The sequence below is a fragment of the Bacillus sp. NEAU-Y102 genome, from assembly GCF_054788175.1.
This window is the reverse complement of record NZ_JBTWFK010000001.1, coordinates 633,380-691,050: the sequence shown is the minus strand read 5'-3', so window position 1 is coordinate 691,050 and position 57,671 is coordinate 633,380. Positions and strand designations below refer to the sequence as shown.

The 57,671-nt window shown below is 34.9% G+C and carries 57 protein-coding genes and 1 pseudogene (2 of these 58 running past the window's edge); 42 read left to right on the top strand and 16 right to left on the bottom strand.

Annotated features, from left to right (window positions below):
• From ACYFX0_RS03370 to ACYFX0_RS03335, 8 genes are all read left to right on the top strand, one after another.
• Window positions 1-992, top strand: partial view of a S8 family peptidase gene (locus ACYFX0_RS03370; RefSeq protein ID WP_000689211.1) — the 3' portion only. Its footprint begins 850 nt before the window's first position; the window shows 992 of its 1,842 coding nt (coding positions 851-1,842); its start codon lies beyond the left edge, outside the window; its stop codon occupies window positions 990-992.
• 179 nt (window positions 993-1,171) lie between these two features.
• Window positions 1,172-2,152 (top strand): phosphatidylinositol diacylglycerol-lyase, encoded by a 981-nt coding sequence (gene plcA / locus ACYFX0_RS03365; protein WP_074790741.1) that lies wholly within the window; start codon window positions 1,172-1,174, stop codon window positions 2,150-2,152.
• 199 nt (window positions 2,153-2,351) lie between these two features.
• On the top strand, window positions 2,352-4,067 hold the full coding sequence (locus ACYFX0_RS03360; protein WP_106081621.1) for a methyl-accepting chemotaxis protein: 1,716 nt from the start codon (window positions 2,352-2,354) through the stop codon (window positions 4,065-4,067).
• A gap of 513 nt (window positions 4,068-4,580) precedes the next feature.
• The gene (locus ACYFX0_RS03355; RefSeq protein ID WP_000006462.1) at window positions 4,581-4,772 is read left to right on the top strand and encodes a hypothetical protein; all 192 of its coding nucleotides are present in this window, start codon (window positions 4,581-4,583) and stop codon (window positions 4,770-4,772) included.
• 186 nt (window positions 4,773-4,958) lie between these two features.
• Window positions 4,959-6,392, top strand: coding sequence for a MocR-like pyridoxine biosynthesis transcription factor PdxR (gene pdxR, locus ACYFX0_RS03350; protein WP_000454960.1), 1,434 nt, complete (start codon window positions 4,959-4,961; stop codon window positions 6,390-6,392).
• Between the two features lie 33 nt (window positions 6,393-6,425).
• Window positions 6,426-6,782, top strand: coding sequence for a CidA/LrgA family holin-like protein (locus tag ACYFX0_RS03345; protein ID WP_000878483.1), 357 nt, complete (start codon window positions 6,426-6,428; stop codon window positions 6,780-6,782).
• A gap of 23 nt (window positions 6,783-6,805) precedes the next feature.
• A complete protein-coding gene (locus tag ACYFX0_RS03340) occupies window positions 6,806-7,477 on the top strand; it encodes an LrgB family protein (protein ID WP_106081622.1) in 672 nt (223 codons plus the stop codon).
• 20 nt (window positions 7,478-7,497) lie between these two features.
• Entirely contained in the window at window positions 7,498-7,923 is a 426-nt protein-coding gene (locus tag ACYFX0_RS03335) for a YfmQ family protein (RefSeq protein WP_000214632.1), read from the top strand.
• A 22-nt stretch (window positions 7,924-7,945) separates the two neighbouring features.
• Here ACYFX0_RS03335 and ACYFX0_RS03330 read toward each other — a convergent pair whose 3' ends face one another.
• Together ACYFX0_RS03330 and ACYFX0_RS03325 are read right to left on the bottom strand one after the other, a co-directional pair.
• Window positions 7,946-8,347, bottom strand: a complete 402-nt coding sequence (locus ACYFX0_RS03330) for a CBO0543 family protein (protein ID WP_042595508.1) — start codon at window positions 8,345-8,347, stop codon at window positions 7,946-7,948.
• On the bottom strand, window positions 8,322-9,500 hold the full coding sequence (locus tag ACYFX0_RS03325) for a DUF2515 domain-containing protein (RefSeq protein WP_000372811.1): 1,179 nt from the start codon (window positions 9,498-9,500) through the stop codon (window positions 8,322-8,324). Before ACYFX0_RS03325 ends, ACYFX0_RS03330 begins: the two co-directional genes overlap by 26 nt.
• A 457-nt stretch (window positions 9,501-9,957) precedes the next feature.
• Between ACYFX0_RS03325 and ACYFX0_RS03320 the strand changes: the two genes are divergently transcribed.
• Genes ACYFX0_RS03320 through ACYFX0_RS03305 form a run of 4 tightly spaced genes read left to right on the top strand, consistent with a single transcriptional unit; the run spans window position 9,958 to window position 13,312 of the window.
• Complete coding sequence (locus tag ACYFX0_RS03320; protein WP_097891011.1) at window positions 9,958-10,944, top strand: UDP-N-acetylglucosamine 4,6-dehydratase family protein; 987 nt, start codon at window positions 9,958-9,960, stop codon at window positions 10,942-10,944.
• Window positions 10,941-11,852, top strand: coding sequence for an NAD-dependent epimerase/dehydratase family protein (locus ACYFX0_RS03315; protein WP_000739089.1), 912 nt, complete (start codon window positions 10,941-10,943; stop codon window positions 11,850-11,852). Before ACYFX0_RS03320 ends, ACYFX0_RS03315 begins: the two co-directional genes overlap by 4 nt.
• A complete protein-coding gene (locus tag ACYFX0_RS03310) occupies window positions 11,849-12,199 on the top strand; it encodes a DUF6572 domain-containing protein (protein WP_460269871.1) in 351 nt (116 codons plus the stop codon). Before ACYFX0_RS03315 ends, ACYFX0_RS03310 begins: the two co-directional genes overlap by 4 nt.
• A gap of 48 nt (window positions 12,200-12,247) precedes the next feature.
• Entirely contained in the window at window positions 12,248-13,312 is a 1,065-nt protein-coding gene (locus ACYFX0_RS03305) for an undecaprenyldiphospho-muramoylpentapeptide beta-N-acetylglucosaminyltransferase (protein WP_000047567.1), read from the top strand.
• Between the two features lie 75 nt (window positions 13,313-13,387).
• On the opposite strand, the gene ACYFX0_RS03300 is transcribed toward ACYFX0_RS03305, so the two are convergent.
• Complete coding sequence (locus ACYFX0_RS03300) at window positions 13,388-16,132, bottom strand: sensor domain-containing protein (protein WP_000773541.1); 2,745 nt, start codon at window positions 16,130-16,132, stop codon at window positions 13,388-13,390.
• 404 nt (window positions 16,133-16,536) lie between these two features.
• Here ACYFX0_RS03300 and ACYFX0_RS03295 point away from each other — a divergent pair, with 404 nt between their 5' ends.
• The 3 genes from ACYFX0_RS03295 to ACYFX0_RS03285 all read left to right on the top strand — a co-directional run bounded on the left by ACYFX0_RS03295 (window position 16,537) and on the right by ACYFX0_RS03285 (window position 18,650).
• Entirely contained in the window at window positions 16,537-17,352 is an 816-nt protein-coding gene (locus tag ACYFX0_RS03295) for an alpha/beta fold hydrolase (RefSeq protein ID WP_000640338.1), read from the top strand.
• Between the two features lie 83 nt (window positions 17,353-17,435).
• A complete protein-coding gene (locus ACYFX0_RS03290; protein WP_000109172.1) occupies window positions 17,436-18,011 on the top strand; it encodes a histidine phosphatase family protein in 576 nt (191 codons plus the stop codon).
• 321 nt (window positions 18,012-18,332) lie between these two features.
• The gene (locus ACYFX0_RS03285; RefSeq protein ID WP_000809494.1) at window positions 18,333-18,650 is read left to right on the top strand and encodes a hypothetical protein; all 318 of its coding nucleotides are present in this window, start codon (window positions 18,333-18,335) and stop codon (window positions 18,648-18,650) included.
• 95 nt (window positions 18,651-18,745) lie between these two features.
• Here ACYFX0_RS03285 and ACYFX0_RS03280 read toward each other — a convergent pair whose 3' ends face one another.
• Window positions 18,746-19,384 carry a YczE/YyaS/YitT family protein gene (locus ACYFX0_RS03280; protein ID WP_106081624.1) on the bottom strand — a complete coding sequence of 213 codons (639 nt, stop codon included), beginning with the start codon at window positions 19,382-19,384 and terminating at the stop codon, window positions 18,746-18,748.
• A gap of 196 nt (window positions 19,385-19,580) precedes the next feature.
• On the opposite strand from ACYFX0_RS03280, the gene pepT reads away from it, so the two are divergent.
• Window positions 19,581-20,813 (top strand): peptidase T, encoded by a 1,233-nt coding sequence (gene pepT / locus ACYFX0_RS03275; protein WP_460269867.1) that lies wholly within the window; start codon window positions 19,581-19,583, stop codon window positions 20,811-20,813.
• Between the two features lie 38 nt (window positions 20,814-20,851).
• Here pepT and ACYFX0_RS03270 read toward each other — a convergent pair whose 3' ends face one another.
• Genes ACYFX0_RS03270 through ACYFX0_RS03260 form a run of 3 tightly spaced genes read right to left on the bottom strand, consistent with a single transcriptional unit; the run spans window position 20,852 to window position 22,867 of the window.
• The gene (locus tag ACYFX0_RS03270) at window positions 20,852-21,769 is read right to left on the bottom strand and encodes a DNA-3-methyladenine glycosylase 2 (RefSeq protein WP_460270076.1); all 918 of its coding nucleotides are present in this window, start codon (window positions 21,767-21,769) and stop codon (window positions 20,852-20,854) included.
• On the bottom strand, window positions 21,730-22,290 hold the full coding sequence (locus tag ACYFX0_RS03265) for a methylated-DNA--[protein]-cysteine S-methyltransferase (RefSeq protein ID WP_460269865.1): 561 nt from the start codon (window positions 22,288-22,290) through the stop codon (window positions 21,730-21,732). Before ACYFX0_RS03265 ends, ACYFX0_RS03270 begins: the two co-directional genes overlap by 40 nt.
• On the bottom strand, window positions 22,271-22,867 hold the full coding sequence (locus tag ACYFX0_RS03260) for a bifunctional transcriptional activator/DNA repair enzyme AdaA (protein ID WP_000551298.1): 597 nt from the start codon (window positions 22,865-22,867) through the stop codon (window positions 22,271-22,273). Before ACYFX0_RS03260 ends, ACYFX0_RS03265 begins: the two co-directional genes overlap by 20 nt.
• 153 nt (window positions 22,868-23,020) lie before the next feature.
• Here ACYFX0_RS03260 and ACYFX0_RS03255 point away from each other — a divergent pair, with 153 nt between their 5' ends.
• The 6 genes from ACYFX0_RS03255 (at window position 23,021) to ACYFX0_RS03230 (ending at window position 28,766) form a co-directional block, all read left to right on the top strand.
• Window positions 23,021-23,779 (top strand): exodeoxyribonuclease III, encoded by a 759-nt coding sequence (locus ACYFX0_RS03255; protein WP_000767606.1) that lies wholly within the window; start codon window positions 23,021-23,023, stop codon window positions 23,777-23,779.
• A 301-nt stretch (window positions 23,780-24,080) separates the two neighbouring features.
• Window positions 24,081-25,046 (top strand): iron-hydroxamate ABC transporter substrate-binding protein, encoded by a 966-nt coding sequence (locus tag ACYFX0_RS03250; RefSeq protein WP_001035504.1) that lies wholly within the window; start codon window positions 24,081-24,083, stop codon window positions 25,044-25,046.
• Between the two features lie 27 nt (window positions 25,047-25,073).
• Entirely contained in the window at window positions 25,074-26,081 is a 1,008-nt protein-coding gene (locus tag ACYFX0_RS03245; RefSeq protein ID WP_001173054.1) for a FecCD family ABC transporter permease, read from the top strand.
• Window positions 26,074-27,096 (top strand): FecCD family ABC transporter permease, encoded by a 1,023-nt coding sequence (locus ACYFX0_RS03240; RefSeq protein WP_000920455.1) that lies wholly within the window; start codon window positions 26,074-26,076, stop codon window positions 27,094-27,096. The genes ACYFX0_RS03245 and ACYFX0_RS03240 overlap by 8 nt, the downstream gene beginning before the upstream one ends.
• Window positions 27,097-27,110: 14 nt before the next feature.
• The gene (locus tag ACYFX0_RS03235; RefSeq protein ID WP_000025762.1) at window positions 27,111-27,932 is read left to right on the top strand and encodes an ABC transporter ATP-binding protein; all 822 of its coding nucleotides are present in this window, start codon (window positions 27,111-27,113) and stop codon (window positions 27,930-27,932) included.
• 15 nt (window positions 27,933-27,947) lie between these two features.
• The gene (locus ACYFX0_RS03230) at window positions 27,948-28,766 is read left to right on the top strand and encodes an alpha/beta hydrolase (protein WP_001098706.1); all 819 of its coding nucleotides are present in this window, start codon (window positions 27,948-27,950) and stop codon (window positions 28,764-28,766) included.
• A 33-nt stretch (window positions 28,767-28,799) separates the two neighbouring features.
• On the opposite strand, the gene ACYFX0_RS03225 is transcribed toward ACYFX0_RS03230, so the two are convergent.
• Window positions 28,800-29,489, bottom strand: a complete 690-nt coding sequence (locus ACYFX0_RS03225) for a class I SAM-dependent methyltransferase (RefSeq protein ID WP_001104344.1) — start codon at window positions 29,487-29,489, stop codon at window positions 28,800-28,802.
• Between the two features lie 87 nt (window positions 29,490-29,576).
• On the opposite strand from ACYFX0_RS03225, the gene ACYFX0_RS03220 reads away from it, so the two are divergent.
• The 6 genes from ACYFX0_RS03220 to ACYFX0_RS03195 all read left to right on the top strand — a co-directional run bounded on the left by ACYFX0_RS03220 (window position 29,577) and on the right by ACYFX0_RS03195 (window position 35,338).
• On the top strand, window positions 29,577-30,647 hold the full coding sequence (locus ACYFX0_RS03220) for a helix-turn-helix transcriptional regulator (protein WP_000544759.1): 1,071 nt from the start codon (window positions 29,577-29,579) through the stop codon (window positions 30,645-30,647).
• Window positions 30,648-30,954: 307 nt separating this feature from the next.
• Window positions 30,955-31,182: a hypothetical protein gene (locus ACYFX0_RS03215; RefSeq protein WP_000849105.1), complete on the top strand. Its 228-nt coding sequence runs from the start codon at window positions 30,955-30,957 to the stop codon at window positions 31,180-31,182.
• 289 nt (window positions 31,183-31,471) lie between these two features.
• Window positions 31,472-31,774, top strand: a complete 303-nt coding sequence (locus ACYFX0_RS03210; RefSeq protein ID WP_000349643.1) for a metal-sensing transcriptional repressor — start codon at window positions 31,472-31,474, stop codon at window positions 31,772-31,774.
• Window positions 31,775-31,977: 203 nt separating this feature from the next.
• Window positions 31,978-32,184, top strand: coding sequence for a copper chaperone CopZ (gene copZ, locus ACYFX0_RS03205; protein WP_000436973.1), 207 nt, complete (start codon window positions 31,978-31,980; stop codon window positions 32,182-32,184).
• Between the two features lie 95 nt (window positions 32,185-32,279).
• Window positions 32,280-34,700, top strand: coding sequence for a heavy metal translocating P-type ATPase (locus ACYFX0_RS03200; protein WP_460269858.1), 2,421 nt, complete (start codon window positions 32,280-32,282; stop codon window positions 34,698-34,700).
• A 158-nt stretch (window positions 34,701-34,858) separates the two neighbouring features.
• On the top strand, window positions 34,859-35,338 hold the full coding sequence (locus ACYFX0_RS03195) for a GNAT family N-acetyltransferase (RefSeq protein WP_000910172.1): 480 nt from the start codon (window positions 34,859-34,861) through the stop codon (window positions 35,336-35,338).
• 19 nt (window positions 35,339-35,357) lie between these two features.
• Here the strand turns inward: ACYFX0_RS03195 and ACYFX0_RS03190 are convergent, their stop codons facing one another.
• Both ACYFX0_RS03190 and ACYFX0_RS03185 read right to left on the bottom strand, forming a co-directional pair.
• The gene (locus ACYFX0_RS03190) at window positions 35,358-35,630 is read right to left on the bottom strand and encodes an HU family DNA-binding protein (RefSeq protein WP_001043904.1); all 273 of its coding nucleotides are present in this window, start codon (window positions 35,628-35,630) and stop codon (window positions 35,358-35,360) included.
• A 140-nt stretch (window positions 35,631-35,770) separates the two neighbouring features.
• Window positions 35,771-36,586 carry a formate/nitrite transporter family protein gene (locus ACYFX0_RS03185; RefSeq protein WP_000110552.1) on the bottom strand — a complete coding sequence of 272 codons (816 nt, stop codon included), beginning with the start codon at window positions 36,584-36,586 and terminating at the stop codon, window positions 35,771-35,773.
• A gap of 192 nt (window positions 36,587-36,778) precedes the next feature.
• Here ACYFX0_RS03185 and ACYFX0_RS03180 point away from each other — a divergent pair, with 192 nt between their 5' ends.
• Entirely contained in the window at window positions 36,779-37,672 is an 894-nt protein-coding gene (locus tag ACYFX0_RS03180) for a metallophosphoesterase (protein ID WP_001095333.1), read from the top strand.
• Window positions 37,673-37,779: 107 nt separating this feature from the next.
• Window positions 37,780-38,016 (top strand): annotated as a pseudogene (locus ACYFX0_RS03175) (amidohydrolase); the annotation flags it as partial.
• Window positions 38,017-38,170: 154 nt separating this feature from the next.
• Here the strand turns inward: ACYFX0_RS03175 and ACYFX0_RS03170 are convergent.
• Entirely contained in the window at window positions 38,171-39,253 is a 1,083-nt protein-coding gene (locus ACYFX0_RS03170; RefSeq protein WP_000932447.1) for a chitinase, read from the bottom strand.
• Between the two features lie 270 nt (window positions 39,254-39,523).
• On the opposite strand from ACYFX0_RS03170, the gene gabP reads away from it, so the two are divergent.
• The 8 genes from gabP (at window position 39,524) to entD (ending at window position 48,528) form a co-directional block, all read left to right on the top strand.
• Entirely contained in the window at window positions 39,524-40,918 is a 1,395-nt protein-coding gene (gene gabP / locus ACYFX0_RS03165; protein ID WP_106081628.1) for a GABA permease, read from the top strand.
• A gap of 123 nt (window positions 40,919-41,041) precedes the next feature.
• Window positions 41,042-41,380, top strand: coding sequence for a hypothetical protein (locus ACYFX0_RS03160; RefSeq protein WP_003309818.1), 339 nt, complete (start codon window positions 41,042-41,044; stop codon window positions 41,378-41,380).
• Between the two features lie 318 nt (window positions 41,381-41,698).
• Window positions 41,699-42,241, top strand: coding sequence for a DUF420 domain-containing protein (locus tag ACYFX0_RS03155; protein ID WP_000248061.1), 543 nt, complete (start codon window positions 41,699-41,701; stop codon window positions 42,239-42,241).
• Window positions 42,242-42,356: 115 nt separating this feature from the next.
• Window positions 42,357-43,520 (top strand): iron-containing alcohol dehydrogenase, encoded by a 1,164-nt coding sequence (locus ACYFX0_RS03150; RefSeq protein WP_001179113.1) that lies wholly within the window; start codon window positions 42,357-42,359, stop codon window positions 43,518-43,520.
• Between the two features lie 178 nt (window positions 43,521-43,698).
• Window positions 43,699-44,451, top strand: a complete 753-nt coding sequence (locus ACYFX0_RS03145) for a DeoR/GlpR family DNA-binding transcription regulator (protein ID WP_000957288.1) — start codon at window positions 43,699-43,701, stop codon at window positions 44,449-44,451.
• Complete coding sequence (gene pfkB / locus ACYFX0_RS03140) at window positions 44,448-45,359, top strand: 1-phosphofructokinase (RefSeq protein ID WP_023522800.1); 912 nt, start codon at window positions 44,448-44,450, stop codon at window positions 45,357-45,359. The genes ACYFX0_RS03145 and pfkB overlap by 4 nt, the downstream gene beginning before the upstream one ends.
• Before the next feature lie 13 nt (window positions 45,360-45,372).
• A complete protein-coding gene (locus ACYFX0_RS03135) occupies window positions 45,373-47,229 on the top strand; it encodes a PTS fructose transporter subunit IIABC (protein ID WP_460269852.1) in 1,857 nt (618 codons plus the stop codon).
• A 348-nt stretch (window positions 47,230-47,577) separates the two neighbouring features.
• The gene (gene entD / locus ACYFX0_RS03130; protein ID WP_000735454.1) at window positions 47,578-48,528 is read left to right on the top strand and encodes a cell wall-binding protein EntD; all 951 of its coding nucleotides are present in this window, start codon (window positions 47,578-47,580) and stop codon (window positions 48,526-48,528) included.
• Between the two features lie 62 nt (window positions 48,529-48,590).
• Here the strand turns inward: entD and ACYFX0_RS03125 are convergent, their stop codons facing one another.
• Complete coding sequence (locus tag ACYFX0_RS03125; RefSeq protein ID WP_000814430.1) at window positions 48,591-48,836, bottom strand: hypothetical protein; 246 nt, start codon at window positions 48,834-48,836, stop codon at window positions 48,591-48,593.
• 180 nt (window positions 48,837-49,016) lie between these two features.
• Between ACYFX0_RS03125 and miaA the strand changes: the two genes are divergently transcribed.
• On the top strand, window positions 49,017-49,970 hold the full coding sequence (gene miaA / locus ACYFX0_RS03120; protein WP_000504289.1) for a tRNA (adenosine(37)-N6)-dimethylallyltransferase MiaA: 954 nt from the start codon (window positions 49,017-49,019) through the stop codon (window positions 49,968-49,970).
• Between the two features lie 21 nt (window positions 49,971-49,991).
• Complete coding sequence (gene hfq, locus ACYFX0_RS03115; RefSeq protein ID WP_000813896.1) at window positions 49,992-50,216, top strand: RNA chaperone Hfq; 225 nt, start codon at window positions 49,992-49,994, stop codon at window positions 50,214-50,216.
• A gap of 80 nt (window positions 50,217-50,296) precedes the next feature.
• Here hfq and ACYFX0_RS03110 read toward each other — a convergent pair whose 3' ends face one another.
• Entirely contained in the window at window positions 50,297-53,419 is a 3,123-nt protein-coding gene (locus ACYFX0_RS03110; protein WP_460269849.1) for a Gly-Xaa-Xaa repeat protein, read from the bottom strand.
• A 113-nt stretch (window positions 53,420-53,532) separates the two neighbouring features.
• The gene (locus ACYFX0_RS03105; protein ID WP_000381624.1) at window positions 53,533-54,498 is read right to left on the bottom strand and encodes a tyrosine-type recombinase/integrase; all 966 of its coding nucleotides are present in this window, start codon (window positions 54,496-54,498) and stop codon (window positions 53,533-53,535) included.
• A 264-nt stretch (window positions 54,499-54,762) separates the two neighbouring features.
• Between ACYFX0_RS03105 and spoVK the strand changes: the two genes are divergently transcribed.
• Window positions 54,763-55,719, top strand: a complete 957-nt coding sequence (gene spoVK / locus ACYFX0_RS03100) for a stage V sporulation protein K (protein ID WP_000438196.1) — start codon at window positions 54,763-54,765, stop codon at window positions 55,717-55,719.
• 31 nt (window positions 55,720-55,750) lie between these two features.
• Here the strand turns inward: spoVK and ACYFX0_RS03095 are convergent, their stop codons facing one another.
• Entirely contained in the window at window positions 55,751-55,888 is a 138-nt protein-coding gene (locus ACYFX0_RS03095) for a hypothetical protein (protein ID WP_016098832.1), read from the bottom strand.
• 99 nt (window positions 55,889-55,987) lie between these two features.
• Window positions 55,988-56,611 carry a trimeric intracellular cation channel family protein gene (locus ACYFX0_RS03090; RefSeq protein ID WP_000312267.1) on the bottom strand — a complete coding sequence of 208 codons (624 nt, stop codon included), beginning with the start codon at window positions 56,609-56,611 and terminating at the stop codon, window positions 55,988-55,990.
• A gap of 92 nt (window positions 56,612-56,703) precedes the next feature.
• On the opposite strand from ACYFX0_RS03090, the gene hflX reads away from it, so the two are divergent.
• Window positions 56,704-57,671: the 5' portion of a GTPase HflX gene (hflX, locus tag ACYFX0_RS03085; RefSeq protein WP_016098831.1), read on the top strand. 307 nt of this gene lie beyond the right edge of the window; the window shows 968 of its 1,275 coding nt (coding positions 1-968); the start codon lies at window positions 56,704-56,706; its stop codon lies off the right edge, out of view.

Below are 57,671 nucleotides of genomic sequence, written 5' to 3'. Positions count from 1 at the left end.
GCGCTGTAAATCAGTTAGAAGCTGGGGATGTTTTATTGTTAGAGGCGCAAGCATCCTTTGATGGATATGGTGATAAATATTTACCTGTTGAAGTACAACCAGATATTTTTGATGCAATTCGTGCTGGTACAGATAAGGGAATTGTAATTATAGAGGCTGGAGCAAATGGGTGGAATGATTTAGATCAGTTCAAAGATAGAAAGGGTAAGCAAGTCTTAAATCGTAATAGTAAAGATTTTAAAGATTCGGGTGCAATTATGGTAGGAGCTGGCTCTTCATCTTTCCCTCATGAACGTATGTGGTTTTCGAATTATGGAAGCCGTATTGATGTGTACGGATGGGGAGAAAATGTAGATACAACTACAGCCGAGCAAAGTAGAAGTGCTGTAAATCTTTATACTTCAAGCTTTAGCGGAACATCTAGTGCTTCGCCAATTATTGCTGGGGCAGCGACTTTAGTACAAAGCATTGCTAAAGAAAATTTAGGACAACCATATAGACCTAGTGAACTAAGAGCAATATTAAGCAACCAGAGCACAGGAACAAAATCTAAAGATCCATATGCAGATAAAATTGGTGTTTTACCAGATTTGAAGTCTATACTAGTAAACTTAGGCTATGAACAAAGAAAACCAAACGGTGGGAATGAATTACAAGTAACAGAAAATGAACCAAATAATGAGCCTAGACAGGCAAATAAAGTTAACTTTCATACACCGGTGAAAGGAACGCTACATAATAGTGATAGAGTAGATGTATTTACTTTCCAAATTGACTCGCCGGAAAATATTAATATTTCTCTACTAAATGAACAAAATATCGGAATGACATGGGTACTTCATCATGAATCAGATTTAAATAACTATGTAGCATATGGTGAAAATGAAGGAAATGTAGTTAAAGGAACTTATAATGCAAAGCCAGGAAAATATTATTTATACGTCTATAAATATGAGAATAAAGATGGTTCATATGTATTGAACATAAAATAAGCAAAAGGAACTTCAGATGAAGTTCCTTTAAATTTTTCTAATTTAGTATATGTGAATGATTTTTTAACTTTACTTCTATGCAATATTTCATATTGATGAAATGTTATTTATTTTTTATGAACTAGCTTATATTATATTCAATAAGTTTGATATAAAAACAGAAAAAGAGAGTGATAATAATGAGAAATAAGAAGTTAATTTTGAAATTATTCATATGTAGTACAATATTTATCACATTTGTATTTGCTTTACATGATAAGAGAGTAGTTGCAGCTAGCTCTGTTAATGAGCTTGAAAATTGGTCGAAATGGATGCAACCTATACCTGATAATATTCCGTTAGCACGAATTTCAATTCCAGGAACACACGATAGTGGGACGTTCAAGTTGCAAAATCCGATTAAGCAAGTGTGGGGAATGACGCAAGAATATGATTTTCGCTATCAAATGGACCATGGAGCTCGCATTTTTGATATAAGAGGACGTTTAACAGATGATAATACGATAGTTCTTCATCATGGGCCATTATATCTTTACGTAACACTGCATGAATTCATAAATGAAGCGAAACAATTTTTAAAAGATAACCCGAGTGAAACAATTATTATGTCTTTAAAAAAAGAGTATGAGGATATGAAAGGGGCAGAAGATTCATTTAGTAGTACGTTTGAAAAAAATTATTTTGTTGATCCTATCTTTTTAAAAACAGAAGGAAATATAAAACTTGGAGATGCTCGTGGGAAAATTGTACTACTAAAAAGATATAGTGGCAGTAATGAATCTGGAGGATATAATAATTTTTATTGGCCAGATAATGAGACGTTTACCACAACTGTAAACAAAAATGTAAATGTAACAGTACAAGATAAATATAAAGTGAGTTATGATGAGAAAGTAAAATCTATTAAAGGTACAATCAATGAAACGATGAACAATAGCGAGGATTTAAATCATCTATATATTAATTTTACAAGCTTGTCTTCGGGTGGTACAGCATGGAATAGTCCATATTATTATGCGTCTTATATAAATCCCGAGATCGCGGCATATATTAAACAAGAGAATCCAAAAAGAGTTGGTTGGGTTATCCAAGATTATATTAGTGATAAGTGGTCACCGATTCTCTATCAAGAAGTTATAAGAACTAATAAGTCGCTTTAATTTTTATCATAATTTCATAGAAACAATATAACTCTATTAAAAGTCTTGTGGAATTCCCATAAGACTTTTTAGTATTTGATAGTATGAGAATCAAGTTCTTCGAATATAATTATAAGATTAATAAAAAAATGTCGATAAATGTCGATTGTTGTTGTAATATAAAACAAGTAAAATATAATATATAGATGGAGTGATTTTGTTGTCTTTTATTAAAAATAGTAAAATTGGAACGAAATTAAATGTGTTAGTCATTATATCGAGTTTGGCTTGTATCATGTTATCTTCACTCGGGTTTTTAGGGCTTCAAAAAGGTGAAAATGCATCTTCTAGTATGTATGAAGAAAGACTATTACCAATTGAATGGATAGGAATTGTAGAATCAAATTTTTACCATGTTAATATGAATTTTATGGAGATTATGATATCGAAAGATGAAAAAAGAATGAAAGAACTCATAATAGAAATGGATAAGACTAGAAAAGAAAATGATGAGCTGTTAAAACAATTTGAAACTAGAATTAGTTCTCATAAAGAAAAAGATTTGTATAATGCGTTTCAAAGTCAATTTAAAGATTTAAGAGTACAAATGAAAAAAGCACAAGATTTGGGACTGACTAATAATGAAGAAGCCTATAGCTATTATTTAAAAGAAATTGACCCTAATATGGAAAAAACAATTCAGTCTATTCGTGAACTTATTTTATATAATAATAATGCTGCTGAACAGCTACAAAAAGAGAATGTTAATAGTGTGAAAAATACAATTATAACATTTGTAATTATTTCATTTGTTGGAATCATAATAATCATTTTTATTGGTTTTATAACAAAAAATGCTATAAAAAAACCAATTGTATTATTACAAAAAGATATGGAACGAGTATCTGCTGGAGATTTAACAATTCGAACTTCTTATAAATCCGAGAACGAATTAGGCCATATTGTACAGTCCTTTAATAGTATGTTAGATAACTTGCAACAATTAGTCGGTCAGGTGAAGGTTACGGCGAAAGAAGTGATTGTTTCAACTGGAAATATGCTACAAGAGACGAAAACGGCAGCACATATATCAAACGAGGTTGTTCGAACTACTTCTGAAATAAATAAAGAAATAGAGGGACAAGTGACTAGTATTCAAGAAAGTTCAACTTCAATGGAAGAAATTGCAACTGGTGTTCAAACCGTAGCTGAATCTTCAGCGATGGTTGCTGAAGTTGCTGTTGCAACAATAGACCAAGCAAACTCTGGTAGTGAAGTTATAAAACAATCTATTCATCAAATGAATAGCGTGAATGAAGTTGTCGAAGAAACTTCTAAGGTCATTGATAGACTTGTTACGCGTACACAACAAATTGAAGAAGCGTTAGATGTTATTACTAATATTGCGGAACAAACGAATTTACTTGCTTTAAATGCTGCAATTGAGGCAGCACGTGCTGGAGAAAATGGAAAAGGATTTGCAGTAGTTGCAGCTGAAGTAAGAGGTCTAGCTGAGAAATCTAAAACATCTGTAAATGATATAAATAATTTAATACGTTTTATACATCAAGATACAGAGGATACAGTTCATGTAATGAAAAAAGGTCAACAACAGGCTAGTGGTGGTAAAGAAGCAGCGCATAAGGCAGAACTCGCATTTTCATCTATTATGCAAGATATTAATAGAATAACGACCCAAATTCAAGAAGTGTCTGCTGCCACAGAAGAAATGTCTGCTGGGACAGAAGAAGTAAATGCCTCTTTGTCAATAGTTTCTGAAACTGCAACACAAGTCGCACAAGAAACGAATCGAACGGTACAATCAATTCAAGCACAAGCCACATTGATTCAAGAAATAACGACGAAATCTAATGAAATGAAAAAGAAAGTCGAAAATTTAGAAATGCTAATTTCACAATTCATTATTGAAGAATAAGTCTATTAACATTTATCCCGCTATTTGCCGGGCAGTAAGACCCCTACCTCAAAATTCAGCGGAAGCAAAGAAGTTAGGTAGGGGCCTGCTGCCCGTAAAAGCCCGATTGGTGAAGACTGATTAAAGTTTCACTTTATCATTAGTATAAACTTTAAGATACTCAACATAGTGCTGTGTTGTATAATTTGAAAAAGGACCTTCATAGGTTCTTTTTTTGTAAATGGTGTGAACGATACTTTTCATTATGAAAAAATCAAACTTTTAAATCGGGTTAATTTCAAGTGGAAAATGGATATAATTAACCTTGCGAAAAAGCAACTGGTCCTAAGTGATCAGTTGCTTTTTATTTTTAAAGTGGATGAGCAAAAAAACGCGAAAGTGGTTGGTCCGCTTTTTACAAACATCTATTATGATAAGAGAAGAAAGGTAGTATGTTATCAGCGTTTTAAAGAGGAAGGTTTTTATGTAAGTTCTTTAATTAAAATAGATGGGTCTTAGAGAGGTGAAAAGACAATGAGTTTTGCAATTTCACTAGTCGTTATTATTGTAATTGTATCGCTATTTGGGACTGTACTAGTTGCAAGAAACGTGGAGGAGAATTACGGCAAGTCTACAAAAAGAAATGTGAAAAACTTATCTGCAATCTATATTCTTCTTCTTTTTGTTCTACTGGTTGGGGTAACATGGTATGTGGTAATGATTTGATAGTTTGTGAAAGAACTGAAATGAGAGTATGAAGTTGGAATTTCAGAAGCTATCGAGTAATCAGAAAGAGAACTATTTTGGATATATCCATTTACGGATAAGAAAATGTGACTAATTAATACTATTTTTACGGTGAATACTGTTAGTAAAAAATGAGGATAGTTCGTTTTGAAAGGAGGGAACTAGATGGAATGGAAACCAAATCGTGCAGATAAGACACCTGTATATAAACAAATTGCTGATTATATTGAAAGAGGCATTTCTTCAGGTGAATTTCCTTCTGATAGTAAGTTACCTTCTGAGCGTATATTGGCAAAGGGATTACAGGTGAACCGGAGTACAATAGTAGCTGCGTATGAAGAATTAAAATCACTTGGAGTAGTAGAACGGCAAAAGGGAAGCGGAACACGGGTCAATACAGACATATGGGGTGTCTCACATAAACGAATACCGAACTGGGGTAGGTACGTGGAGGACGGATCATTCTTACCTAACGTACCACTCGTTCAACAAATTCGAACGGAAACACAAAAAGATGATTTAATTAATTTAGCAAGTGGTGAACTGTCACCAGAATTAATTCCAAGTGATAGATTTCGAACAATTTTGTCGGAGAAAACATTTATGGAAAACCTCGGTTATGACCATCCACTTGGAAATGAGATGTTGAGAAAAACAATTTCAGCACATGTTCAGCAATATAAACAAATTGAAGCAGATTCAAGCTCTATTCTTATTACGTCTGGAGCACAACAGGCGCTTAATCTTATCGTTCAATGTTTATTAAAACCTGGCGATGCGATCGCGATTGAAGATCCTTCGTATTGTTTTTCGCTTCCAATGTTTAAATCGGCCGGTTTAAACATATTTCATTTACCTGTTGATGAGCATGGAATGAATCCAGATGACTTAATCGATTTGCACAAAAAGCATCGCATTCGGATGGTATTTTTGAATCCAGATTATCAGAATCCAACGGGTACTGTACTTTCATTAGCGAGACGTAAAAAGGTTTTAGAACTGTCTTCTGAGTTCGGTATACCAATTGTAGAAGATGATCCGTATAGTTTAATTTCTTTTAATGGAGAAGTGAATCCGACATTAAAATCAATGGATCAAAATGGAAATGTTCTTTATATAAGTTCATTATCAAAAATTGTTGCATCAGGATTACGTATTGGATGGATAATTGGTCCTATACGAGTAATTGAGCGTTTAGCAGATGCAAAGCAACAAGTTGATTTTGGCCATAGTGTATTTACGCAGTGGGTAGCAAATCAATTTTTAGAATCAAAGGATTTTCATACACATATTACGATACTTCGTGGACAATTAAAGCAAAGAAGAGATGAATTAATTACAGAGCTTGAAGGAACATTGGGAGACCGAGTTGAATGTTTCGTGCCAGAGGGTGGAATACATGTATGGTGTAAAGTGAAAGGAAAGTTTGATGAATATCACTTATTAGGTGAATCTATACGGAATGGTGTCGCATTTGTTCCGGGCAGTGTTTTAGGTTCGAAAAATGAATATATACGATTTACGTTTGGTAGAGCGAATATAGAACAAATTCAACTTGGAATTAAACGGTTTGCTTACACGCTAAATGAGATTTCATAATATGGATGTGTGATAGTGAAATGAGGGAAATAAATGAAGTACGTGACGCTTTTACTTCAAGTAGGCGTGCTATATGTATTTAGCTTAGTGGGTATGTGGATTCAGGAAATATTCCATCTATCAATACCGGGAAGTTTAATAGGGATGTTAATACTGTTCCTGTTTCTTTTCACTCGCGTTCTACCGTTAAAGTGGTTTGAGTTAGGTGCGGAAAAGTTAATCGTATTTTTACCGTTATTTTTAATCCCTTCGACAACAGGGCTCATGGAATACGGATCTTTTCTTTTAAGTAAGGGGAGTATTATATTCCTTTTAGTAGTTGCAAGTACTATAGTAACTTTAATTGTTTCAGGTTATATAAGTCAATTATTAGTAACATCAAAAAAATAAAATCGACAAGGTGCACGATTCAAATGGTCTTAATTATTATTACTGTAGCAATTTATTTCTTGGCGACAAATCTATATAAAAAATTTACGTTTGCATTTACGTTACCGGTGTTAATAGTTACGGCAATTATGATTTGTTTATTTTTGATTTTTGGTATTTCTCATCATGAGTATAGGGAAAATGGTGGAGACATTCTTTCAAGCTTATTGAGCCCTGCAATTGTAGCATTAGCCATACCTCTATTTAAAGAGCGAAAGATACTGATGAAAAATTTTTTATCGATACTTATCGGAGTAGTGATAGGTATAGTGGCTGTAACGAGCATGAATGTAGTGATTGGCGGAATTTTAAATATAGATAAGGAACTTATATTAACTACTTTACCACAGTTAGCAACGATGCCTATTGCCCTTTCATTAGCGGATCAAATTGGTGGTATTCCATCTATGACTTCTAGTTTTGTAGTTGTTGCAGGGATAACAGGTGCTATTGTCGGACCGACAGTACTTAAGTTTTTCAGTATAACAAGTACGATTGGAAAAGGAGTTGGAATGGGCTGTGCATCACATATTATCGGTGTGAGTCGTTTAGTGAAGGAAGGCGAGAAAGAAGCGACTATCGGTTCGGTAACGATGATTGTAACTGGAATACTCATTAGTATACTAATACCGTATGGAACGAAATTTATTTTTTAAATGTAATGGAGATGATAACAATGACAACATGGTTTATAGTTACATTATTTGTTTTTGGAGCTATTAAAGTATTAGTTTCTAGTATGCCCACTTCTGTTGTAGAATCAATTATTAGTAAATTTGAGTTGCATCAAAAACTTGAGGCGGAAAATACTTCTATATCAATAGATGGAAAAAATATAGAGGGAGAAATGAAACTACAAGTTATTCATGAATTTAATGAGGCTTTGTTTTTAGATAAACATTATTTCCCGCCGCACGGAGAAGGGACACCAATAGTCATTGATACGAAGAAAGGGAATAAAGAGATTAGGTTTTCTCTATATAGCTATGAGGAACATATTGATGTCATTAAGCAATATAAGAAGAAAGTCGTTGCCTATCGTTTACGCTCTAAAAGCCTACAAACACTGGCACCATTAGCAATAATGGAAGAGTATGCTTAAGAAGGGACCTATAATGGTCTCTTTATTTTTTTATCCAATTATATATGTTCCAAATAAAAGAATGGAAAATCATATAACCAAATAAAGAATATGTATGGTTCCAATTCGTACTGTGTATAAATAAACCTAAACTTTCAGCAATCTGTTCAAAAAGGCTAGCACAAATACCAATTGAAATAATAAATAGAATTCTAGAAACTTTAGATAATTTTTTTGAAATGTGTATAAAGATAACTGTTAAAATCGGCAGTACGAATAATGTAAAAGCTATATTAACCGAAAATGTGGATGAGAAGGGTCTAGCTGGAAAGGAATATATTTGTTTATGAACAAAAAAAGCATCTAAACAAGTTCCAATAATAGCAGAGAGAAAGATTGTAACTACTAATGCTAGAAACTCATTCTTCTTCTCGGAGGAGGACATTTTTCTTTGCGAGAATTGCGAGTTCAATTTTTTCGAGTGTTTTGCAGTAGTCTTCTGTAATTTGTCCATTTATATTTTCCTCCTTATCAACTAAATAATGTACAACTTGCCAATCGGTAAACCAATCTTCACTGTCAACTTCCTCATGCTTCATATCTCGCCATGCATAGATGAGTGCAGGGCTGTATATGCGATAAGCGTCATTTCGTAACTGGCATTTTTTTATTCGGCGCTTATAAAACTCACGGGAAAAAGATTCATTTACACTTGAAAATAAATGGGGCCAGTAATCTTTCCTTGATCCCGTATGCGGATGGTGTTGGGCCCAGCTTATTATTTGAGATAAAACATGTGTATCTCGAAATAATAATGAATATAATCTTTTTCCAATTAATATTCGTTCATGTAAGGAAGTGAAATGTTTCATTGTATCACCAAATAGTAACACTTTTTGTTTCTTATCATTTTCGTAGAATGGGAAAAGGATATGATTAAACTGAAAGAAATCAAAGAGTTTAAATCCAATACTATTTAGTACAGTCTTTTTAAATTGTACATTTTGAATCACTCTTTTTTCTAAGTAGTTTTGTTCATTAATAATAGTTGCAATGGCTAATGTTTTTTTGTTGCCTGTTTTCCAAAAATCGTTCCACATCGTTTCCATAAATGTAGAAACATTTAGGTGAGGGAGAAGGTGAAATAACTTTTGTGATTTCTTTACACTTTGTTCGTAAAGTAAAAATTGAGGGTATACATCTTGGAAAATAAGCCAATTCCCTCTTTCTAAAAAAGAAAAAAATATGAATTGATCTTTCTCTGATAAGATTCTCGTATATAAATCGCCCTTTAAATCAGTCATATTCCAACCGCCGTTACGTGATACCATATGTCCAAGCAGTGCCCAATGTATTTCTGGATATTGAATGTAAAATTGGTAGTATGCGCGTGTTCTTGTAACATTATTTTTATTTAGCTGTTCTGTTTGTATTTTTATTTTGTTGATGATGAGTTGCTCTTCTTTCGTTAATTTATACAAGGTATCAGAAGGAATAAGCTTGCTTTTTTGTTTCAATTCATTTTTTACATCGAATAGGGAGAGGGGCAGTGCTTTGGAAGGTCCGTTATATGTATGATTTGAATTGCTTTGGTCCATTCCGTTACCTCCCTTTTTCATAAATTTAAACATGATTATTGGCTATGAATCATTCTATTTATCCCGCTATTTGCCGGGTAGTAAGATCCCCACCTCAAAATTCAGCGGAAGCAAAGATGTTCGGTGGGGGATCAACTGCCCGTAAAAGCCCGATTGGTGAGGGCTGATAATTAGTGGGGGATAAACAATATCCCCACTGATTAAAGTTTCACTTTATTTTATTACGAGTATAAGAAATAAATGAGCGGTGTTTTTTTACAAGGAATTTATTTATCATGCAAACAGTATAAAAAATCTTACTGTTGTGAGGTGAAATGAAAAACAGAAACGTTGTTTAATAGTTTCTGTTTTTTTATTTTGTCAATTAAATGTAACAAACGACGATTATGATTTGAATCAATTGAAAATAATTCAATAAATACTATTTAAATTGAGATGTTTCGTAGGAGGAAAAGGAATGTTAAATAAAATAATTTTAATTACTGGTGGTACAGGTTCGTGGGGGCATGAACTTATAAAACAACTATTAGAAAAATCACCGAAAGAAATTAGAATTTTTTCAAGAAATGAAACGGTTCAGTTTGAAATGCAGCAACAGTTTATAAATGATGAAAGGTTAAAATTTATTATTGGAGATATTCGTGATAAAGATCAACTAGTCTATGCTTGCCAAGGTGTACATTATATATTTCATCTTGCAGCTTTAAAACACGTTCCAGTATGTGAGTATTATCCTTATGAAGCTATAAAAACCAACATACATGGTACGCAAAATGTAATTGAAGCCTCTATACAGATGCGAGTTGAAAAAGTTATATATGTTTCAACGGATAAAGCAGCTGATCCATCAAATACGTATGGGATGACAAAAGCAATTGGTGAAAAATTAATGGTTCATGCGAATATACAAACGAAGAAAACAAAATTCATTTGTGTTCGTGGTGGAAATGTTTTAGGGACGAGTGGAAGTGTAGTACCGCTTTTTAAACAACAAATTAAAAAATCTTCACAAGTAGGGATTACCGATGCGAATATGACTAGATTTTTCTTAACAGTTGAAGATGCTGTTGGATTGTTATTTAAAGCCGTATATCAAGGTAGAGGCGGGGAAATCTTTGTTATGAAAATGCCGGCATGTAAAATAACAGATTTAGCAGAAGTGTTAATTGAAGATTCGGAAAAAAAGAACGTTAAGGTAAAAGAGGTAGGGATAAGACCAGGTGAAAAATTAAGTGAAATGCTTTTATCTGAGGTAGAGAGTAAAACAAGTATAAGTTTTGATCAAAATTATTTTGTGGTACTACCGACCATTCCTATAGAAGGACTTCAAGAATATTATTCTAGCTATCCGCTAGTGGATGTGAAGAGTTTTAGTTCTCAACAAGACTTACTTGCAAAACATGAGGTGAAACAAATGCTATTAAAAGGAGGATTTTTGCGATGAAAAAAAATGCGAGCCTTTTAATAACTGGTGCAAATGGTTTTACAGGACGCCATGCTTGCCAATATTTTTTAGAGCAGGGCTTTCATGTAATTCCTATGTTTCAAAATCGTGCACATAGAGAAAAAATTAGAAATGGTATTACTTGTAATTTAACTAATAAGAGCGAAGTAATAAAGGTAATGAAACAAATAAAGCCAGACTACGTATTGCATTTAGCAGGAAGGAATTCGGTCATAGAATCTTGGACATCTGCTCTTGAATATATAGAGATTAACGTAATAGGAACGTTATATTTATTAGAAGCAATTAAGCAAGAAGCATCGCATTGTAGAACATTAGTTATAGGATCTGCTTTGCAAGCAGATAGTATGGACGAAATGAAAATTTCAAATCCATATAGTTTAAGTAAAACGATGCAAGTCATTATTGCAGAGGCTTGGGGAGAATTAATGGATTCAAATATTATCATTGCAAAGCCTTCAAATTTAATTGGTCCAGGGGTATCGAATGGCATTTGTTCGATTCTCGCAAAGAAAATGATAGATATAGAATCAGGTAGAAGTAAAGCTATTATTGAAGTAAACAGTTTGAAAGATAGTAGAGATTTTCTAGATGTACGTGATGCGGTTAAAGCGTATCATGTGTTATTACGAGATGGAATAAATGGAAAACAATATAACATCGGATCAGGAGTAAAACGATCTTTATTAGATGTACTAGAACAATATAAAGAATTAACACAGCTAAATTTTTTTATAGAGGAAACAGAGAAAAGTGGGAGCGACTCAAATGAGAGTTTAGTAATAGAGGAAATAAAAAGGTTAGGTTGGATCCCAGAAATTGAATTTCATCAATCATTAAAAGATGTACTTGAGTATGCGAAGTGTAGTGACATCTGCATGCAATGAAAAACAAAAAAGGGTGTAAGAAATATATGAATGGTTATGAAGTAATAGATAATCAAAATACGCTATTTCTTTCAATTGTTGATACGCTGGACTGGAAAGATGAAGAAGCGCATGTATTGCGTCTTTATGAGGCAATACATAAATATCAAGCGTATGTAGAAGAAAAAAGGGTTAATCGAATAAAGTCAGCATTAGAGACCGAAACTAGGTATGTGATTCAAATCTTTGCTCAATATGAGTGTAGTGAGTATGGAAATGATTTTTATGAACTCATTAAAGATCTTTTACAAGATATAGAGGTGGAGTTAAAGGTTTATATAAAAAATAATAAGTTTATTTACATTTAAAAGGTAAATATAAAGCTAGATTTTTAATAATAAAGGTGGGTATAAGTTATGAGCAAAACGATTCTTTTTACTGGGGGCGGTACAGCCGGACACGTTATGATTAATATTGTATTAATTCCTAAATTTATAGAGCAAGGATGGAGAGTCGAGTATATTGGATCCAAAAATGGAATTGAAAAATCATTAGTGAAAAATGTTAAATACAATAGTGTTTCAACGGGCAAGCTTAGGAGATATTGGGATTGGGAGAATTTTAAAGATCCTTTTAAAATTATAAGCGGTTGTTTACAAAGTTATAAATTAATTAAGAAAACAAAGCCTGACGTTATCTTTTCAGCAGGAGGATTTGTTTCAGTTCCTGTAGCTATAGGAGCATGGTTAAATCGTGTGCCTATAATTATACGTGAACCAGATAGCACATTAGGACTTGCCAATAAAATAGCATTACCTTTTGCTACAAAGCTATGCACAACATTTCCTCAGACAGGAGAAAATGTAAGTAATGAGAAGAAGGTTTATGTAGGACCGATTGTAAGGGAAGAAATTGAGAAGGGTAACGTATTAAGAGGAAGAAGATATTGTGAATTTCAACAAGATAAACCAGTGTTATTAATTATGGGTGGGAGTCAAGGTGCTAAATGGATAAATGATATGGTAAGGAAATGTTTAGATACAATACTATTAAACTTTAATATTATTCATATATGTGGTAAAGGGAAGGTAGACCCATCTATTGGCATGGAGGGGTATATGCAATTTGAATATATAGGAGACGAGTTGCCGCATATACTAAATATGGCAAGTGTTGTAGTTTCCAGAGCGGGTTCTACTGCTATTTCTGAATTGTTATTTTTGAAGAAACCGATGTTGCTTATCCCGTTAACTAACAGTTCCAGTAGGGGAGATCAAGGTTTAAATGCTGAATATTTTTCACGGCAAGGATATGCGGAAGTAATACTCCAAGACAGAGTAAATACGAATACATTTATACATGCAGTAAATAAGTTGTATACAAATCAGGAGAAATATATTCAAAACATGAATGAATATAAAAAAACAAATGATGAGGGGATTCATCAATTAGTAGATATAATAAATGATGTGGTGAAGTAATAGAAATGTAAATGGAAAAACAAAAGGAAAGAAGGTATCTTCTTTCCTTTTTACTATATTTGTTCAAATTTATTGTTAGTTATTCCAATTAGCTATGTAATATGGGTGAATGCCGTTTTCTAATAGCTCAGTAAATGCATCAATATGAATAGGCTTACTGTAATAATAACCTTGAATAAACTGACATTTATTTTTTTGAAGGAAATTTACGTGCTCTTTTGTTTCTACACCTTCAGCAATGACAGACATTCCTAGTGTATTTGCTAATGTGATGATTGTTTTAATAATTTCCATTCCATCATCACATGTTTCAGACATTGTAATAAATTCTCTCGGAATTTTTAATGTATCAATTGGATATAAAGGTAAGTAGGCTAGCGAAGAATAACCTGTACCAAAGTCGTCGATTGAAATGTGAATCCCTAGACTTTTTAGTGTACGCAGTTTTATCAATGTTTCTCGTTCATCCATCATTGCAATTCGCTCTGTTAATTCAAGATCAAGAGAGCTTGCTGGTAAACCTGTATTTGTTAAAGTAGAAGAAATAGACCTTACAAAATCCTCTTGTTCAAATTCTTTAGCAGATAAATTTACACCTATTTTTAAATGTGAATATCCGAGTCCGTGCCAACGTTTCATTTGCTTACAAGCCTGCTCTAATGTCCATTTTCCTATTGAAATAATTTGTAGTGTTTCTTCTGCAATCGGAATAAACTCGTATGGAGAAATAATACCTAATTCAGGATGATTCCACCTAATTAAAGCTTCTGCACCGATGATTTTATTAGATTCACTATCAACTTGAGGTTGATACAAAAGGAACAATTCTTCATTTTGTAGTGCGTTTGGTAAATCTTTTTCTAATCGTAACCGTCTTTCAATTTTTTTAGCGATTACATCGTCATAAATAGAGAGAGAGTTAAGCTCTTTTGCTTTTGCATCATACATTGCAACATTGGCGTTTTTCAGGAGTGTAGCGGTATCGATTCCGGAATGTGGATAAATAGCGATGCCGATACTCAGTGATAAAGTTAATTTATGCTCATGTATGATAAATGATTTTTTCATGCATTCAAATAATTGGTTACATAATTGGAATAAGTAATCTTCGTCAGTATAGTTTTCAATTATGATTGTAAATTCATCGCCACCGATTCTTGAAAGATGAGTATGTGATGGAAGACATGATTGGAATCGCTTTGCTACTTCTTCTAATATGTAATCTCCTGACGAATGTCCAAGTGTATCGTTAATTGCTTTAAAGCGATCTAAATCTAAATATAATAATGCAAACTCGCTTTCTGCTATTTTAGCATTTTTTATAACTCTCTTTAATTTTTTATGAAAAAAGGCACGGTTCCCAATTTTCGTTACTGTGTCATGGAATGCTAAATATTTAATTTCTTCTTGCTGTTTTTTTAGTGCAGTAATATCTTTCACCATAATATAGCTTCCTGAAATTTGTCCGTCTATTATAATAGGAATGATTGTAACGTATAAAAAATAAGTAAAGCCATCTTTATATTGAGAACTAAGTTGTAAGGATGCCGATTCTTGTTGTTTCACTTTCTCTAATGCCAATGCTAGCTTATGCTTATCTTCATCTAAAATAATCGAAAAACAAGTTTCACCTAGTAACTCATCCGTTGGTGCACCAAGTAGTACACTCCCAGCCTTATTTACATTTAAGAATATTCCATTTAAATCAATGGTGAAAATAGGGTCAGGATGATATTCATATAATGATTTAAACTTTTGTTGTTTTTGAGAAAGAGCCTCTGATTTATGAACTAAATCAGACGTCCGTAAAGTAACTTTTTCTTCTAGTTGGGCATTAAATGCCTGCAAACGTTTTGTTAAGGAATTGTTTTGCATACGTACGATAGAATGACGAATGAGTACGAAAATAAAAGTAATACAATTTCCTGTAATGAGAGTTGAAGATGATGTTTGTTCTTTTAATGTAAACCCGATTAGTATTGCAACAGCAAGATAGGGAAATACAACTAAAGCTTTTTTTCCTATTATAGGGTTTACAATGAAATAATTTTTATGGCTATTATGATCTTCTGGAATAGAGCCAGCTATTGCAATAAGTAATATAGGTATTCTATATAAAAGACGTAATAATGTTATCGTTTCAGTTGATAAGTGGTTATTTAAGTAAAAATAAATATAGTTAAAAGTTGCAGAACTTATTAATACAAAAATAAAGATATAAATTTTCCGTTTGGATTTAAAAATTGTTGGACGGAAAAAGAGACTAACACCTAGCAGCAGAAATAATAAATCTGCAATTGGGTATAAAAATGAAAGGAAAACATCTCCTAGTGAAAGAGAGAATATATTTAAACTTGGTTGGTTAAATAAATACCATTCTAATGTAAATATGGAAGTAAGCACTATGCATATATCACAAATAAAGAACGCTTTTTCCCATTTATTGCATTCCTTTAAAATTTTATAGCAGAAAGCGATAAGACAGAAAAATAGAAAAAACATGTAAAATACATCAGAAACAGTAAAACGATGTATTGGAATTTCGAAGAAGCTATCCTGATATGTATATACTATTTTCCCTAATAAAAAACTACCAATTGCTATTGTAATACATATCCAAAACGGATTTGAACTGACTTTTTTAGAATATATAGAGTAAATCAGTGATACAAATGTAATGGCTTCAACGATAAGTGAAGCGAAGCGTACATCTGAATTTGAAAAATGAGTAGGGAACAGATAGAAAAACATAAAATAGATTGAATAGCATATTAATGTCCCAATTAATATACATAATTGTAAATTTTTATTTAATTTCAATGAAATCACCTTCTTTAATTATGTACTATGTTCGTTATATCTATACATAATAATATTATTTAAGAATTGTATCAGATTTCCTTATAAAAATCATGTTTATAAGGAAAGTGTTAAATAGTGTAAGTATTCTTAAAGTTAAAAAAACATTGTGGTTGATAGTATAGACTGTATCAAGATTTTAAATAGAAATTGTATATTTAGTCATCCTTTGAATTGTAAAGTTTTTTTAGTGATTTGTAAGTGGAGATGCAAAATTGCATATAAAATGATGAGGATTTTTTAGGCGAGATTTTTATTTTAAATCTGAAAATTAACATTTGTGAAAATATAGGGAAAGGATATAAAATAAGAACGTGTATTCTTACAGAGTGGATAGTATTGCCACTAAATAGGGAGGTTTTTTTATGATATATCGAATTAAAGATGCAGAAATATACTATGAAATTGTGGGAGAGGGTAAACCGGTCATTATCATACATGGCTGCGCCCCTGATCATAGGTTAATGATGAAATGTATGGAATCAGTATTTCAGAAATATGAAGGTTATAAGCGAATATATATTGATTTACCTGGTATGGGGAAATCGAACGCTCCAAATTGGATAAATAGTTCAGATCGTATAGTAGAAGTGCTTATCACATTTATTGAGGAAATCATTTCTACTGAAAAATTTTTATTGGTAGGAGAATCATATGGAGGCTATTTAGCCAAAGGTATACTTACAAAGATGTTTGAGAGAGTTAGCGGATTACTATTAGTATGTCCTGTTGTTGTAGCGGAGCCAGAAAAAAGGATTCTTCCAGATAAACAGGTAATTGTACAAGATGAGGAATTTTTAAATACGCTTACTTCCACGGAAAGAGAGAAATTTTGTGAGTTAGCTGTAATAGCAAATGAATATACATATACGCGATTTAAAGAAGAAATTAAGCCTGGGTTAGATGTTGCTAATTATGAATTTATTGAAAGGTTGCAAAAGAATTACTCTCTTACTATGGATTTTCAGCGTGAAAAATATGAAAAGCCCGTTCTTTTACTGACTGGAAGACAAGATATATCAGTAGGTTATCAAAATATTATAGAAATTATTGAAGAATATCCCAGGGCAACATTAGCAGTGTTAGATATGGCAGGGCATAATTTGCAAATTGAGCAGCCTGAATTATTTGAGAGTTTAGTAGGAGAATGGATTAGACGAACAAATCAGCACATTTTATAAAGTATTTTAGTATTACACTTAAGTGTTGAAATGGGATAAATGAACGTGATGTATTAACTAATAAACAATTTTAAGGAGAAATTATGAGCACATATATTTATATGGTTAGACATGGTGAATCACCAAAACTAGAAGGAAATGAAAGAATGCGCGGGTTAACTGAGAAGGGACGTATGGATGCCCGTAGAGTAACTGACATATTAAAAGCGGAGAAAATTGATACTTTTATTTCCAGTCCCTATAATCGGGCTATGTTAACGATAGAGGAGTCAGCTAATTTCCATGAAAAAGAAATAGTAGTATATGAAAATCTTAAAGAGTGTATGTTTTCAAGTGAGGGTCAGGTTATATCAGACAAAGAGGTGTATCCACTTGTACAGAAGATGTTCTCTAATCCGGACTTTTCACGAACGGAAGGAGAGTCATATGCAGATTGCCAGAGAAGAGTAGTGAAAGTATTAAAAGAAATCTTAATAGATTTTCAAGGACGCAAAATTGTAATTGGTACACATGGGCTTGTCATGACATTAATGATGAACTATTTTGATAAACAATATGGTTTTGAATTTTTAATGAATACGTCAAAACCGGATATATATAAGATGGAGTTTAAAGAAGAACAATTAATGAATGTAGAGAGATTATGGAAAGCGGAATAAAATTAGTTGCATGGATTTTGTTGTAAAAGTTACTTTTATAGCAAAGTCTTTTTTTTGAATAGAAAGCATCTTTATCAACTATTTTTAGAATGTTAAATCAATAAGTAATTATTCAGTATTTGAATAAATTATGGGGGAATTGGTTTAGGGAAACAATTTTAAATGTGTCAAAACTCCAAACGTTGGATTTATATTCAATAGGAGAAAAAGATGTAGAATTTTGTCTTACAGTCCCCGTTTACTTTTCATTTCATTACATATAGGCTTTGTGGTGTAAGGGGGACATCACCTTTACGCAAAATCTATAAGGAGGTCATTGTAATGAAACAGATTAAAAAGTTTGCGGGAGTTGCTTTAGCGGGGACGATTGGATTAAGTGGACTACTGTTTTTAGAACCAAGTGTAAGCGTTGCGGAAGCACAGCAAGTGAAAGTGGAAAATTTCAATACAATTGATGTAACGATGGATCTAAATGAATTGTATGTATTAAGTGGCAGAAGTATTGATATTCTTTCTGGAGATAAAGAAGCAATTCAGTTAAATAAATACACAATTAGTTTTAATAAACCTGGGAAGTATGTGATTAAAGTAAATGGTTGTATTTATGATGATGTATATACTTTTATTGTGAATGAGTAGTATTATATATTCTTAAATTGCGAGATAAAAACAGAAACACCCTATTTGCGGCGGGAGTCGTAAATAGGGTGAATTTATTTGCATTAAGCAGTACTTTAAATATGTTCACTAATTTTCTTTTTGTTATGTAAAGTATGTAAAAGTGTTTGAAACATCTTAAATGATTGCTGAAAGATTGGACTTTGAATAAAGGTGTACAGAAAAGTTACGATGAAAACAGGACCGCCTAGCATAAATCCAACAACTAGTACAATACATTCTACTATGATTCTAGCATGGCTAATAGAAAGTCCTGTTTTGTCGGAAATAGTAAGCATGAATCCATCACGAGGGCCAGCGCCAATCCCAGCTGCAACGTACATCCCTCCCCCGATACCTGTAATGGCAATACCAGAAAATAAAATGAGTAAGTTTATCCATAAATAATTACTAGCGTCTGGAAGCATGTTTGATTGTAAGAAAAAGTCCATAATGGGACCGATAAGTAGTGCATTCAAAAATGTACCGACATTTATATATTTTCGATCTACTAGTAAAGATATTAGAACGAGACATAACCCACATATGACACTCCACGTACCAATGGTCCATCCAAACTTTTGGTAGAGAGCCATATTTAAAACTTCCCAAGGGTGCAAGCCTAGAAATTTAACTTTGACCGCAAGAGCATTTCCAAGGCCAAAGAAAATTAATCCTAAGAAAAAAAGAAAATAGCGAAAGAGAGTTAGCCTCATCTTTAAAACCTCCCATATTTTATAATTATGTATGTTACCTGTTACGGTTTTAATGTACAAATATTATGTCTTTTTATCATTCGTTTAAAAATGTTAACAATGTAAATGAAATATGTATCTTCACAGTCAAAAAAGTTAAAATATTTCGTTTTAAGGATTATAATGGAGAGAGAAACGTAAAAGGGAGTGAATGAACTTGAAACAAGAACTTATTGAAAGATTTACGAGATATGTAAAAATTGATACGCAATCAAATGAAGAAAGCCATACAGTACCAACAACACCAGGACAAATTGAGTTTGGTAAGTTATTAGTGGAAGAGCTAAAAGAAATTGGGTTAACAGAAGTAATGATGGATGATAATGGCTATGTAATGGCAACACTTCCAGCTAATACGGACAAGGATGTTCCTGTAATCGGATTTTTAGCTCATTTAGATACGGCAACAGACTTTACAGGGAAAAACGTCAAGCCACAAATTCATGAAAATTTTGATGGTAATGCAATTACGTTAAATGAAGAGCTAAATGTTGTGTTAACACCAGAGCAGTTCCCGGAATTACCATCATATAAAGGGCATACCATTATTACAACTGATGGTACAACACTTCTAGGAGCAGATGATAAAGCTGGTCTTACAGAAATTATGGTTGCAATGAACCATTTAATACATAATCCGCAAATTAAGCACGGGAAAATAAGAGTAGCATTTACACCGGATGAAGAAATTGGTCGTGGGCCAGCGCATTTTGATGTAGAAGCGTTTGGTGCATCATTCGCTTATACGATGGATGGAGGTCCATTAGGTGGTTTAGAGTATGAAAGTTTTAATGCTGCAGGTGCTAAGTTAACGTTTAACGGAACGAATACACATCCTGGAACAGCGAAAAATAAAATGCGCAATGCAACTAAACTGGCTATGGAGTTTAATGGGCATTTACCAGTAGAAGAGGCGCCAGAATATACAGAAGGCTATGAAGGATTCTATCATTTACTTTCTTTAAATGGTGATGTTGAGCAAAGTAAAGCGTATTATATTGTTCGAGACTTTGATCGTGAAAATTTTGAGGCACGTAAAAATAACGTTAAAAATATTGTGAAGAATATGCAAAAAAAGTATGGTGAAGATGCAGTCGTCTTAGAAATGAATGATCAATACTATAACATGCTTGAAAAAATTGAACCGGTAAGAGAAATTGTTGATATTGCATATGAAGCAATGAAAAGTTTAGACATTGAACCAAATATTCATCCGATTCGCGGAGGCACAGATGGATCACAATTATCATATATGGGATTACCGACGCCGAATATTTTCACTGGTGGCGAAAACTATCACGGTAAATTTGAGTATGTTTCGGTAGATAATATGGAAAAAGCCGTTCAAGTTATTGTAGAAATTGCAAGACGTTTTGAGGAGCAAGCTTAAAAAAGAACCAAGTAGTACGAATGTGCTACTTGGTTCTTTTAATATAGTACTCGCCATAAATAAAAAGTCGCATAAGACTCCCAATTAGCCCAGTTTGCCGCGAAATCTTTTATTTCATTTTTAGTCGGTTTATTTTCGGAACCTGTTATAAATTTAATTGCATTATGCAGACCAACATCATCAATTGGAAAAGCTGAAGGAAATCTTAAACAACGCATTAAAACATAGTTGGCAGTCCATGGGCCTATACCATGGATAGCGGTTAATTGTTTCTCAGCAACCTTTACATCTTGTGTTTGCAGTAAATCCTCTTTTGATAGTTTTCCCTCTGTGATAAGCTTCGCAATACCGATTAAATATTCACATTTTCTAGTCGTCATTTTTAATTGTTGGAGATCTTCTACATGTAGATTTGCAATTGTTTCAGGTGATGGGAATATCCAATGCTTTCTACCGTCCCATTCTACATAACTTCCAAATTGCTCAACTAATCTTCTTTTTAGCGTATAAGCATATGTTAGGTTAATTTGTTGACCGATAATTCCCCAGGAAAGTGCCTCAAATAAGTCTGGAATACCTAAAGTACGAAGGCCATAATATTGTTCAATTGGTCCTTGAAGGAGTAAATCATGTTTAGCTAATGTATAAAAGGGGGCTAAATCAGTAGTTAAATCAAACCATTCTTTTACATAGTTAGCTACAGCTTCACGTATCGATTTTTCAGATGTGAATGATTCTTCTAAACAAAGTATTTGAATATTGCCATCTGTATTCACACTAATTTCAACTAAAGGATTTATATCTTGAACAGGGATAACTTTATAAATTTTGTTATCTTCAATATGGAACATACATTCATTGTTAGAACGTGATAGATAACGTAAATTTTCTTGGAAACAAAATTCTTTTGGAACTGCTATAGATAATGCGCTATTATATTCTGCTGTCGTATGAATTCCACCTGCAACTTTTCTAATGTAAGCAATTTTTTCTTCATTTCTAATCCACCCCTAAATCCGGTTAGTTTCCCATTCTTCCCAATAACGCGGTGACAAGGAATGGTAATAAGAAGAGGGTTAGCAGCAATAGCAGAAGCAACGGCGCGCACAGCTTTAGGTTTTTGAATTCTTTCAGCAATTTCTGTATAAGAATAGGTCTTTCCATAAGGAATTTCACGTACCGCATTCCAAACAGATGATTGAAAATTAGTTCCATAAGCATCGATAGGGAATGTAAAAGTTTCTCGCTTGCTTTCTAAATATTCGATAATTTCTTTCGTATATATTTGCAAGTAATCTGGACTATGGATCAATATATGTTGGGGCAGTTTTTTTCTAGCCCATATATTTAATTCTTCAAAGTTTTCGTCTTGTGATCCAATGAAACATAGTCCATTTTCAGTTGCAGCAATATGAAATCGCCAATTTTTATGTGTAAGTAGCGTCCAATATATATAATTATTTTTGTAGGAATTCATTATCGTATCCCTCTTTCATTTCGTTCTTTTTTCGATATTCAGTAGGAGTAAATCCGGTTTTCTTTTTAAATAAAGTTGCGAAATACTCTGGGTTTTCTATCCCGACAGCAGTACTAATTTCTTTAATAGATTGATTTGTGTGTAAAAGGTATTCGGTTGCTTTAAGAACCCTGAATTGTTGTATATATTCTATAGGAGTTAGCCCTATTATTCTTTTGAAAGTACGCTGTAAATGAAAAGGGCTACCATGACACATTTCCGCAAGCATGTCGAGAGTTAAGGATTCGTCATAATGCTTTTCGATATAGTCTTTAATTTGTTCTACCCACTCTTCATTAGGTAAAGTGATCCCGTTTGGCTTACAACGTTTGCACGGGCGAAAGTTTTCACTTAATGCTTGTTCTGCATGATGAAAAATTCGTACATTGTTTCTATTCGGTATTCTTGATTTGCATGATGGCCTGCAAAAGATTCCAGTTGATTTCACAGCATAAAAGAATTTGCTATCATAGGAAGAATCATTATGAATAATTGCATGCCAATACTCACTCGTTAATGTTAACCCTTCATTGTGCAAAAACATCACCTCTGAAAGTAGTATAACCTGAATAAAGTGCGTATGTACGTATTTACAAATGTAAGAGCAAGATTACAAAGATGAACATATGATTGTTTTTCTATTTTGTGATAGCATGAACTTTGAAAGTGAACATCAAGAGGAGGACTATAAGTGAAGTTAATTTCATGGAATGTAAATGGTTTACGTGCAGTTATTGCAAAGGGTGGATTTTTAGAATATCTCGAAGAATCTAATGCAGATATATTTTGTCTGCAAGAGATTAAATTGCAAAGTGGCCAAATTGATTTAAATCTAGAGGGATATTATACATACTGGAATTACGCTGTGAAAAAAGGGTATTCGGGAACGGCTATTTTTACAAAAAAAGAACCGCTTTCTGTTACATACGGCTTAGAAATTGAAGAGCATGATCAAGAAGGGCGACTTATTACATTAGAATTCGAAGATTTTTACATGATCACGTTATATACACCAAATTCAAAACGTGGATTAGAACGATTAGATTACAGAATGAAATGGGAAGATGATTTCAGATCCTATATCAAACGATTAGATGAGAAAAAACCAGTTATTTTTTGTGGAGACCTAAATGTTGCTCATAAAGAAATCGATTTGAAAAATCCAAAAAGTAATCGTAAAAACCCTGGATTCTCCGATGAGGAACGAGAGAAATTTACATGTATTTTAGAAGAAGGATTTATTGATACGTATCGTTACCTTTATTCTGATCAAGAAGGTGCATACTCGTGGTGGTCGTATCGTATGGGCGCGAGAGCGAAAAATATCGGATGGCGTTTAGATTATTTTGTTGTTTCGGAAAGAATGAAAGACCAAATAACAGAAGCGAAAATTAATAGTGAAGTAATGGGATCAGACCATTGTCCAGTTGAATTACATATAAATTTCTAAAAAAAGAAGTATCTCCCTAAAATCAGGCGGATACTTCTTTTTTTAATTCAGTTTGTTAAAATTTTTCAAATCATTCTTGAAATAATTTCATATTAAATATATACTTAGTAACGATAATCATTATCAGTAGAAACGGTTATCAAGTGATGAAGGTGTAAAAGAATTATAGTCTAGGGGAAGTGAACGTGAATGAGTTCTGGATAAAATTATTAATCTAATGAAATATATATTTGAGACAAGGTTCATATAGTTAAATTTTATTGAGAATATAGTTTGAAAATTCGAGAGGAGACATATAAAGATGAACAAGAAATTATTTACTTTAGGGATGGTTACAGTTTTAAGTGTAGGTTTAGCGGCATGTAATAGTGCGGATAAAACTTCAGGCGAGCAAAAACAACAGACAAAAGCTACGGAAACGAAAAAAGATGAAAAACGAAAAATTACATATTTAGGTAAAGAATATACAGTGCCAGCAAAAGTAGATAAAATTGCGACAGCTAGTTTAGAGTCAATGGAAGATGCGGCGGTACTTGGAATTAAACCAGTTGGTGCCATTACTGTAGGTGGTAAATTACCAAAATACCTTGAAAAAGAGTTAGAAGGTGCGAAATCTGTTGGTGAGAAAATGCAACCAAATTTCGAAACATTACTACAATTAAAACCAGATGTTATTACATCGAGTACGAAATTCCCAGCAGAAACAGCTGAAAAGTTTACGAAAGTAGCTCCTACATTCCCGGTATCACACGTTTCAACAAATTGGGAAGATAACTTAAAGTTAATGGGAGAATTAACTGGTAAAAAAGATAAAGCAGAAAAAATTATTAAAGACTACAATTCGGACGCTGAAAAAGCAAAAGCAAAACTAGGAGATAAGTTAAAAGATAAAAAAGTACTTGTCATTAGATTAAGAGCAAACGAATTATTCTTATATCCAGATGGAGTATACTTCAACCCTGTAATTTATAAAGATCTTGGACTAACTGCTCCAGAACAATTGAAAACTGTAAAAGCACAAGAGAAAATTTCATTTGAAAAACTTGCTGAACTTAACCCAGATTATATTTTCTTACAATATGAGGCAAGTGAAAATAAAAACCCGAAAGTGTTAGAAGAAATTGAAAGTAATCCAATTTGGCAAAGTATGAATGCTGCGAAGGAAAAGAAAGTATTTGTAAATGTTGTAGATCCAATGGCACAAGGTGGTACTGCTTGGAGTAAAACAGCATTCTTAAAAGAAGCAGTGAAAAATTTATCTAAATAATACAATAAGTAAGGTGCGTTGAATGATATGCAGAAAACAAATGCAGTACCAGTAACCATATTATGTATAGCACCCATACTCATCTTATTTACAGTTATACTTTCGATTTTGTATGGGGCGAAAAGTATTGATGCTGAAACAGTGTGGAACGCATTATTTCATTTTGATTCAAGCGATGTAAATCATAATATTATTATTACTTCACGTTTACCAAGGGTAGTTGCAGCTCTTTTAGTCGGAGCATTTCTAGCCATATCAGGAGCACTTATGCAGGGGATGACAAGAAACTATCTTGCATCCCCTTCTATTATGGGTGTGACGGATGGCGCTGCCTTTGTTATTACACTTTGTATGATCTTTCTTCCGGGAATGTCATCAATTGGTATGGTTTTATGTTCAATGATTGGTTCTGCACTAGGAGCCGGTATCGTGTTTGGTTTTGGTTCGCTCCTTCAAAATGGCTTATCACCAGTTAGGTTAGCGATTATAGGGACAGTTATTGGAACATTTTTAAGCAGTGTATCGGCTGCAATGGCTTCATATTTTCAAATTTCTCAAAATGTTAGTTTTTGGTTTAATGCAAAATTAGATCAAGTAGATCCTAATATCATTAAAATCACGATACCGTTTGGGATAATTGGAATAATTTTAGCGCTGTTAATATCAAAATCTATTACCATTCTTTCATTAGGCGAAGAGGTTTCTATTAATTTAGGGCAGCGTACAAAACTAGTTAAAGCGATGGCAATTTTATCAGTTATCTTTTTAACAGGAACAGCAGTTGCTTTAGTGGGGAAAGTTGGTTTTGTAGGTTTAATTATTCCGCACATTACTCGCTTTATAATTGGGGTAGATTATAAGTGGATTTTGCCATGTGCAGGCGTTATTGGTGGCGTTTTCTTAGCGTTATGTGATGTTTTAAGTAGATTTGTAAATTATCCATTTGAAACGCCAATTGGAGTCGTAACATCTTTAATTGGAATTCCTTTCTTCCTTTATTTAATTCGTACAAGAGGAGGAGAGAGACATGCTTAAAAGTTCAAGTCAACGTTTTGGAATGACGATGGGGATTATTGTATTTTTAATACTATGTGCCATTTACATTAGTTTAACGAATGGTACGTTTGATATTACGATTACAGATGTATTTAAAACACTTTTTAGAATTGATCCAGTACCAGAACATGATTTAGTTATTTTTGAGTTTCGCCTTCCGCGTATTGTAATTGCTGGATTAGTAGGATTAGGCCTTGGTGTTGCGGGTGCCGTTATTCAAGGGATTACAAGAAATGGATTGGCAGACCCAGGTATTTTAGGCGTAAACGCCGGAGCAGGAACAGCCATCGTTATTTTTATGTTTTTCTTTCAAGGGCAACTAAAGAGCACAGATTGGATTTCTATAATGATGATGCCTATGTTTGGTTTAATAGGTGGATTAGGTGCAGCGCTAATCATTTATTTGTTTTCTTGGAAAAACGGTAAGTTAGATTCGCAACGACTGTTATTAACAGGGATTGCAATCGGTTCAGGGTTTGGAGCATTCTCTATGTATTTATCACTCAAAATGAAGTCAACCGATTTCGAGATGGCTGCAGTGTGGGTGTCTGGAAGTATATATAGTGCAAACTGGAAGTATATTGTGGCTATGTTACCATGGCTTATTATCTTAATTCCGCTTATACAAAAGAAAGCTTATTTATTAGATTTATTTCAATTGGAAGAAACGAGTATTACAAGTTTAGGTGTTTCAGTAGAAAGAGAGAAATCGATTTTACTGTTAAGTAGTATCGGACTTGTGAGCGCATGTGTTGCTGTTTCAGGGAGTATCGGTTTTATTGGACTAATGGCACCGCATATAGCGAAAAGACTTGTCGGTATTCAACATAAGTATATAATTCCTACGTGCGGCGTAATAGGAATGTTTCTTGTAATTGCTTCAGACTTTATTGCGAAAACAGTTTTCACACCTGTAGAGCTACCAGTTGGAATCGTTATTTCTATTGTCGGTGTACCGTATTTCTTATATTTACTTTATAAGGCGAAAGCGTAAGAGGAGGAATAAAAGTGAGTATTTTAAGTGCAAAAAATTTAGAAACAAGTTATGAAAAGCTTACAGTGTTTCGCGATTTAAATGTGGAAATACAAGAAGGAAAAGTAACGACAATTATAGGTCCAAACGGTTGCGGTAAATCGACATTGTTAAAAACAATGGGAAGAATTTTAAAACAAAAAAGCGGAAAAGTATATTTGCAAGGGCAAGATTTACATACAATTCCAACGAAAGAAATTGCGAAGCAGTTAGCTTTACTCCCGCAAACGCCAATTGCACCAGGTGAACTTAAAGTGGAAGAATTAATTTCTTATGGACGCTATCCACATCGAAATAACGTAAATAAGTTAACGACAAAAGATAAAGAAATGATTGATTGGGCATTAGATATAACGAAAACTTCTGAATTTCGGACGAGACAAATTGCAAATTTATCGGGCGGTCAAAGACAAAAGGTATGGCTAGCGATGGCATTAGCACAAGAGACAGAAGTGTTGCTATTAGATGAGCCAACTACATACCTTGATATGTCTCATCAATTAGATGTATTACAAATTGTGGAGAAGTTAAATAAAGAACATAATTGTACGGTTGTTATGGTATTACATGATATTAATCATGCAGCAAGGTTTTCAGATGAAATTATTGCAATGAAGGAAGGAGAAATTGTTATAACTGGTAGCCCAGAAGAAATCATTACAAATGAAGTGTTAAAAGAAGTATTTCATATTGATGCGCGTGTCATGATTGATCCGTATAACGGGGCTCCTGTTTGTTTCGGTTATGATAGCGTTGTATCTCAAGAAGAAAAAATCGAAATATATGTAACAAGTTAAAAAGGGGGGGATAGGGTGAATACTACAGTTGAAAAACAGCAGATTATAACATCTAATACAGAGCAGTGGAAAATGTATTCAAAATTAAAAGGTAAAGAATATCAAATTCATATTTCAAAGCCGAGGCAACCAGCACCGGATTCAGGATATCCTGTCATTTACGTATTAGATGGCAATGCCTTTTTTCAAACATTTCATGAAGCAGTTAAAATACAATCAGTAAGAGCGGAAAAAACCGGTGTTTCACCAGCTGTTATAGTAGGAGTGGGTTATCCAATTGAAGGCGCATTTTCAGGGGAAGAAAGATGCTATGATTTTACGCCTAGCGTAATTTCAAAAGATGCTCCTTTAAAACCAGATGGTAAACCGTGGCCTAAAACAGGAGGAGCACATAATTTCTTTACTTTTATTGAAGAAGAACTGAAACCACAAATTGAAAAGAATTTTGAGATTGATAAAGGTAAGCAAACGTTATTTGGGCATTCTTTAGGTGGACTATTTGCTCTCCATATACTATTTACAAACTTAAATGCTTTTCAAAATTATTTTATTAGTAGTCCATCTATATGGTGGAATAATAAATCTGTACTTGAAAAAGAAGAGAACCTTATACATGAATTAAACAATGCTAAGTTTGAAACAGGAGTGTTCCTTACAGTTGGGTCACTAGAACGAGAGCATATGGTTGTAGGTGCAAATGAATTATCAGAGCGCCTTCTCCAAGTAAACCACGATAAACTTAAATTTAAGTTTTATGAAGCTGAAGGGGAGAATCATGCATCTGTTGTGCCGACGTCTTTAAGTAAAGGATTGAGATTTATTAGTTACGTATAGGAAAAAAGGTAAGCAATTGCTTACCTTTTTTCCTTATTGTTTAAAGGCAACGTATCCATCAATTAAAAAACTAGTGAAAAAGCGAGTCATTTGAGTAAAGCCACATTCCTCCATAATGGTTAATAAATTAGCTTCGGAAATAGGAAATATTTCTGTTTCAAAAGAATTTTCAAATCGGTCCCAATCTTCTAATGGAATTTGATTTTGCATCATATGGTTGCGCCAAGCATGTAATTGTGTAGAAAACATACTTGTATGGGGTACACCATTTATTGAAGAGAGAAAGAATGGCGCACCAGGCTTTAGGCGACTACTAATATCATTAATAAGTTCTTTTTTCTCCTTATTAGTTGGAATGAAGTGCAGGACAAGCATACAGGTGGCAGCGTCAAATAACTGATTTGGTAATAATGTATGGATAGTTCCATGTACAAGATGAACATGGTTTTGTATGCCTTCGTTTTTAATTCTTTTTTTAGCTAACTGTAGCATGCTTTCAGATGGATCGACCCCTGTAAAAGATAAATTGTTATTTTGTTTGCCTATTGAGAGAATTTCTTGTCCGCCACCAGCACCTATAACTAGTAAATTTGGATTCATGTTTTTTATAGGGAGTGTAGTAAATAAAAAATGGTTCATCATTTCATATAGGTGGTAGTAGCCTGGGATTTTACATGGAATTCTTTGTTCATATGAATTTACGGTAGTATCATTCCAATTCATTTTTAACCTCCTAAGTATGTGTTTTATAGGTTTATTATGAAATGAAATTATGAAGGGGAACAATCCCGTAAATCTGGGGGGAAGAGGATGCATGAAAAAACAATGAAAGAAATTAAAATGGTAGCGAATCATATAAGTTCTATAAGATCATTTCAAGAGTCATTTCTCCACTTGATACGTAAAGTTATTGATTTTGACGCCGCTTGTTTTACAACTATAGACCCAATTTCTTTTTTATCTACTGGGGCATTTACCGATGAGAGTGTTGAAAAGATTCATCCACAATTGTTTATGAATGAATTTTTAGAAGATGATTTTAATAAATTTAAATGTTTAACAGAACACTCTCCTCATGTTGCTTCTCTAAGTATGGCGACAAATGGTGAACAAAAGAAAAGCTCTAGATACCGAAATATTTTAAAACCAGCAAGTTTTGGAGATGAATTAAGGGGCGTTTGTATGAGTAAGGGGAAATGTTATGGCCATCTTAGTTTATTTCGAGGAAGTATAAGTCCCGCTTTTCATATCGATGATTGTAAGTACTTAGCAACGATAGTCCCAATCGCTGGAGAGGCTTTAAAGAAGACAGTTTCTATACCTTTTTCAGAAGAGAAGGTGATAGGCACAGGTACGATTATAGTAAGTGAGGATTTTAGTGTATTATATTGGAATCAAGGTGGCAGCGAGTGGCTTTCAAATCTTAGAAAGCATGAACAGTTAAATATAAAAGAAATACCAAGGCCAATACGTGCGGTTTGTTCGAAAGTAAAGGCTAACGAGTATAATGTAGGGTGTATGAATAGAGAAGAAAACGTTTGTCTACCTTTAGCCTATGGCCATTTTTTAATCATTCGGGCTAGTAAGTTAGAACGTACAAGTAGTTTTCAAGGTGGTTATATTGTTCTATTCGAAAGAGCAAGACCGGAAGAGATTTTTCCACTTATTATGGAAGCTTATAGTTTTACAATACGTGAGAAGCAAGTAATACGTAAAATTCTTACAGGTATGTCGACAAAGGAATTAGCCCAAGAACTTTGTATATCTATATACACGGTACAAGATCATTTAAAATCCATTTTTGAAAAGACTGGGGTAAGTAGCAGAAATGAACTTGTGTGGGAAGTATTTTCGAAGTTTTGCTTTGATGTCAATGAATGAAAATAAAACAACTCTACAAAGATCACATGAAGTACGGTGGATGAGTTGTAGGATTGGACTTAAAAAGGTTATGGATGAAACGTTCCATAACCTTTTTTGATATGTAGAATTGTCCTTTTTGAACGTTTTGTTTCAACTTTTCGTCTAAAGAGACAAAAAGTTGTCACAATTCGGTCACAATTAGCATAAACATAAAATAGACGAAATGAACTTATTTCCAAAAAAGCTTAGTTCATTCCAATCATGATTCGTAGAGCTGCAAAAGCATGGATTAAAAGTTCACTATATTTTCAAGGAGGTAGATCGTATGAAAACTATTCTTGCTATAGCTGGGCTTATTTGGGTTTTATCACATGGAATTCCAATTTATGAAGGAGAACAAATTCGCAGTGCTCTGAATAAAAATTTTAATGAATATCATGTTATTGATCGGCAAGATAATGTTGTGACAGTTCGTGTAAATGACTGTTTTCATACGGTAACCGTGGAAGGAACTTCAGTAGTGAATGATGAAAAAGTATGTGATCAGCAATAATTATATATAGAAGGAAAAAAGTCTCAATTTATACACGTATAAATTGAGACTTTTGTATTTATGGATGAATAATAAGAGGGGATGGATAATCCCCTCTTATTATTTTTTTGAAAAAAGGAAAGGGTATCATGATAATTGAGGCTGAGAAGCTAATAAGTTGTTAAGAATAGGCATAAAGTGTAAATATACTCTTATGGGGTATCATGCGTAGATATTTAATGCTATAATTGGTATACTCATAAAAACAATTGTTTTATTGGATGAAGAGAAACTTTAAGAAGGTGATAATATGGATCATAAAGAGAATGAAGCAGTAACACATAGATCAGAAAAAGAAAAAGAACAGATTATAAATAGATTAAAGAGAATTGAAGGACAGGTTCGCGGTATTCAAAATATGATTGAAAATGATCGTTATTGCGTGGATATTTTAGTGCAAATTTCAGCGATTAATGCAGCGATGAAAAAAGTAGGAATGGGCGTTCTCAAAAATCATACGAGTCATTGTGTTTCAGGAGCTATTAAAAATGGAAATGGTGACGAAGCAATTGAAGAATTAATGACAGTATTTGAACGTTTTTCAAAAGCGTAAAAACAAGCTAGTATTTAACTGGCTTGTTTTTTTGTTTACCCTTATATTGGATTTTGGTGTATTGTAGTGAAAAAGTGTGTGTAAAATAAACTTTTAGAAAATAATTGAAAAATCATGATATAAAACCATTGATTACCTTAGGGGGGTATGGTAAGATGTAATTGTGATTAACAAACAATGAATAAACAAGAGGAGGATTTTAAATGGAACAGTTAACATTACAAGTTGAAGGTATGTCTTGTGGACATTGTGTAAATGCTATCGAAAGCAGTGTGAAAGAGCTAAACGGTGTTGAACAAGTGAAGGTTCAATTAGCAGAAGGAACTGTTGAAGTTACTATCGATTCGTCTGCTGTAACATTAAAAGATATCGTTGCTGTAATCGAAGATCAAGGATACGATGTTCAATAATTATTTTTAGATATGGAGATAAATCGTACTTTAAATGAAGTACGATTTATTTTGCTAATAATTATACCTCATAAGGGTATATAGAGGTGAGAGACATGAATGAAAAAAAAGAGGCCAATCTTCAAATATCAGGAATGACATGTGCGGCATGTGCAAATAGAATTGAAAAAGGTCTAAAAAAAGTAGAAGGTGTTCATGAGGCAAATGTAAATTTTGCGCTTGAAAAAACAAAAATAATGTACGATCCAACTAAAACAAATCCGCAACAATTTAAAGAAAAAGTTGAATCGTTAGGATATGGAATTGTAAGTGATAAAGCTGAATTTACTGTTTCAGGAATGACATGTGCAGCATGTGCAAATAGAGTTGAAAAGCGTTTAAATAAGTTAGATGGTGTGAACAAGGCGACAGTAAATTTTGCTTTAGAATCAGCCACAGTAGACTTTAATCCTGATGAAGTTAATGTAAATGAAATGAAGAGCGTGATTACGAAGCTAGGATATAAATTAGAAGTGAAACCAGATGATCAAGATGCATCAACTGATCATCGATTACAAGAAATTGAGCGACAAAAGAAGAAGTTTATTATTTCGTTTATTTTATCTTTCCCATTATTGTGGGCAATGGTTAGTCATTTCTCATTTACTTCGTTTATTTATTTACCAGATATGTTAATGAACCCTTGGGTGCAACTAACACTTGCAACTCCTGTTCAATTTATCATTGGTGGACAGTTTTATGTTGGGGCTTATAAAGCGTTACGCAATAAAAGTGCTAATATGGATGTTCTCGTGGCGCTTGGAACGTCGGCCGCCTATTTCTATAGTGTATATTTAAGTATTCAATCTATTGGTTCTTCGGAACATATGACAGATTTATATTTTGAAACGAGTGCGGTACTTATTACATTAATTATTTTAGGTAAATTATTTGAAGCGAAAGCAAAAGGGCGCTCATCAGAAGCGATTAAAAAATTGATGGGTTTACAAGCGAAGACAGCTACAGTTGTGCGAGATGGAACAGAAATAAAAATTTTGATTGAAGAAGTAGTAGCTGATGATATCGTCTATGTAAAGCCTGGTGAAAAAATCCCAGTAGATGGGGAAATTGTAGAAGGAAAGTCAGCGATAGATGAATCGATGTTAACAGGCGAAAGTATTCCGGTTGATAAAACAATTGGAGATGGAGTAATCGGTTCTACAATAAATAAAAATGGGTTTTTAAAAGTGAAAGCCACTAAGGTAGGCAGAGATACTGCATTAGCTCAAATTATTAAAGTAGTAGAAGAGGCTCAAGGTTCAAAAGCTCCTATTCAAAGGGTAGCAGATCAAATTTCAGGTATTTTCGTACCAGTTGTAGTTGTGATTGCAATTATCACATTTGCAGTGTGGATGCTATTTGTTACACCTGGTGATTTTGGCGGAGCACTTGAGAAAATGATTGCCGTACTTGTTATCGCTTGTCCGTGTGCATTAGGGCTTGCAACGCCTACATCTATTATGGCAGGATCAGGAAGATCGGCTGAGTATGGTATTTTATTTAAGGGCGGGGAGCATTTAGAAGCAACACACCGATTAGATACAGTTATTCTAGATAAAACAGGTACTGTGACAAACGGGAAGCCGGTGTTAACAGATGTAATTGTAGCAGATGGATTCCGTGAAGAAGAAATACTACGTTTAGTAGGGGCAGCAGAAAGAAATTCTGAACATCCACTTGCAGAAGCGATTGTAGAAGGAATTAAAGAAAAGAAAATTGATATCCCAAGTTCAGAAACGTTTGAAGCGATTCCAGGATTCGGTATCGAATCAGTTGTAGAAGGAAAACAATTATTAATTGGCACACGTCGATTAATGAAGGAATTCAATATTGATATTGAAGAAGTTTCTAAATCAATGGAAGCGCTAGAACGAGAAGGAAAAACAGCAATGCTTATTGCAATCGATAAAGAATATGCCGGTATAGTTGCCGTTGCAGATACTGTGAAAGATACTTCAAAAGCAGCTATCGTAAGACTGAAAAAAATGGGTCTAGACGTTGTGATGATTACAGGAGATAATACACAAACTGCTCAGGCGATTGCAAAGCAAGTTGGTATTGATCACGTAATTGCAGAAGTATTGCCAGAAGGAAAAGCAGAAGAAGTGAAAAAACTCCAAGCACAAGGTAAGAAAGTAGCAATGGTTGGAGATGGAATAAATGATGCTCCTGCTCTTGCTACGGCGGATATCGGTATGGCAATTGGAACAGGAACGGATGTAGCGATGGAAGCGGCAGATATTACGTTAATCCGCGGTGACTTAAATAGTATTGCTGATGCGATCTTTATGAGTAAAATGACGATAAGAAATATTAAACAAAATTTATTCTGGGCATTAGCTTATAACGCGTTAGGAATTCCAATCGCGGCATTAGGCTTCTTAGCACCTTGGGTTGCTGGAGCAGCGATGGCATTTAGTTCTGTATCCGTTGTATTAAATGCATTAAGATTACAAAGAGTTAAATTAAAGTCTTAAAAAGCTACATTAAAGTAATTGAATAGAATTAAAAAACAATACTTTGAATAAGTATTGTTTTTTTGTTCGTATAGAAATTAAAACGATATAATAAAGAAGAAATATGGAATCGTATGTAGTAGAAAAGTTAAGAGGTAGTTTGGTAAGGAGACTTATATATGTTAAAAGATATTATAGTTAGAACATTTCAGAAAGAAGATTTAGAGCAAGTATTACAATTGTTCTATGAGACAGTTCATACGGTTAATGCAAAAGATTATAATGAGTTACAGCTACAGGCGTGGGCACCAAATCGACTAGATAGAGAAAGCTGGTTAAAGTCTTTAGAGAAGAATATTAGTTATGTAGCGGATCATAACGGTGTGATATTGGGATTTGGGGATTATAACGATGATCATTACGTAGATCGTTTATTTACACATAAAGATTATCAAGGGAAAAGAGTCGCTTCATACATACTACAGATGTTAGAAAAAGAAGCAGTGAAATTGGGGCATAGGGAGATATATACAGAGGCGAGCATTACCGCAAAACCTTTTTTTAAAAGTAAAGGTTTTATTTGCATAAAAGAACAAAAGAAACAGCATAATGGTCAGATTTTTATTAATTATGTTATGAAAAAAATATCCTTCTCATAAATGAGAAGGATATTTTTCATTATTTTACAGCTTCTTTTAGTTCTTTACCAGCTTTGAAAGCAGGTACTTTAGAAGCTGCGATTTGCATTTCTTCACCAGTTTGTGGGTTACGGCCTGTACGAGCAGCTCTTTCGCGAACTTCGAATGTACCGAATCCGATAAGTTGTACTTTTTCACCAGCAGCTAAAGTGTTAGTGATTGATTCTACTACAGTTTGTACAACTACAGTAGCTTCTTTTTGAGAAATCTCAGCATTTTGTGCTACGTTTTTAATTAATTCTGTTTTGTTCATGTTTTTCACCTCATATGTAAATAATGCTATTTAAGTTGTTATTATAACGTATAAAACATTCGAGAACAAGTGTACGTACATATATTCGCAAAAAAAATGAAATTTGTAATATTTTTTAGGACACTTTATAGACATTCCATTTAAGCGGATAGAGATTTGTTCTTCATTTCAGTCTTCTCTTGATGAGAAGGTAGTTTCTTATTATAAGATATGAAGTAAGGTAGTGCTACAAATAACATACCCCCTACTAAATTTCCAAAGAAAACAAAAATAAAGTTTGGAAAATATTCAGCCCAAGTGAAATGACCGGCAAAAATCGCAGCTGGGATGACAAACATATTGGCTACAACGTGTTGAAATCCAATCGCAACAAAAGTCATAACTGGGAACCAAATACCGATAATCTTTCCGATAAATTCTTTACTTCCCATACTGAGCCAAACAGCTAAACAAACGAGCCAATTACATCCGATTGCAGAAATAAATGCTTGCAATGGTGTATCTTGTAGTTTCGCTTGAGCGATAGAAATAGTTTTCGCTAAAAAAGCTCCTTCAGTTAAGCCGACGATATGACCGAAAAAATAGGCTACGAATACAGCTCCTATGAAATTGCTAAATGTAACAATAACTAAATTTCGTATGAAATAAAATAAAGTAATTTTCTTTTGGAACCAGGCCATAGAAACTGTCATCATGTTACCAGTAACTAGTTCACCGCCTGCAAGAATAACGAGAATAAGACCAATAGGGAATACAGCAGCGCCTAGAAAACTAGAAAATGATCCCCAATATTTTGGCATTGTCCCAATAACATGAATATCGAGTAAATACCCTAATGAGATAAAAGCACCACCAAAAAAACCAAGAATTAGCATAGGGAGCAATGATAAATGACCTTTTTTCCTTCCTGAATTCGCAGCAAGTTTCGTAATTTCTTCTGGTGTAAATACAGACATGAATAACCCCTCCGTAATAAAATGATGGAATGAATAGAAAAAATTCAAAAATCTACGTATTATAAAAATATGTTATGACTTCTGTATAAAATTGTCAAAGTGAATAGAGAGGGAACGACATATTGATAACATTGTTCATGTTGTCACATTAATGTAACAATAAGGATTTAAAGTGTTTCTAGAGGTGAAAACATGAATACGAATCATGTAAAAAAAGAACGAAAAAAATCAATCGTAAAGATATTTATTATTATTTTTATAAGTATATTAATGATACCAGTAAGTTTGTATTATTATGCGACAGAAATAGAACGAAAATTAGTAACAGTTACGTGGAATGAAATAGAAGCTTCTGCAATTCCTAAAGAATTTAATAATAAAAAAATATTACAGTTTTCAGATGTACATTTAGGACCAGAGTTTACACTGAAACAACTTGAACATTTAGTGGAGAAGATGAATGAATTACATCCAGATATAGTAGTTTTTACTGGAGATTTAATAGATAAATTTGGGTCTTATAGTGCGGAAAGAGAAGAAGCGAAGGCTATTTTGCAGAAAATTTACGCTCCCTTAGGGAAATATGCTGTGTTTGGGAATCATGATAGGGGCGGGGGCGGTAGTTTATTTTACAAAAAATATATGGAGGAAGCTGGTTTTTCTGTATTAGTAAATGAAGTGCAGAAAATTAAAGTGGAAAACGGCAAATATATTACAATATCAGGTTTGGATGATTTTCTATTAGGGAAGCCGCAAATAGATTCAACTTTAAAAAACTTGAAACAAAATGATTTCAACATGTTATTAGTACATGAGCCGGATGTTGTAACCAAAATCAATCGTTACCCAGTTGATCTTCAACTGTCAGGACATAGTCACGGAGGACAAGTCCAAATTCCTTTTGTAGGTCCGTTAATTACTACCAAACTAGCTGAGAACTATGTTGAAGGTATGTATGAAGTAGAGGGGAAGAGTAAGCCGTTATATTTATATGTAAATCGTGGCATTGGGACTACTAGGATGCCTGTTAGATTTTGGAGTGTACCTGAACTTTCAATTTTTGTGTTGAAGCAAAATAGTGACTAGAATAGTAGGAGGACTTTTAGAGAAAGTTCTCTTTTTTTAATGGTTAAATACTGAATATTATGTAAGTTTTGTTTAAAGTGTTAAATAAAGAAAGGGGAATTTCTAGGATAGAAACATGGCATAAAGAATTGGAAAGTTTATATAATCAAATAGTTTCATGACGAAGAGATTTTCATCAATATCCAGAGCTATCGTTTCAAGAAATAGAAACGCCGAGAAAAATAGCTGAAATCTTAAAAAGTTTTCATATTGATGTGAAAACAAATATCGGGAGCAGAGGAGTAATCGGCGTAATTGAAGGTGGAAGACCTGGGAAGACGATAGCGCTACGTGCTGATTTTGATGAACAAGCAATGTTAATTGGTGGTAAATTACTTTTAAGTCTTGTGAATAGTTATGTAAGAGATGAAAAAGAATCTCTTCATCATGTAGAAGTGAAAAAGTAATTTACATAAATAAAAAACAACAATAGGCCCTATAACCTATTGTTGTTTTTTATTATTTTTGCAAGGAAAGATTATCAAAATATGTTCTGTAAGTATTAGAGAATTCAAAGTTGTTTTTTGCATCCCAATTAATAGACCAAGACATTAGGCCGCGGAATGCAGGATAGCCACTCTGATTTGAAAGTTTATACTTTCCTCCGAAAGGAATGCCCTTAATGATATAATCTAAAGCTTTTTTCATTTCAGTTGGAGAAATGTACCCGCCACTTGGAGCGGCCGCTGGAGCTGCAGGAAGTCCAATCATGACTTGATCCGAACGAAGAGCTGGGAAAATGTTATTTGCATTACCACCTACAGGAAAACCATGTAAGAGCATATCCGCCATAGCGACTTCGTAGTCTGCAGTACCTTGATTGTAGTTATTACCGTCCATTCCAATCCCGCTACCAGCATTGTAGTGTTGAACGTGAATGTATGTTAGTTTATCTTTCACTCCATAAATAATTGGTAAATATGCACCCCAGATGCTTCCGTATGCGCTATAACCGCCTTGAACATAAGCTGTTTCAGGAGCCATGCTTAATAGAAAATCTGGACCATAATGATCTGAGATTGTTCGAATAGCTGATATAAGATTTACGATTTGAGGAGTAGTTGGGTTTTTGAAATTAGTGTCATTTCCGTTTAAGTAAATACCCGATTCAAGGTCAATATCTATTCCATCAAAATCATATTTATCAATCAGAGATTGTATGGAATTAATAAAACGTTGCTTAGCGGCATTGTCAGGGAGTAAAACGACCCCATTTTGTCCACCTATTGAAAGAACTACTTTCTTTCCTTTACTTTTTAAATAAGAAATATCTGATTTGAATTCTGCATCTGTACCATATACAGGGGAAAATTCAACAGTGGAACGATCACCACCAGTTTCACCGAAAGATACATTGATTACATCCCATTTTGGTGAAACGTCTCTTAATTTAATAATGCCAGTACCGTTATCGAAGTTATGCCAGTATCCAACGAGTAATTTTGAACCTAAATTGTTTGCTGCTTGTGTTTGGAAAGGGGATAGCGGTAGTAGTAAGAACATTACTAAAATACAACAAAAAAATTTGAACTTGTTTAACATATTAACACTCCTATACAAAAAGTTGTCTAGATGTATAATCTTGTTTATTTAATGATATCTGAAAATTCTTTCTTTTGTAAGAGGACTATAATTTTCTCAACAATTGTGTATGGGAAAGTATTAAACCTAATGAAATAATTTTTGAAGGAGATTGAATTGCAATTGTTGAATTCAGAATATTTTGATATATTTTAAAGTATAGGACAAAATCTTTCGCACAGTACTCTTACATAAATTTCAAAATTTAGTTTGGAAGGGGATGTACAAGAGTTGGATAAAAATCTTAAGAAAGACCTCAAAATACGCCACATTACAATGATCTCAATTGGTGGCGTAATAGGAGCTGGTTTGTTTGTTGGAAGTGGTGCGGTTGTGCATTCGGCAGGACCTGGTTCTATCGTTTCATATGCATTAGCAGGGCTTCTAGTTATTTTCGTTATGAGAATGCTGGGGGAAATGGCAGCTATTAATCCGACAAGTGGTTCATTTGCAACATATGCAAGAGAAGCAATTGGTCCATGGGCAGGTTATACAATTGGGTGGCTATATTGGTTTTTCTGGGTAATTGTTATTGCAATAGAAGCTACAGCAGGTGCTGGTATTATTCAATACTGGATTCCGGAAATCCCACTCTGGTTATTAAGCTTAATATTAACGATTTTATTAACGTTGACGAATGTTTTCTCGGTGAAATCATTTGGAGAATTTGAATATTGGTTTTCATTTATTAAAGTAATAAGTATTGTTTTGTTCCTTTGCTTAGGTCTTGCTGTTATTTTAGGATTTGTACCAGGAACGGAAGCACCTGGCACTTCGAATTTAGTAGGGAAAGGAGGATTTATGCCAAATGGTATAAGTTCGGTGTTACTTGGAATCACCGTCGTTATATTTTCATTTATGGGATCTGAGATTGTTGCTGTAGCCGCTGGAGAGTCTGCCGAACCTGTAAAAGCAGTAAAAACAGCAACAAATAGTGTGATTTGGCGTATTCTCGTATTTTTCATTGGATCGATCGCTGTAGTTGTTACACTCCTTCCGTGGAATTCAGCGAACATACTAAAAAGCCCATTTGTGGCGGTATTGGAACATATAGGGATACCAGCGGCAGCACAAATTATGAATTTTATCGTTTTAACAGCTGTACTTTCTTGTTTAAATTCGGGTTTATATACGAACTCAAGAATGCTTTTTTCAATGGCAGAAAGAGGAGATGCACCAAAGGCATTTTTGAAATTGAATAGTAGTGGTGTTCCGGTTCGGGCGGTTTTATTTGGAACTTTCTTTGCTTACATTGGAGTTGTTTTTAGTTACATATCTCCAGATAAAGTATTTTTATTTTTAGTGAATGCATCTGGCGGTATTGCATTACTCGTTTATCTCGTTATAGCAATTTCACATTTCAAGATACGTAAAAAAATGGGGAAAGCAGAACAACAAAATTTGAAAGTGAAGATGTGGCTTTTTCCATATGTAACATATGTTACAATTGCTGCGATTATAGCAGTTTTAGTTGCAATGATCGCAATTGAATCTTTACGTTCACAGGCACTATTAACGATGCTTGTTACTCTTCTTATAATAATTTCTTATTTTATTTTTAATAGAAATAAAAATAGTACAGTATTGAATTCCGAAAGTAAAAATGAGGAATCTGTTCGATTCTAATTTCTTGTTTTAGAAGAGAGTTACACCCAATCATTGCTATAAAAGAATCATAGAAACAAGTAATTACTATTGTCATAGCGAATATAAACTTTTTTCTTGACTTTTTATACGAAGGCGAGCAGAATGGTAAAAAAGGAAGGGGGGATGATGTTGGAAGAGTACGTATTAGAGCTGTATAACTTGTTATATACGACAGAATGGCAAGATATTGTTTCGTTTCTAGGAATAGTATTTTGCATGAAAATTGTAATTGTATATATGGAAGAGCAAGGTATGTTCTATTCCTTCTCATCTCCGTTCGATGTGCAGCGCGAGCCGTTGCTAAACTATGCCAATGTGAATTACGAACAATTTCCTTTTGTACTATTCTTTATGATTCGATTTATAACAGCAATTGTAAAGAAGAAGGAAAGTGATGATGAAGAGTGCCACGCAACTTGTAAGGTAGCTAATGTTTTTTAAGCTAAATACAAGGAGGAGATTTATATGTGGTTTCGATTTCTTATGATTGGTTTCTTTTCATTAACAGCAATTTCATTAATGGGATATCAAGTGTCTGAAATTTTTCAAGCATATAGCGATACATTTTTTAACAAAAATTAATCGCGTTGCTATTTGAATACTAAAGCGATAAAATCCTTCTTAAGAAGTTTTATTAAGAAGGATTTTTTTCTTTGTCTTGTCTTGCTGTGTCAAACTATTGTCACATTTACACTGTGAATAATATGTTAAAATAGTGAGGTTATGTATACATACTTGAAGGAAGAGGGAGTGACCATTTTGGTGAATCAATCAACAAATCAGAAAAGCTATGCTCCTATTGTGATAACGCTTTCTGTAATTGTAAATGCGATTATTTTATTTTTGTTCTTTGGACCTGTTGGCTATGAAGGAGAAGTACATTTTGATGTAACAATTTTACCAATGTTAAATGCGATTTTTAATAGCTTTACGTTCGTATTCTTATTAGCAGCTTTATACTCTATTATTAAAAAGAATGTGAAAATGCACCGTGGTTTTATCCTCGCAGCATTTACAACGACGTTGCTATTTTGTGTTTCTTATTTATCGTATCATTACTTGGCGCCAGCAACACATTTTGGCGGAGAAGGGTTCATTAAATATGTGTACTTCATTATTTTAATTACGCATATTATCCTTGCTGCAATTATTGTACCACTTGCATTGTTTGCACTTGTATTTGGTTTTACAAATCAATTAACACGTCACCGTAAAATTGTACGTTGGACGATGCCAATTTGGTTATATGTAAGTTTATCTGGTGTTATTGTTTACTTAATGATCTCACCTTATTATCAATAAAAGTCTCAGCCCTTAGGCTGGGGCTTTTTTGTTAAGCAAATCTTTTTGTGAAATGAAAAAAATATGGTATACAAAAGTATAGTTGCTTTTCATATAGAAGGGATGGTAAAGAAATATGCAAAATTTTGTATTTCGTAATCCAACGAAACTTATTTTCGGTAAAAATCAATTAGAACAGTTAAAAACTGAAATTCCACAGTTTGGTAAGAAGGTTCTTCTCGTATATGGAGGAGGCAGTATTAAAAGAAACGGTATTTATGATAATGTAATTTCTATTTTAAAGGATATTAATGCAGAAGTATTTGAATTGACGGGTGTTGAACCGAATCCTCGTGTATCAACTGTAAAGAAAGGGATTCAAATTTGTAAAGATAATGGAGTTGAATTTATTTTAGCAGTTGGTGGAGGAAGTGTAATCGACTGTACGAAAGCGATTGCTGCTGGTAGCAAATATGATGGAGATGTATGGGATATTGTAACGAAAAAAGCATTTGCTAGTGAGGCATTACCATTTGGCACTGTACTTACTCTTGCTGCGACAGGTTCTGAAATGAATGCAGGCTCGGTAATTACAAATTGGGAAACGAATGAAAAGTATGGATGGGGAAGCCCAGTTACATTCCCGCAGTTTTCAATTTTAGATCCAGTTCATACTGCATCTGTACCGAGAGATCAAACGATTTATGGTATGGTAGATATTATGTCACATGTATTAGAACAATATTTCCATCATGGAACGAATACAGAACTACAAGACCGTTATTGTGAATCTGTTTTAAGAACAGTCATTGAAACAGCACCTAAGCTTTTAAGTGATTTAGAAAATTATGAGCATAGGGAAACAATTTTATATTGCGGAACGATGGCGTTAAATGGCATTTTAGCGATGGGAGTAAGAGGTGACTGGGCAACTCATAATATTGAACATGCAGTTTCTGCTGTTCATGATATACCGCATGGAGGTGGGCTTGCGATTTTATTCCCGAACTGGATGAAACATGTTGTAGAGGAAAATGTAAGTCGTTTTAAACAGTTCGCTATTCGTGTATTTGATATAGAAACAGATGGCAAAACAGATAAAGAAGTGGCGTTAGAAGGAATTGAGGCACTGCGTCAATTTTGGACTTCAATTGAAGCGCCAGCAACATTAGCTGATTACGGTATTGGAGAAAATGAAATTGATATAATGGCTAATAAAGCGATGGTGTATGGTGAATTTGGTAACTTTAAAAAATTAAATAAAGATGATGTTCTAAGTATATATAAAGCTTCTTTATAAGTGAATTTAGAAAAGAAACCTATTTGATTGTTTGATCGAATAGGTTTCTTTTTTGCTGTTTATAAGCGTTTATGAATGTTTGTGATTATTTTTGAATGTTTGTGATTATTTTTGACTGTTTGTGGTTGATTTTTGTGACCGTTTTCATTATACTGTAATCAAAGAAGAGGTGAATAAAATGTTAACTCCTGAACGTCATCAAATGATATTGCAACTTGTAAAAGAACAGAAAGTTGTAAAATTACAGCAATTAGTTGAAAGAACAGAAAGCTCTGAGTCGACAATTCGCCGTGATTTAGCACAATTGGAAAAGCAAAGGTTATTAAAAAGAGTTCATGGTGGTGCCGCTGTTTTAACAGGAAAAGGGCAAGAACCAACGATGGTTGAAAAATCATCCAAAAACATTCAAATAAAACAACAAATTGCTAATTATGCGGCTAGCGTTGTTGAACAAGGTGATTGTATTTATTTAGATGCAGGGAGTACAACATTTGAAATGATTCCATTTTTAATCAATAAAGATGTTACTGTCGTTACGAATGGACTTATGCATATTGAAGCTTTAGTTGAAAATAATATTCGTGCGTATTTACTAGGCGGAATGATGAAGAGTAGGACGAAAGCTTTAATCGGTGCTATGGCACAGGAAAGTATGCAGAAGTATCGCTTTGATAAATGTTTTTTAGGTGCAAATGGTGTACATGAACAGCTTGGCTTTACAACGCCAGATCCAGAAGAAGCGCTCCTAAAACAAATGGCATTAACATTAGCAAACGAAGGATATTTCTTAATTGATGAAAGTAAGTTTTCAGAAGTTGCGTTTGCGAAAATTGCAAATGTTGAAGATGCAAATATTATTACAAACCATTTAGAAATTGATTTAGAAAAATATAAAAAACAAACCAATGTAATTGAGGCTGATAAACAATGATCTATACAGTTACTTTAAACCCATCTATTGATTATGTAGTGCAAGTTCCTTCTTTTGATTTAGGAACAATAAATCGAGCGGAGAAAGATATGAAGTTTCCTGGAGGAAAAGGAATTAATGTTTCTCGTGTTCTTCAGCGTTTAGGTGTTAAAAATATAGCACTTGGATTTACTGGTGGATTTACTGGTCAATTTATTAAAGAGGTATTACATGACGAAGGTGTAACAACAAACTTCGTCCAAGTAGATGAAGATACTCGCATTAATGTGAAAATAAAAGGGAAAGAAGAAACAGAATTAAATGGCCAAGGTCCTATTGTAACAAAAGAGCAGTTCGAACAGTTAATGAAAAAAATTGAGAGTATGCAACCTGGAGATTGTGTTGTACTCGCTGGGAGTGTACCAGTCTCTATTCCAAGTACCTTTTACGAATCAATCGCTGCGTTTGGAGCTGAAAAAGGTATTCGTGTAGTAGTAGATGCAAGTGGAAGTGCACTGCAACATGTAATTAAAAATAAGCCGTTTTTAATTAAGCCAAACCACCATGAACTTGGTGAGTTGTTTGGAGTGGAGCTTTCAACAGTAGAAGACATTTTACCTTATGGAAGAAAATTAATTGAACAAGGTGTAAAACACGTTATCGTATCGATGGCTGGAGAGGGAGCTTTATTATTTACGGCAGAAGGTATATATGAAGCGACTGTTCCAAAAGGTGTTGTAATTAATTCAGTTGGGGCCGGAGATTCTCTTGTTGCAGGGTTTGTAGGCAAATATGAACAGACAAAAGATATTGAAAAGGCATTTCAATACGGCGTTGCAACAGGGAGTGCAACAGCATTTTCAGCTGATTTATGTAAGAAGGAAAAAGTAGAAGAATTATTGTCGCAAGTAATTGTAGCTAAGCGATAGGGGGAAGCAACATATGAAAATTACAGAACTATTAAAAAGGGATACAGTCATTATGGATTTGACAGCTTCAAATAAAGAAGCTGTCATAGATGAATTAGTTGAGAAATTAAACGGGGCAAATCGTTTAAATAGTAAAACGGAATTTAAAGAAGCTATTTTAAAGCGGGAGTCCCAAAGTACGACTGGAATAGGGGAAGGTATTGCAATACCTCATGCGAAGACAAAGGCTGTTAAACAACCATCGATTTGTTTTGGTAGAAGTGTAAGCGGTATCAATTATGAGTCGCTTGATGGACAACCGGCACACTTATTCTTTATGATTGCTGCAAGTGAAGGAGCGAATAATACTCATTTAGAAACGTTGTCTCGTTTATCGACATTATTAATGGATGAAGGGTTTCGCAAGCAACTATTAGAAGCGAAGGATGAAAGTGAGCTTCTTCAACTATTTGATGAAAAAGAGAATGAAAAAGAAGAAGAGATTGAAGTTGCAAAACCAGAAGGAAATGAACCGTACGTACTTGCTGTTACAGCTTGCCCAACTGGAATCGCTCACACATATATGGCGGCGGATAGCTTAAAAGCAAAAGCGGCAGAGTTAGGAATAGCGATTAAAGTTGAAACGAACGGATCAACAGGTATTAAAAACGGTTTAACGAAAGAGGATATTGAACGTGCAACAGCTATTATTGTTGCGGCAGATAAACAAGTAGAAATGAATCGTTTTGCTGGTAAACATGTCATTCAAGTGCCAGTTGCTGATGGGATTAGAAAAACGGAAAATCTGCTTAAACGAGCTGTCAAACAAGATGCACCAATCTTTAAAGGTGTAAAAGAGGATGGGAAAACAGAAAGTATTGAGAGAGAAAAAGGATTAGAAATTTATAAGCATTTAATGAGCGGTGTAAGTAATATGCTTCCATTCGTTGTTGGTGGCGGGATTTTAATAGCGCTAGCATTTTCGTTTGGTGGTATAAAGGCGGAAGGTCCTTTAGCTGAATTGTTCATGTCAATTGGTGGAGGAAAAACAGGTGCGTTTTTATTCCTTGTACCAATTTTAGCTGGATTTATTGCAAGCTCTATTGCTGATCGTCCTGGTTTTATGCCTGGTGTTGTAGGTGGATTTTTAGCGGCGAATGCGAATGCTGGATTTTTAGGTGGATTAATTGCTGGTTTCTTAGCTGGATATGTTGTTTTAGGGTTAAAAAGATTATTTTCAGGACTACCAGTACAATTAGAAGGAATTAAACCTGTTTTGTTATATCCAGTCTTTGGATTATTGATTACAGGAGTTGTAATGCAAAAAGTAGTAATTCCGCCTGTAGTAGCATTAAATGAAATGTTGACAGGGTGGTTAAATGGTTTAAATGGTACGAATGCTATATTACTAGGTCTTATTTTAGGTGGTATGATGGCAATTGATATGGGTGGTCCAATTAATAAAGCGGCATTTACGTTTGGTATTGCTGCAATAGAAGCACAGAATTTTGGAGTGCACTCAGCAGTTATGGCTGGTGGTATGGTACCGCCACTTGCGATTGCATTCGCAACTACATTCTTTAAATCAAAGTTTACAGAAGCGGAACGTAAATCTGGTTTAACAAATTATATTATGGGAGCATCGTTCATTACAGAAGGTGCGATTCCGTTTGCAGCTGCAGATCCGGTTCGAGTAATCGTAAGTTGTGTTGTTGGTTCAAGTATTGCAGGTGCGTTATCTATGTTATTCCAAATTACATTACCGGCACCGCATGGTGGATTATTTGTAATAGCATTAGTAAATAAACCGTTACTATATATTTTCTCTATATTAATTGGAACGATTGTCTCGGCTATTATGCTAGGTGTTTGGAAAAAGAAAGTTCAATAACAAATGAAAAGAGAGTAGCTTTTAGTAGCTGCTTTCTTTTTATTACAAAAAAATAGGTTAACAATGGAATATTGATGCTTTTTGGTAAAAGATGTAATGAATTTTGGGTTTTTTGTAACAAAAAAGTAACACTGTAATTTTTTCTGGAAAAAGTTCTTGTGCTCGTATGTAAAAAATATATGAAAACCATTGGAGATTGTATTAAAAATACATTTTATTAATATGGAAATTTATGTTACAGCTCATTAATCGTATATTACGAATGCTTTGTAATTGTGTGATTTCTAAAAATTCTGAAAATCTGTTGCTATAATGAAAATACGAAAACAAAGCAAATGGAGGCTATTCATGAAAAAATTATTAAGTATAGCAACAGCAGCAGTTTTTGGTCTTGGGATTTTTGCAGGTTCTGCTAAAGCGGAAACAATTGTAACGACAGACGTATTAAATGTTAGAGAAAACCCAAATGTAGAGTCAAAGCTTGTAGGTAAAGTGTTAAGTGGGAATACACTAGATGTTATAAATACAGAAAATGGATGGACAAAAATTAAGTTGAACGGTAAGGAAGCGTTTGTAAGTGCTGAGTTTACAAAGAGCACATATTATGTAACGGCGGGCGTATTAAATGTTCGTGCTGGAGCGAATACTGATTCTGAAATTTTAGGTAAACTTAATAAAGGTGATGTGATTGAAACGACGAATCAAGTTCAAAATGAATGGTTACAATTCGACTACAATGGAAAAGTCGGATATGTTCACGTGCCATTTTTAACAGGAACGGCACCTGTAATTGAAAAGAAAGAAGTTGTAGCTCAAGAAGAAGCGCCGGCTAGAACAAATACGCCGGTTAAAAATAATACAGCAGTTAAGAATAAAGAGTCTGTTAAGAGTAACGATTCTATTAAGAAGGTAGAATCAAGTAAACCTGTGGTAAAAGAAAAGCCGGCTGCAAAACCAGTTGCGAAATCTACTGAAACAAGTGCGCCTACTGGTGGTCGTGAAATTACAGTAGAAGCGACGGCATATACAGCAGATCCGAGTGAGAATGGTTCGTATGGTGGTCGTGTATTAACTGCAATGGGGCATGATTTGACAGCAAATCCAAATATGAAAGTAATTGCTGTTGATCCGAAAGTAATTCCGCTTGGCTCAAAAGTATGGGTAGAAGGATATGGAGAAGCGATTGCTGGAGACACTGGTGGTGCGATTAAAGGAAATCGTATTGATGTATTAGTCGGTTCAGATGGTAGTGCTAATAGCTGGGGGCGCAAATCTGTAAAAGTGAAAGTTATACAATAGGTTATCGATATTAATATAAAAAGCGGTTGCTTGAAATTATGTAAGCAGCCGCTTTTTATGGATTATTGAAATGGATAAATAGTTTTACCTGTAATAATTTTATATGCACTGCAAAATTGCGTTTGTATATATTCTGTATTTTTATTTTCTACATGTAATGTTGTTTCATGGAGAGTAGAATGAAAAGCCCGTAGTAAACAATTTAGGGCGAAGTATAATTCCTCTTGTGAACAATTTTGTTCTTTTGTAGAAGTAGCTAAAATGAGGTCTTTTGTCAAAGATGAAAAATTGATGGTGGATTGTTTCATAGTTAACTCATCCTCTCGAAACTATTTTTATCATGTATATGCAGAATTGGACAAACTATGTTCTTTTTTATATGTAATTTCATGTACCGAAATGAAAGAACTTGCAATCATGCCGTTAAAATTGGTAAGATTGGGTATAATCAATAGATGGAGTATATTACATAAAGAGAGTTGAATGATATGGGAGAATTGCAACGTGAAAAAGTTGCTGTCATCATTGGACCAACTGCTGTTGGAAAGACGAAGTTAAGTATCGATCTTGCCAAAGCGTTGAACGGTGAAATTATTAGTGGTGATTCCATGCAGATCTATCGAACGATGGATATTGGAACTGCAAAGGTAACAAAAGCAGAGATGGACGGAATTCCACATTATATGGTCGATATAAAAAATCCGGAAGATTCATTTTCTGTCGCGGAATTTCAAGAACGTGTTCGCAAGCATATTCAAGAAATTACAGAACGTGGTAACTTACCAATTATAGTTGGTGGAACCGGTCTTTATATACAATCTGTTTTATTTGATTATCAGTTTACAGATGATGCTGGTGATGTGATATACCGAGAGCAAATGGAAAAGTTAGCTTTAGAACGCGGTGTGGAATATGTACATAAAAAATTGCAAGAAGTAGATCCAGAAAGTGCAGAGCGTATTCATGCAAATAATGTACGACGTGTCATTCGGGCGTTAGAAATTTTCCACACGACGGGTGAAAAAATGAGTGACCAAATTGAGAAACAAGAAAAAGAGTTACTCTATGATGTTTCATTAATTGGCTTGACAATGGATCGAGAAATGCTATACGATCGCATTAACTTACGAGTGGATTTGATGATGGAACAAGGCCTATTAGAGGAAGTAGAAGGGCTGTATAATAGAGGGATACGAGATTGTCAATCTATTCAAGCGATTGGATATAAAGAAATCTATGATTATTTTGAGAATCGAGCCTCTTTAGAAGATGCGGTATCACAATTAAAGACGAATTCGCGTCGTTATGCAAAGCGTCAATTAACGTGGTTCCGTAATAAAATGGATGTCACGTGGTTTGATGTTACAGACGGTGAAAAAACGTCAGAAATTTTACGATACATAGAAGGAAAGTTACAAGTAAAGTCGAATAATAGTAAGTAGAGAAAAAGAGGAGGATTCGACATGAAGCAATCAATCAATATTCAAGATCAGTTTTTAAATCAACTCCGTAAAGAAAATACGTTTGTTACGCTGTACTTATTAAATGGTTTCCAGCTTCGTGGACTAATTAAAGGATTTGATAATTTTACAGTCCTACTGGAAACAGAAGGTAAGCAACAGCTTATTTATAAACATGCAATTTCTACATTTGTACCACAAAAAAATGTTTCAATTGAATTAGAATAGTAATGAATTATTGTACATAACAAAAAAAGAGCGAGTTTCTCGCTCTTTTTTTATTTGTCATAAACAATATATAGTGAAATTTAAGCGATTCTAAATACAGTAAGGCGGATGTTAGTATTTCCTGTCGCAGGAATCGTAATCTCATTAAGAGTAGATTGGACAGAAATTCTTGCACCAGCTACTAATGTTTCGATTGTAGTAAATGAAAGTGAGTCGCCTATTAAATTTGAAGAGAAATTATCAGTTGCGACTGCTCCATTAATTGAAATTCCTACTCCGAGTGGAGCGCATCCTGGCGCAGTTGTAGAAATGGATACGCTAATTACATAAATACCACCGTTGATAACAGTAACTGTATCTGTGCCGTTGAAGATAATATTGTTTACGTTAATTGCAGTACTAAAAATAAAGTTATTAAATTGCAGTACTGTTTGCTGAATATTGTTTGTTACAACAATTGTTGCTACAGGGAAGCTAGGTCCAGTAGGCCCAGTAGGTCCGGTAGGCCCACCAGAAGGTCCAGTAGGTCCAGTAACTCCTATACCAGTAGCGCCGGTAGCACCCGTTGGTCCTTGAATGCCTTGAGGTCCGGTAGCGCCGGTAGCACCCGTGTTACCTTGAACACCTTGAGGTCCAGTGGCACCCGTAGCACCCGTGTTACCTTGAACACCTTGAGGTCCAGTAGCACCAGTAGCGCCAGTAGCACCAGCAGGTCCTTGAATGCCTTGAGGTCCGGTAGCGCCGGTAGCACCCGTGTTACCTTGAACACCTTGAGGTCCAGTGGCACCCGTAGCACCTGTGTTACCTTGAACACCTTGAGGTCCAGTGGCACCCGTAGCACCTGTGTTACCTTGAACACCTTGAGGTCCAGTAGCACCAGTAGCGCCGGTAGCACCCGTGTTACCTTGAACACCTTGAGGTCCAGTAGCACCCGTAGCACCTGTGTTACCTTGAACACCTTGAGGTCCAGTGGCACCCGTGTTACCTTGAACACCTTGAGGTCCAGTGGCACCCGTGTTACCTTGAACACCTTGAGGTCCAGTAGCGCCAGTAGCACCTGTGTTACCTTGAACACCTTGAGGTCCAGTAGCACCCGTAGCACCTGTGTTACCTTGAACACCTTGAGGTCCAGTGGCACCCGTGTTACCTTGAACACCTTGAGGTCCAGTAGCGCCAGTAGCACCTGTGTTACCTTGAACACCTTGAGGTCCAGTAGCGCCAGTAGCACCTGTGTTACCTTGAACACCTTGAGGTCCAGTAGCGCCAGTAGCACCTGTGTTACCTTGAACACCTTGAGGTCCAGTGGCACCAGTAGCACCTGTGTTACCTTGAACACCTTGAGGTCCAGTAGCGCCAGTAGCACCTGTGTTACCTTGAACACCTTGAGGTCCAGTAGCGCCAGTAGCACCTGTGTTACCTTGAACACCTTGAGGTCCAGTGGCACCAGTAGCACCTGTGTTACCTTGAACACCTTGAGGTCCAGTAGCGCCAGTAGCACCTGTGTTACCTTGAACACCTTGAGGTCCAGTAGCGCCAGTAGCACCTGTGTTACCTTGAACACCTTGAGGTCCAGTGGCACCAGTAGCACCTGTGTTACCTTGAACACCTTGAGGTCCAGTAGCGCCAGTAGCACCTGTGTTACCTTGAACACCTTGAGGTCCAGTAGCGCCAGTAGCACCTGTGTTACCTTGAACACCTTGAGGTCCAGTAGCGCCAGTAGCACCAGCAGGTCCTTGAACACCTTGAGGTCCAGTGGCACCCGTAGCACCTGTGTTACCTTGAACACCTTGAGGCCCAGTAGCGCCAGTAGCACCAGTAGCGCCGGTAGCACCCGTGTTACCTTGAACACCTTGAGGTCCAGTGGCACCAGTAGCACCTGTGTTACCTTGAACACCTTGAGGTCCAGTAGCGCCGGTAGCACCCGTGTTACCTTGAACACCTTGAGGTCCAGTAGCACCCGTGTTACCTTGAACACCTTGAGGTCCAGTAGCGCCAGTAGCACCAGCAGGTCCTTGAACACCTTGAGGTCCAGTAGCGCCAGTAGCACCTGTGTTACCTTGAACACCTTGAGGTCCAGTAGCGCCAGTAGCACCTGTGTTACCTTGAACACCTTGAGGTCCAGTAGCGCCGGTAGCACCCGTGTTACCTTGAACACCTTGAGGTCCAGTGGCACCCGTAGCACCTGTGTTACCTTGAACACCTTGAGGTCCAGTAGCGCCGGTAGCACCTGTAGCACCTGTAGCACCTGTAGCACCTGTGTTACCTTGAACACCTTGAGGTCCAGTAGCACCGGTAGCGCCTGTGTTACCTTGAGGTCCCTGAGGTCCGGTAGCACCGGTAGCACCCGCAGGTCCTTGAGCGCCTGTATTGCCGGTAGCGCCTGTGTTACCTTGAGGCCCCTGAGGTCCGGTAGCACCGGTAGCACCCGCAGGTCCTTGAGCGCCTGTATTGCCGGTAGCGCCTGTGTTACCTTGAGGCCCCTGAGGTCCAGTAGCGCCGGTAGCACCCGCAGGTCCTTGAGCGCCTGTATTGCCGGTAGCGCCTGTGTTACCTTGAGGTCCCTGAGGTCCAGTAGCGCCGGTAGCACCCGCAGGTCCTTGAGCGCCTGTATTGCCGGTAGCGCCTGTGTTACCTTGAGGTCCCTGAGGTCCAGTAGCGCCCGTGTTACCTCGAGGTCCAGTGGCACCAGTAGCGCCTGCTGGTCCAGTAGGCCCAGTAGGTCCGGTAGGTCCTTGAATGAACGAAGCAGAATTAACTAGAGCAGTTTGTAATGCTGCTATTAATTTAAGAAGCTCTTGAAGTGTGCAAGGGTCAATTCGGAATAATTTTGTAATGTATAGTAAATAGTTAATGAGATTTTGAAGCTCAATAAATACAGCGCTTGCTACAAAGGTTGGATTTCTTAATATAGTTATTAAGTTTTTAATAATAGCTAACCCTTGTGCTTTCAGGGAGGAAGTAGCGTCTAGTGAACAAATAAATTTACTTAGTAGGTTCAATGTATCGATTAGATCTTCAATGTTTTGGGGAGATGGATTTGCGAAAAGTTTTGGGATTATTTTTGTTAAATCAATAATAATCGCACGAAATGTTCTAAGTTGAGCTTTAGTAATTGGGATTGATGGAGTATTTGGGATTCGTCCGGCGCTACTTGGAAAGCATGGTTTGGAGAATTTGTTTTGACTGTCGTTATAACGAGACATTAAATCTCTCCTTTCTCATGAAAATGTGAACGAAACTCATCATAGTAGATGCAGAAATTAGTTAAATGGTCATAGTAAAATCGTTTGTTTAAAGAAAAAATAGAAAAAACGCCTTACAATAAGGCGTTTTTTCTATTTTCTGCGTATTGATAATATCGCTTTAATGAAATTTTTGATTTGAATCCAGCGAGTTTTATAATTTCTGATTCAGGAGTTTCTTTTTTTATTAAGTTTAAAATATAGGTGTTACGAAAATGTTGTCCTGAAATTCCTTTACGTAAATTGGCTCTAGCCACTTCGAGGCGAATCATTTTTTGTATAGCAATTTCCGTTAATGCCTTTGGTGCATCATTTTCATATACCCACCTGTATGTTCCGCGGTTAAAATCAAATGCGACAAACAATGAATCATCACTATGATACTTAGGACGAACTGGTTCTGGGATACTTTTGTAATAATTATATAGTTGTTTTTTGTCTTCTTTTGCTAATGTAATTGTTCTTTCTACACCTGCGGTTGCTGGGATTGACAATGTGTTAGTTTCAAAGTGAACGTGATGCATTGTTAATGCTGTAAGTTCCTGTAAGGATAAACCGTAGTCGATCAATAAATTTAAAATGGCGATATTGCGATCCATTAATAAAGGGCGCACAGGAAGTTGTTTTTCTGAAAGTCCTTCTAATGAAGTGACTATATACTTTAATCTTTTTTCTTCATCAGGTGAAATGAAATCTTCGTTACGAAGTGTACGGTCTGGTTGAATAGATATTTCCATATTCTTCAATGGATTGGGAATGTTTAGAAAGTGATGCATTCTATTTAGTACAGTAAATACACGATGCATCGTTTTTTCTGAGTAATGTCGATTCGTTTTTAAATCGGAAAAGTAATCTTCGTAGTCTTTTGTACAAAGTGTAGCCCATATATTACTGGAAGGGAGCTTTTTGTTTTTTTCTAACCAATGTCCGAAGTCTTCAACGTCATAAACATAACGTTTAATAGTTGAAGGTTTTCGGCCTTTATTCAATAAAAAAATAGAAAAGGCTTGTATTGTATCATGGAATTCCGTTGTATCCATAGTCCCACCACCTTAATTATTTCTTATATTATAGCAAACTTTTCTGAAAATAGGCATTTACAAGGGGGACAGGAATAATAATATTTGGTGAGTGGATAAAGTGAAACTATAATCAGTGGGGATTTTGTTCATCCTCTGCGATTATTAGTTGAACCAATCGGGCATTTACGGGCGGTTATCTCCCGCTTAAATACCAAGCGTTTGCTGAATGTCGAGGTGGGAGTCTTACTGCCCGCAAATAGCGGGATAAAATGAGGTGATTGTATGGAACAATCGATGCGAAAGAAAAACAACAATCAAATTAATATTGTGTTAAACCATCGAAAGAAAATTTCTTTGCCAGCCACAGAAAATAAAACGGTAATTTCAAATGAAACTACAATTAAACATGAAATGCTGCAGAGAATTGAAGAAGAGATGGGGAAGCTTGTTGGGATGGATGATATAAAAAAGATAATAAAAGAAATATATGCTTGGATTTATGTGAATAAAAAAAGACAAGAGAAGGGATTGAAGTCTGAGAAGCAAGTACTTCATATGTTGTTTAAAGGGAATCCGGGTACAGGGAAGACAACTGTTGCTAGAATGATAGGGAAATTGCTGTTTGAGATGAATATTCTATCGAAAGGCCACTTGGTTGAAGCTGAACGTGCTGATCTTGTAGGAGAGTATATCGGCCATACAGCTCAAAAAACAAGAGACTTAATAAAAAAAGCAATGGGAGGTATTTTGTTTATTGATGAGGCTTATTCTTTAGCTCGAGGAGGAGAGAAGGACTTTGGAAAAGAAGCAATTGATACGCTTGTAAAACATATGGAAGATAAACAACATGGTTTTGTATTGATTTTAGCTGGATATTCAAGAGAGATGAATCACTTTCTTTCATTAAATCCAGGGCTGCAATCTCGTTTTCCATTTATTATTGAATTTGCGGATTACTCGGTAAATCAGCTATTGGAAATTGGAAAGAGAATGTATGAAGATCGTGAATATCAGTTATCGAAAGAAGCTGAATGGAAATTTAGGGATCATTTACATGCGGTGAAGTATTCGTCGCAAATTACATCGTTTAGTAATGGGCGGTATGTACGGAATATTGTTGAAAAATCAATTCGTACACAGGCGATGCGGTTGTTGCAAGAAGATACGTATGATAAAAATGATTTAATTGGAATATCGAGTATGGATTTGATGCTCGAAGAGGAGACGCACAGTACATAAACTGTGCGTCTATTTTTGTGTATAAGTTCGTTTACTCTTTTTTTGCTTTTTCTTGGTGCGCTTTATGGAAGCGTTCCATTTTAGCGCTCTTTTCGTGTGCTGAAATAGGGTCGTGTCCAAATTGGTTTACTGAACTTTTTTGAGCTCCTTTATTAACGTGGTTTGTCATTTGTATTCACCTCACTTTAAAAATTAGTATAAACATTATATAAAGAAAAAATCGTTAGAAAAGAAAAACCTCTTTACGATATGTAAAGAGGTTAGATTGCTATTTATGCATTGAACGTTCTTTCGTTTCGATACGTCTGTGCGGTAAATGCCATTTGTAATGAATAGAAACCATGCGGAAGCAAACAATTAAAATGAATAAAATGTAAAGAGCCCAATCGCTAACAATAATTTGAGCGCCAATTAAGAAACCTGCTAAAATTGTCCAAAAGGCATATACTTCAGCTCGAAGAACGAGAGGTTTTCTGCGGGCTAAAAGGTCGCGAATGATACCGCCGCCGATACCAGTTAAAACAGCTGCCACGATTGTGGCGCTAATTGGTAAATTTAATTTTTGAGCATATAATGCTCCTTGTACAGCAAATGCTGATAAGCCGATAGCGTCAGTGATATTTTCCCACTTTTTCCAATGTCTAATTAACTTATTTGGAAAAAGAAAAATAATAGTCATTGATAAAAGTGCGATTTGGAATAACATGTCTTGTTGCCAAAACGCGACAATCGGATAACCGATTAATAAATTACGAAGGGCACCTCCCCCAAATGCGGTTGCCATTCCTAAAATATACACCCCGAAAATATCATAATCCTCTTCCATTGCAACAATGGCTCCGCTTAGTGCGAAAGCGATTGTGCCTATGATGCTAAAAATCTCCCATGCCATGAATTTTCTCCCCCGCTAACTAGATGAAATGTGCTTCCTCTGCTATTATATTAGAAGGTTTAAATTTCGAAAAGGATGAGTGAACATATTTGATGGAAGAAAAAGAAAAAGTCATATTAGTAGGCTGTCAATTGCCACAAGATGATGATGAAAAATTTATGCATTCCATGAAAGAGCTTGCATCACTAGCGAAGACTGCGCGAGCAGAATTGTTAGTGTCAACAACGCAAAAACGACCAAAGTTCCATCCGGCAACTTACATAGGTAAAGGGAAATTAGAAGAGCTAACAATGTTGACTGAAGAATTAGAGCCGGATGTTATTGTATTTAATAATGAATTAACGCCGAGTCAAATTCGGAATTTATCATCAGTATTAGATGCGAGAGTAATTGATCGAACGCAACTAATACTAGATATTTTTGCGCAACGTGCGAAGTCGAGGGAAGGTAAGCTTCAAGTTGAATTAGCTCAGTTGCAATATACAATGCCACGTCTTATGGGGCAAGGGTTGTCCTTATCACGTCTTGGTGGTGGTATTGGAACGAGAGGACCGGGTGAGACGAAACTTGAGACGGATCGTCGTCATATTCGATCGCGTATTGATGAAATAAAGAAACAACTTGCAGTTGTTGTGGAACATCGAAAAAGATATCGTGAGAGAAGAAAAGACAATAAAGTATTTCAAGTTTCATTAATAGGCTATACAAATGCAGGGAAATCGACACTGTTTAATAGATTAACGGAAGCTAATACGTTTGAAGAAAACCTTCTGTTTGCAACATTAGACCCGACGACGAGGAAGATGCTGTTACCTTCTGGTTATACAGTATTACTGACTGATACTGTTGGTTTTATACAAGATTTACCCACTTCATTAATCGCTGCTTTTCGTTCAACACTGGAAGAAGCGGGGGAAGCAGATGTTATTTTACATGTAGTTGATTCTGCGGATCCTAACTACATAGGGCATGAAAAAACAGTAAAACGATTATTATCAGAACTTGAAATTAATCATATTCCTATTATTACGTTATATAATAAAAAAGATGAATTACATCA

Excerpts from the sequence above, each read along its gene's own strand:
- plcA (WP_074790741.1), top strand. The coding sequence starts at position 1,172 with ATGAGAAATAAGAAGTTAATTTTGAAATTATTCATATGTAGTACAATA.
- ACYFX0_RS03355 (WP_000006462.1), top strand. The coding sequence starts at position 4,581 with ATGAGTTTTGCAATTTCACTAGTCGTTATTATTGTAATTGTATCGCTA.
- pdxR (WP_000454960.1), top strand. The coding sequence starts at position 4,959 with ATGGAATGGAAACCAAATCGTGCAGATAAGACACCTGTATATAAACAA.
- ACYFX0_RS03345 (WP_000878483.1), top strand. The coding sequence starts at position 6,426 with ATGAAGTACGTGACGCTTTTACTTCAAGTAGGCGTGCTATATGTATTT.
- ACYFX0_RS03340 (WP_106081622.1), top strand. The coding sequence starts at position 6,806 with ATGGTCTTAATTATTATTACTGTAGCAATTTATTTCTTGGCGACAAAT.
- ACYFX0_RS03335 (WP_000214632.1), top strand. The coding sequence starts at position 7,498 with ATGACAACATGGTTTATAGTTACATTATTTGTTTTTGGAGCTATTAAA.
- ACYFX0_RS03330 (WP_042595508.1), bottom strand. The coding sequence starts at position 8,347 with ATGTCCTCCTCCGAGAAGAAGAATGAGTTTCTAGCATTAGTAGTTACA.
- ACYFX0_RS03325 (WP_000372811.1), bottom strand. The coding sequence starts at position 9,500 with ATGGACCAAAGCAATTCAAATCATACATATAACGGACCTTCCAAAGCA.
- ACYFX0_RS03320 (WP_097891011.1), top strand. The coding sequence starts at position 9,958 with ATGTTAAATAAAATAATTTTAATTACTGGTGGTACAGGTTCGTGGGGG.
- ACYFX0_RS03315 (WP_000739089.1), top strand. The coding sequence starts at position 10,941 with ATGAAAAAAAATGCGAGCCTTTTAATAACTGGTGCAAATGGTTTTACA.
- ACYFX0_RS03310 (WP_460269871.1), top strand. The coding sequence starts at position 11,849 with ATGAAAAACAAAAAAGGGTGTAAGAAATATATGAATGGTTATGAAGTA.
- ACYFX0_RS03305 (WP_000047567.1), top strand. The coding sequence starts at position 12,248 with ATGAGCAAAACGATTCTTTTTACTGGGGGCGGTACAGCCGGACACGTT.
- ACYFX0_RS03295 (WP_000640338.1), top strand. The coding sequence starts at position 16,537 with ATGATATATCGAATTAAAGATGCAGAAATATACTATGAAATTGTGGGA.
- ACYFX0_RS03290 (WP_000109172.1), top strand. The coding sequence starts at position 17,436 with ATGAGCACATATATTTATATGGTTAGACATGGTGAATCACCAAAACTA.
- ACYFX0_RS03285 (WP_000809494.1), top strand. The coding sequence starts at position 18,333 with ATGAAACAGATTAAAAAGTTTGCGGGAGTTGCTTTAGCGGGGACGATT.
- ACYFX0_RS03280 (WP_106081624.1), bottom strand. The coding sequence starts at position 19,384 with ATGAGGCTAACTCTCTTTCGCTATTTTCTTTTTTTCTTAGGATTAATT.
- ACYFX0_RS03265 (WP_460269865.1), bottom strand. The coding sequence starts at position 22,290 with ATGAATTCCTACAAAAATAATTATATATATTGGACGCTACTTACACAT.
- ACYFX0_RS03250 (WP_001035504.1), top strand. The coding sequence starts at position 24,081 with ATGAACAAGAAATTATTTACTTTAGGGATGGTTACAGTTTTAAGTGTA.
- ACYFX0_RS03245 (WP_001173054.1), top strand. The coding sequence starts at position 25,074 with ATGCAGAAAACAAATGCAGTACCAGTAACCATATTATGTATAGCACCC.
- ACYFX0_RS03240 (WP_000920455.1), top strand. The coding sequence starts at position 26,074 with ATGCTTAAAAGTTCAAGTCAACGTTTTGGAATGACGATGGGGATTATT.
- ACYFX0_RS03225 (WP_001104344.1), bottom strand. The coding sequence starts at position 29,489 with ATGAATTGGAATGATACTACCGTAAATTCATATGAACAAAGAATTCCA.
- ACYFX0_RS03220 (WP_000544759.1), top strand. The coding sequence starts at position 29,577 with ATGCATGAAAAAACAATGAAAGAAATTAAAATGGTAGCGAATCATATA.
- ACYFX0_RS03215 (WP_000849105.1), top strand. The coding sequence starts at position 30,955 with ATGAAAACTATTCTTGCTATAGCTGGGCTTATTTGGGTTTTATCACAT.
- ACYFX0_RS03210 (WP_000349643.1), top strand. The coding sequence starts at position 31,472 with ATGGATCATAAAGAGAATGAAGCAGTAACACATAGATCAGAAAAAGAA.
- copZ (WP_000436973.1), top strand. The coding sequence starts at position 31,978 with ATGGAACAGTTAACATTACAAGTTGAAGGTATGTCTTGTGGACATTGT.
- ACYFX0_RS03200 (WP_460269858.1), top strand. The coding sequence starts at position 32,280 with ATGAATGAAAAAAAAGAGGCCAATCTTCAAATATCAGGAATGACATGT.
- ACYFX0_RS03195 (WP_000910172.1), top strand. The coding sequence starts at position 34,859 with ATGTTAAAAGATATTATAGTTAGAACATTTCAGAAAGAAGATTTAGAG.
- ACYFX0_RS03190 (WP_001043904.1), bottom strand. The coding sequence starts at position 35,630 with ATGAACAAAACAGAATTAATTAAAAACGTAGCACAAAATGCTGAGATT.
- ACYFX0_RS03185 (WP_000110552.1), bottom strand. The coding sequence starts at position 36,586 with ATGTCTGTATTTACACCAGAAGAAATTACGAAACTTGCTGCGAATTCA.
- ACYFX0_RS03180 (WP_001095333.1), top strand. The coding sequence starts at position 36,779 with ATGAATACGAATCATGTAAAAAAAGAACGAAAAAAATCAATCGTAAAG.
- ACYFX0_RS03170 (WP_000932447.1), bottom strand. The coding sequence starts at position 39,253 with ATGTTAAACAAGTTCAAATTTTTTTGTTGTATTTTAGTAATGTTCTTA.
- ACYFX0_RS03160 (WP_003309818.1), top strand. The coding sequence starts at position 41,042 with ATGGTAAAAAAGGAAGGGGGGATGATGTTGGAAGAGTACGTATTAGAG.
- ACYFX0_RS03150 (WP_001179113.1), top strand. The coding sequence starts at position 42,357 with ATGCAAAATTTTGTATTTCGTAATCCAACGAAACTTATTTTCGGTAAA.
- ACYFX0_RS03145 (WP_000957288.1), top strand. The coding sequence starts at position 43,699 with ATGTTAACTCCTGAACGTCATCAAATGATATTGCAACTTGTAAAAGAA.
- pfkB (WP_023522800.1), top strand. The coding sequence starts at position 44,448 with ATGATCTATACAGTTACTTTAAACCCATCTATTGATTATGTAGTGCAA.
- ACYFX0_RS03135 (WP_460269852.1), top strand. The coding sequence starts at position 45,373 with ATGAAAATTACAGAACTATTAAAAAGGGATACAGTCATTATGGATTTG.
- entD (WP_000735454.1), top strand. The coding sequence starts at position 47,578 with ATGAAAAAATTATTAAGTATAGCAACAGCAGCAGTTTTTGGTCTTGGG.
- ACYFX0_RS03125 (WP_000814430.1), bottom strand. The coding sequence starts at position 48,836 with ATGAAACAATCCACCATCAATTTTTCATCTTTGACAAAAGACCTCATT.
- miaA (WP_000504289.1), top strand. The coding sequence starts at position 49,017 with ATGGGAGAATTGCAACGTGAAAAAGTTGCTGTCATCATTGGACCAACT.
- hfq (WP_000813896.1), top strand. The coding sequence starts at position 49,992 with ATGAAGCAATCAATCAATATTCAAGATCAGTTTTTAAATCAACTCCGT.
- ACYFX0_RS03110 (WP_460269849.1), bottom strand. The coding sequence starts at position 53,419 with ATGTCTCGTTATAACGACAGTCAAAACAAATTCTCCAAACCATGCTTT.
- ACYFX0_RS03105 (WP_000381624.1), bottom strand. The coding sequence starts at position 54,498 with ATGGATACAACGGAATTCCATGATACAATACAAGCCTTTTCTATTTTT.
- spoVK (WP_000438196.1), top strand. The coding sequence starts at position 54,763 with ATGGAACAATCGATGCGAAAGAAAAACAACAATCAAATTAATATTGTG.
- ACYFX0_RS03095 (WP_016098832.1), bottom strand. The coding sequence starts at position 55,888 with ATGACAAACCACGTTAATAAAGGAGCTCAAAAAAGTTCAGTAAACCAA.
- ACYFX0_RS03090 (WP_000312267.1), bottom strand. The coding sequence starts at position 56,611 with ATGGCATGGGAGATTTTTAGCATCATAGGCACAATCGCTTTCGCACTA.